We start from the raw sequence: 56,213 nt of genomic DNA on the forward strand, positions 1-56,213 counted from the left end.
GCCGGCGGCATGGACCAGTGGCTCGAGTCCGGCAAACCGCTGGTTTCCGACAACGGCCTCAAACCCGTGATTCTGTAGCAGCAGCACCACCTGCCTGCCCTTCCCATACGCGCAAAGGAATATCCATGCCCTCCGCCCGCCGCACCTACACCTTCCTCGGCCCCGAGGGCACGTTTACGGAGGCGGCGCTCCTGCAGGTTCCGGACGCTGCCGAGTCCGTTCGCATCCCCTCCTCCAACGTCAACGCCGCGCTGGACAGGGTGCGGGACGGATCAGCCGACGCGGCGATGGTGCCGATCGAAAACTCGGTGGAGGGCGGTGTCACGGCCACCCTGGATTCCATTGCAACGGGACAGGAACTGAGGATCATCCGCGAGGCCCTCGTGCCCATCAGCTTCGTGCTGGTGGCGCGGGCCGGCGTCGAGCTTTCCCAGATCCGCCGGATATCCACGCACGGGCACGCCTGGGCGCAGTGCCGCTTGTGGGTCGACGAGCATATTCCCGGCGCAGAATACATTCCCGGGTCGTCCACTGCTGCTGCTGCCATGGGCTTGCTGGAGGATGACGCGCACTACGACGCCGCGATCTGCGCGCCGATAGTCGCCGCGGAACAGCCGGCTCTGCATGTGCTGGCCGAGAACATCGGTGACAACCCCGGCGCCGTGACCCGGTTTATCCTGGTCAGCCGTCCGGGCCTCCTGCCGGCCCGGACCGGCGCGGACAAGACAACGGTCGTGGTGCCCCTTCCCGAGGACCGGCCGGGCGCCCTGATGGAAATTCTGGACCAGTTCGCCACCCGTGGCGTGAACCTGAGCCGCATCGAGTCCCGGCCCACCGGGCAGTATCTGGGGCACTACTTCTTCAGCATCGACGCCGATGGCCACGTCGGCGATGCACGGGTGGCCGACGCCCTCGCCGGCCTGCACCGCATCAGCCCCGCCACGCGGTTCCTTGGTTCGTACGGCCGTGCCGATGCGCAAGCTCCCGTGGTGCCGGAGCACACGTCCGACGAGGCATTCCAGGCAGCGCATGCATGGGTCAAGGGGATACTCGCCGGGGACTCCCTGGGCTCGGAGACACCGATGGAAGCTTCGCCGTCAGCGTAGATAAATGCCCCTCCGGGCACTTCCCTGCCCCTGTTGCTGTGCGTATGCTTGCATGATCAACAAAGGGATGGCCCCAACGAAAGGAGCGGGTCATGTCGGACAAGAATGATAATGACGGCCAGGGAATGATCGTCAATCCCAAGCCCACAGCTGAGAACCAGGACTGGGACGGGGACGAGGCCGACCGTGCGGACCGCCTGCGCTTCGAAGAGGAGCAGGCCATGATCCGCGAACAGTCCGAAGCCCGGGCAGCCGCCAAGGCCGCTGCCGAGGCGGCGGAGTCGGCCAAGCACGCCGGCTCAGCACAGTCCGCCTAGGGCGCTTCCCTGACCCGCACGAGCAGGGATCTCGGCTCCACCTGAACAGTCACCTTTGTGGCGTTACCGGAAGTATCGCCGTCGAGCTGGGTGGGCATGGGTTCGGGGCACTTGATGACCACCTTGCCGGAGCGGTACACGCTCATGACGGGCAGGTGCCGCTTGTGCTTGAGCAGGATCTTGGCGTACATCGCCAGCCAGCCCACGGCGCTGCGGGGGCTCATGACCACCACGTCCAGCATCCCGTCGTCGATCATGGCCTGCGGGATGAAGTCGATGCCGCCCGGAACCAGGCCGCAATTGGCAAACAGGATGCTGCGGATCTTCCTGGACTGGTCCGGCTGGTCATCCAGCGAGATGGCGACTTTTTTCCTGCGCCCGGGTAGGTGGCGGACCCCCGCTTCCGTGTAGGCGAGCCATCCGACCGCGCGCTTGAGGCCGTCGTTCGTGTCGCCCACCACCTCTGCGTCCATGCCGATGCCGGCGATGACGAGGAACGAGTGGCTGGAGGAGCGGCCGGTGAGCGAGTTCTCGATTTCCATCCGGGCTGTGTCAATGAACCGCTGGTGGCCGAAGAGCGCGGTCTGGATGCTGCCGTACAGATCGTAGACGTCCAGGTCCACGTTGCGGGCCAGCAGGTTGCCGGTGCCCAGGGGGACCAGGCCCATCGCCACTCCGGTGTGCGCCAGGGCCTCAGCCGCCACGCGCACCGTACCGTCGCCGCCGCCCACGAGGACGACGTCGGCCCCGTACTCCAGCGCCGCCCGGACCTGCGAGTGGCCCGGGTCCTCCGGTGTCGTTTCGAAAAACCGGGGCTCTTCCCAGCCGGCGGCCAGGCAGGCGCGCTGGATGGTTGCGCGGGCTTCGTCGGCCTTGGCTTTGATGGGGTTGAGGATGACGGCGACGCGCTGGCGTTCCAGGCCATGTTCGTGGGCCTCTTCCCGCACGGCGCTGCGGACGTGCAGGGCTTTCAGCCTGCGCACACCCCACCAGCTGGAGACGGCGAAAGCCAGGGCTACAGCGATCAGGACGTAAAGAAGCAGGTCGCTCATGGTGCTCCAACACTATCCCGCCCGGAGTGTCCCGCAGATTCGATACCCTTGTCTGGTGATCGACGTAAAAGACCTCAGCGAAAATCCGGACAAGTTCCGCGCCAGCCAGCGCGCCCGCGGTGCGGACGAAACCCTGGTGGACGCGATCATCGACGCAGACGCGGCGCGCCGCGCAGCACTGATCAGCTTCGAAAACCTCCGCGCCGAACAGAATGCTTTCGGCAAGAAGGTGGCGCAGGCCAAGGGCGAGGAAAAACAGTCGCTGCTCGCGGAGGTCCGCGAACTCGCGGGCGCGGTGAAGGCTGCCTCCGCGGAGGCCGACGCAGCCCAGGCCAAGCAGGAAGAGCTGCTGCGCACCATCCCCAACCTCATTGAAGAAGGCGTTCCGTCAGGCGGCGAGGATGACTACGTTGTGGTCAAGACCGTGGGCACGCCGCGCGAATTCCCTGATTTCGAGCCCCGCGACCACCTCGAGATCGGCGAGCTCATCGGCGCGATCGACATGGAGCGCGGCGCCAAGGTCTCCGGGGCGCGCTTCTACTTCCTCCGCGGCGTGGGCGCCCGGCTGGAAATGGCGTTGCTGCAGATGGCCATGGAGCAGGCCATCGAGGCCGGCTTCATCCCCATGATCACCCCCACGCTCGTCCGCCCGGAGACCATGCAGGGCACCGGGTTCGATGTAAAGCACGACGCCGAGATCTACCGTCTCGCCGAAGACGACCTTTACCTGGTGGGCACCTCGGAGGTCCCCCTCGCCGGGTACCACGCAGACGAGATCCTGGACCTCTCCGCAGGCCCGATCCGTTTCGCCGGACAAAGCTCCTGCTACCGCCGCGAGGCCGGCTCGCACGGCAAGGACACCCGCGGGATCATCCGCGTCCACCAGTTCAACAAGGTGGAGATGTTCATTTACACCACGGTGGAAGAGGCTGCGGCCGAGCATGAGCGCCTGCTGGCTTGGGAAGAGCAGATGCTGGCCAAGTGCGAGCTTCCGTACCGCGTGATCGACACCGCCGCCGGCGACCTCGGCATGTCCGCGGCCCGGAAGTTCGACTGCGAAGCGTGGGTCCCCACACAGGGCGCCTACCGCGAGCTGACCTCCACGTCCAACTGCACCACGTTCCAGGCGCGCCGCCTCAACATCCGTGAGCGCGTGTTCACCGAGGACGGCAGCCCCAAGGGCACCCGTGCCGTGGCCACGCTCAATGGCACGCTGGCAACCACGCGCTGGATCGTTGCCCTGCTGGAGCACCACCAGAACGCTGACGGCTCGGTCAACGTGCCCGCGGCCCTGCAGAAGTACCTCGGCGGCCTCCAGGTTCTCCCGGTTCTCTAAGTCCGGTTCCGTCCAGCGGGTAAATACTCACACCGGGGACAACGTGTGAATATTTACCCGCTGTTAGCGCGCTGCTGTGCTCTGCGTCCTAGCTGGTGTCAGGGGCGTCTGCTCTACTAGAAAGCATGACTACACTGACTGAATCCTCAGCCGCCGGCATCGAAGACCGGCGAGAAGCACACCAAAAACTCATGATCGCCCTGGACGTGGACGGCACCCTCGTGGACCACGACGGCCACATGTCCGCTCCGGTCCGTGAGGCCGCACAGTCTGTGGTGGCGGCCGGGCACGAGGTGATGATCGCAACCGGGCGTTCACTCAACGCCACGCTCCCCATCATCGAACAGATCGGCCTGGACCGCGGTTACGCCGTCTGCTGCAACGGCGGCGTGACGCTGCGCCTGGACCCCGGGCTGCCCAGCGGCTACGACATCATCCACAAGGCCACCTTCGATCCGGGCCCGGCGCTCCGCGCGCTCCGAAAGCGCCTGCCGGCAGCAAAATACGCGCTGGAGGACGAGGACGGGAACTTCCTCTCCACCGAACGCTTCCAGGATGCGAGCTTCGGCGTCGAGGCCATCGGGGTGGACTTCCAGACCATGCTCGAGGCCACAGCGGTCCGCGTCGTGGTCTTCAGTGCGGAGAACACGCCGGAGGAGTTCAACGAAGCCATCGAGCACATCGGCCTCGCCGGTGTGACCTATTCGGTCGGCTGGACCGCGTGGCTGGACATCGCCGCTGCCGGCGTCACCAAGGCCAGTGCACTGGAGAACCTCCGCAGCCGCCTCGGCGTTGATCCAGCCGCCACGGTTGCCATCGGCGACGGCCGCAATGACATCGAAATGCTCGCCTGGGCTGGCCGCGGGGTGGCCATGGGGCAGGCTCCGGAGGAAGTGGTCGCCGCGGCGGACGAGGTCACCAAGTCGGTATACGACGACGGCGCCGCCCACGTGCTGCGCGGCCTCCTCTAGCGGGCGGGGCTAGCGCACGTCGAGAATCAGTGCGAGCAGCCTGGCCGCCGCCGGCCGGGCTGCGTGCTCCTCGTTCCACTGCGACCTCGCCACGGCCTTGCTGACAGCCTGGGAGGTTATGCCGAGTTCGGCGGCCACCGTCTTCTGCTGGCCGCGCACCCCGGGGGTCATCAGGTCAAGCACGCGCCACTCGGCCTCGCTCCTGTCCCGGACTATGTGGCCCAGCAGACGGAGCACGGACTCCGACTCGGCCGCCACGTCCGGCAGGGGACCCTCCACGGCCACCGGGATGCGCTCCTTGCTGTTGCGGAGGCGGTCCACGGCCCGGCGGGCGTAGATGAGGCCGTGCCCGCTGGCGTCCTTGATCTGGTTCGGCAGCGGCTCATTCACGGGACCCACGCCAATCCCCACATACCAGCTTCCGCAGCGGAGCGCGATCAGGGCGGCATCCACCGCCTGGTGCGGGCAATCCACGATTCCCTGCACCTCGTCCTCAACGGAGCGGTCAAAGTCCAGTCGCGCCGGGATATGCCGTAGATCCTTGAGGAGATGCGGGACCCGGTCGCCGTCGCGCCGGCTGTCTGTTTGATTGATAGTCAGCGTGAACATTGTGGAAATCAGACTACCCGGTGCCCACGCCGAGGCAAGCTGGGAGCCGACGGCACGTTACGGATCTCACGCTGAACGCGAACGGACACTTCAGCCCGCCAGTTCGCGCGTTAAAGAACGACGGCGGCCGGTGCGGTTCGTGAGGAACCGCACCGGCCGCCGGCAGTAGGTGGGCCCACATCGCCAGGGTTCCCTGGCCGAGCGGAGCGAGGCTAGGGAGGCGGTGGGGATTAGTGCGCTGCGGGCACGTAACGCTTGATCGAAGCCTCAAGTTCGGCTTCGGCAGCAGCGCGGTCGGCCCAGCCTTCGGCCTTGACCCACTTGCCGGGCTCCAGGTCCTTGTAACGGGTGAAGAAGTGCTCGATTTCCTTGATCAGGAATTCGTTGACGTCGCTGACTTCCTGGATGTGGTCGAACCGCGGGTCGGCCGGAACGCAGAGGACCTTGGCGTCGCCGCCGCCGTCGTCGGTCATGTTGAAGACGCCGATCGGGCGGGCTTCGACGATGACGCCCGGGATCAGATCGAAATCCTGCAGGAGCACCAGTGCGTCCAGCGGGTCACCGTCTTCGCCGAGGGTGTTCTCGAAGAAGCCGTAGTGGGTGGGGTACTGCATGGAAGTGAAGAGGACACGGTCCAGGCGGACTCGGCCGGTCTCATGGTCGACTTCGTACTTGACGCGCGATCCCTTGGGGATCTCGATGGTCACGTCATGCTTCATGGAATGCTCCTCGACGATTGCTTGGTGTTCGCGGCACACGCGATGATCAACCAAAAATGGACTGTCGGTGCCGCCGACTACTATTGAGGATATAGCGAGAGGCCCAGGTTTCAGGAACTAATGGGGTAATTTCAGGACTTTGAGGACCAGCAGCATGAGCGGCACCAGGAGCACGGCGAGTGGCCGCGGCAGGCTTTCCAGCATGATCCGGAGCTGGCCCACCGTCCTGCTCACAGTGCTCCTCCTGGCGCTGGCCCTTCCCTCCGGGATGCTCATTGCCCCCGCGCTGACCGGACCGGCCCGGTCCACTGCCGAACCCGCCCAGACCCCGGCCTGGCAACTGGTCCCGGAACGACTGTCCGTCCCGCAGGGCATCGATCCGCTCAGCAACGCCGCACCGGTGCCGGTTCCCGCCAAGGTGGCGGCCCGGCTCGACCCCGTCCTCAAGACCGACGGCGGCGGCTCCTTCACAGCCGTGGTCCAGGACGCCGCCAGCGGCAAGGTCCTGTATGACCGCGAAGGTGCCGCCAGCAGGATTCCGGCCTCCAACATGAAGCTCCTCACCGCCGTGGCCGCGCTGCGGGGGATCGGCCCCGAGGAACGTTTCAGCATCAGGGTCCTCGCCGGGCCGGCGACCGAAACGCCGGGAGCAACTCCGGGAGCAGCCCCGGCGGCTGCAACCAGGTCCGTCGTGCTGGTGGGCGGCGGCGACGTCCTGCTCGGCGCCGGCTACTCCGCCGAATCCAAGGTCCTTGGCCATGCCGGGCTTGCCACGCTGGCCAAGCAGACTGTGGAGTCACTGCGGAAAGCCGGCTTCAAGGGGCAGGTCCAGGTGCTTGTGGATGATTCCCTTTTCACCGGTCCGGCGCTGAATCCGGCCTGGAGCCCGGATGACGTTGCGGCCGGCGAGATGGCCCCGCTGTTTCCGCTGGCCCTGAACTCGGCGCGGTTTGATCCCGCAGACACCACGGCTCCCCGGCCCCAGGACTCCGCCATCGCCTCGGGCGAGGCATTCGCTGCCGGGCTCAAGGCGGCAGGTGCCGCCACTGGCCTCACGGTGGCACCCGCCGTCGTACGTCTTGACGGAAAGCCGGCGGCCGACGCCAAAGTCCTCGCCGAGGTGCGGTCCGCGACGGTCAGCCAGCAGGTGGACCTCATGCTCCAGACCTCGGATAACTACCTCGCCGAAACCCTTGGCCGCATGACAGCTGTGGCGGGCGGCCAGCCCGGGACGAACGAGACGGCCAGGGCCGCCGTTCTTGAACAGCTCTCCGGGCTGGGAATCCCCACGGACGGGATGTTCGCCGCGGATGTGTCCGGACTGGCCCTGGCCAACCAGGTTTCCGCCCGCCAGTTCTCTGAGGTGGTTCGCGCCATCACCAACGGCAAGGACACCCGGCTCAGGGCTGCGCTGGCGGGGTTCCCCGTGGCGGGGCTGACGGGCACGCTCGGCGACAGATACATCGACGAGTCCACGGCCGAGGGCGCTGGCCTGGTACGGGCCAAAACGGGAACCCTGAACACTGTCATCGCACTTAGCGGGTACGTGGTGGACGCCGACGGCAGGCTCCTGGTGTTCTCCTTCATAGGCAACGGCCTGGCGCCGGGAGCCGACGGCAACAAGCCGGCCCTGGACACAGCGGCCACGGCGCTGGCCGGCTGCGGCTGCAGTTAGGCGTGTCTTATGCCTCCGGTGCAGCGGAGTGCCGGTTCGCCGGTCAGCGAACTTAAGGCGCGCTGCAAGGCACGTATGTTCTGATGGAGCGTATGGAGTCCACTGCAAGCCAGTCATCCGCCCCTGCCCAGGCCCTCATCAACTGGGACCTTGCCGCGTCCACAGCAGCACGGCTGGCTCCGCCCGGGCCGTCGCTGACCGCCGCCGAGATCGGGGACGCCGTCTCCCAGCTGCGGGAGCTGGCAGATGCCTCCGTTTCGCACGTCCACCAGATCACCGGGCTGGAAGCCGCGCGGGACCTCCGTGACTCGTCCGTCCTCGTTGTGGACCGTGCCTCGTGGGCGAAGGCCAACACGCAGAGCTTCGCGGTGATGCTGAAGCCCGCCATCGAAAAGATGCTGGAGAACCGCCGCGGCACCGTCAGCCCCGGAGCCGCCACGGTCAGCGGCGCCATCACCGGCAGCCAGCTCGGCGCCGTGCTCGCGTTCCTCTCCAGCAAGGTGCTGGGCCAGTATGATCCCTTTGCCGCGCTCGCCGAAGGGTCGCAGGCGCCGTCGGGCGGCCGCCTGCTGCTTGTCGCGCCCAACATCATCGCCGTCGAGCGCGAGCTGAATGTGGACCCCACGGATTTCCGGCTTTGGGTGTGCCTGCACGAGCAGACGCACCGGGTGCAGTTCGCTGCGGCACCGTGGCTCCGGCACCACATGCTGAACGAGATCGACAACCTCAGCGGGCACCTGCTGGGCAACGTGGACTCCCTGATGGAACGTGCCTCGGCGGCCGCACGCTCGCTCAAGGACCGTGCCGCCTCCGGTTCCACTCCCGGCCGCGGCGCCATCCTCGATCTCCTGCAGGATCCCGAGGAGAAGGCCTCACTGTCCCACCTGACGGCGGTCATGAGCCTGCTCGAAGGCCACGCCAACGTGGTGATGGATGCCGTGGACGCCAGCATCGTCCCCTCCGTGAAGACCATCCGGCAGCGGTTCAACGCCCGCGGCAAGGACAGAGGTGTCATCGAGAAGTTCATCCGCAGCCTGCTGGGCCTGGACGCCAAGATGAAGCAGTACAGCGACGGCGCCAAGTTTGTCCGCGCCGTGGTGGATGTGGCCGGGATGGACGGCTTCAACCGCGTCTGGGAGGCTCCGGCGAACCTGCCCACCGAAGAGGAAATCCACAACGCCAGGATCTGGCTCGACAGGATGGGTTTCTAGGTTTTCGTGCAGCACCTCCCCAACACTCCAGGCGGCTCTGTCCGCGGCGGGCCTATTGCCAGCGGACCGGTTCCCAGCGGGCCTGTCCCCAGCGGAAGACGGCGGCCTGGCCGACTGGCGCCGGTCCTCGGCACAGCACGGAAAATGCTGCAGAATACGCTGGCCGAAGCCGGCTATCCCGAACGCGTCCTGGTGGCCTGCAGCGGCGGCCCGGACTCCCTGGCCCTGGCAGCTGTGGCCGCCTACTTTGCGCGCCGCGGCCACGTGGACGGCCGTCCCGTCACCGTGGGCGCCGTGGTTGTGGACCACCAGCTGCAGCCCGGATCCGCTGATGTTGCGGCGAGAACCGCTGAGACCCTCCGGGACCTGGGCCTGGACCCGGTGCAGATCCGCACTGTCGATGTCGCCTCCACCGGTTTCGGGCCGGAAGCTGCAGCCCGCGATGCGCGCCATGCCGCACTCGAGGCGGCGGCAAGGGAGTGGGAAGCCGGCGCCATCCTCCTGGGGCACACACTCGATGACCAGGCCGAGCAGGTGCTGCTGGGCCTGGCCCGCGGCTCAGGCACGCGGTCCCTCGCCGGGATGCGCCCTGCCCGGGGCAAGCTGCTCCGGCCGTTCCTGGGCCTGCGCAGGGTAGACACCCTGGAGATCTGCCGTGCAGAGGAACTCGATCCCTGGCACGACCCCAGCAACGCCGATCCTGCCTTCGCACGTTCGCGGACCAGGGTGGAGGTCATGCCGGTGCTGGAGGAAAAACTCGGTCCGGGTGTTGCCGAGTCCCTCGCGCGCACCGCCGCCATCCTGCAGCTGGATGCCGATTATCTGGAGGACGTGGCCAACAGCACCTACGAGTCGCTCGCCGAGCGCGACGGTCCGGACACCAGCCTCCCGGAGGCTGCCCTGACTGAGCTTGCCCCGGCCATCAGGTTCCGTGTGATCGCGAAGGCGGCTGCCGGCGTCGGCGGTCAACAGCCCAGCTTCCAGCGCCTTTTGGCGGCGGAAGCACTGCTGCGGCGGAAGGGCTCGGCCGGTCCGGTGGAACTGCCCGGCGGGGTAAGCGTGTACCGCCTCTCGCTTGCCGAGCTGCAGGACCGGGAGCGTGCCCAGGGGCTGAGCGGGACGGAAGGCGTTCCCCGCGAGGCCGCCCGCTGTGGGAAGCTTGTATTCCGGCTTCATAAACCGTCCCGCAAATAGTCGCACCCGCATCTACACAGGAGCAATTGGTGGATTCATCCGACGTCCAGGCAGACCTCAAGCACGTTCTCTACACCAAGGAACAGATCCAGCAGCGCATCACCGAGCTCGCGGCGCAGATCGACAAGGACTACGAAGGCCGTGAAATCCTCATCGTGGGCGTGCTCAAGGGTGCGGTCATGGTCATGGCTGACCTTGCGCGTGCACTGCACAGCCACATCTCCATGGACTGGATGGCAGTCTCCTCCTACGGCTCCGGCACGCAGTCCTCGGGCGTGGTGCGAATCCTCAAGGACCTCGACACGGACCTGATGGGCAAGGACGTGCTCATCGTCGAGGACATCATCGACTCCGGCCTCACCCTGTCCTGGCTGAAGACCAACCTCGAATCCCGCGGCACCGCCTCGGTGGAAATCTGCACCGCCTTCCGCAAGCCGACCGCCGCGAAGGTGGAGATCGACGTCAAGTATGTCGGCTATGACATCCCGAACGAGTTCGTGGTGGGCTACGGCCTGGACTACGCCGAGAAGTACCGCAACCTGGACTTCGTGGGCACCCTGGCCCCGCACGTCTACGAGTAGGCGCCCCTGCCGGATCGGCCCCGCATTTCTGCACCGCTTTCGGTGAATGCGCCGCCGTCGGACCCTGGAAACACGGGCCCGGCGGCGGCGCGTCCCGCTTAATCCCATCTGAAGCGGAGCAGAAAAGCACGCCGCGGCAGGACGGTGCCGCCGGCCAGCAAGAATGCTAACGGGCTGTCCGCGGGGGCGTGGCAAGGGCCAGCCGGATTTGCTCCAGCATGTCATCCGGCCTGTGCAGCACGTCCTCATAGAGGTAGCGCAGCACCCTATAGCCAGTGGCGGCTCCAACGTTGTTCCGCCGGATGTCCTTCTTGAACTGGGGCTTGTTGAGATGGAAGCCCACGCCATCGATCTCCACAATCAAGCATCCGTTGAGCAGGAAATCCACATAGCCGATTCCCGCCAGGTAGACCTGGGTGCGCACATCGAAACCGTGCCGCCGGAACAGTACCCGCGCCACTGTTTCCAGCAGGGAATCCGACCCGCGTTCCACGAGGTCGAGCACCGCACGCGCCCGGCCGTTGCGGGCTCCGCGGAGCAGCCGGCGCAGGAAATCGAGGTCGATCTCGCCGCGGTTGTAGGCACATTCCACCATCACCAGGGACTCCAGTTCGGGCAGGCATTGGAGCGCGTGGATGAGGACATCCTTCAGCGGGAGCACGGGCGGCTGCAGGGTCGAGATATTTCCGCTGAACCTGTGGGAGCGGACGCCGCGGGGCAGCCGGCGGTGGCAGGCTGCGAGATGCGGTTCGACGGGAGCCTTGAGCGTCCAGAGGGAGTAGTGGCTGGCCGCCGACACGCAGGTGACCGCGGCATTGGCTTCGTAGGCCCGCACGAAATCACAGTTCGCTTGAGGCAGCTGGTAGACCCCGTGCCGGGCATTGAGCAACAGCCCGGAGTTCACCGCCTGACCGATCTGGCTTCGGCTGAATCCCGCCCGGCGGAGGTGGGCCAGCCTGGCCGCGCCGCCGTGCCGCGAGAGGAACTCCGTGGGCTGCATGCCGTCCAGCGTGGCCCCGCCGGGTTGCATTCTGGCAGGGGGCCGCCTTCATTTGTGGATAAAGGCCTATGTGGACAACCGATGCCGGCATTTCTGCACCGTTTCGGAGGACCGGCACATGGCCGCGGGCCGCAAATTCGCGCGGGCTGTTCCTGGGCCGCCTGAGAGTGGTGCAGAAATGCCGCCGCGGGCCCAACGAGGACCAGTTCGCGCTCCCACCAGCCACTACGCCCTGAGGGAACTTTTGTATTACACCGTGCGTGAATTAGTCCTGACGGTGTATAGCTAGAAACGACGCAGCACCACACGCGCGCAGTCCTCGCGCCGTGCAGCACTACCAGGAGGGACGGGGCCAGCCCCCGAACAGATGAAAGCTAAGAGTTTCTTCAAGGGCCCGGGCATTTGGATCATTGTTGTGGTCGGCATGCTCCTGCTGGCCTTTGCAACGTTGGCTCCGGGCGGCTCGACGCGCATCGACACGCAGCCGGGCCTCGAGCTTCTCGCCCAGAGCGGCAAGGTGGAACAGGCCAAGATCTTCGACGGCGAAAACCGCGTCGACCTGGTGCTGAAAGACAACCTCGTCATCGACGGCCAGGACAAGGGCAAGAACGTCCAGTTCTTCTTCGTCAATGACCGCGGCCCGGACGTCGTCAAGGCCGTGACTGCTGCCAACCCCTCCAAGGGCTACACGGACCAGCCGATCGAGAGTAACTGGCTCTCGGGGCTCTTCTCGCTGCTGGTGCCTGTGCTGCTGCTCGGCGTCCTGTTCTGGTTCCTGCTCTCCCGCATGCAGGGCGGCGGCTCCAAGGTGATGCAATTCGGCAAATCCAAGGCCAAGATGGTCAGCAAGGACATGCCCCAGGTGACCTTCGCAGACGTCGCCGGCGCAGACGAAGCCGTCGAGGAACTGCAGGAAATCAAGGAATTCCTTGCAGAGCCTGCCAAGTTCCAGGCCGTCGGGGCCAAAATCCCCAAGGGCGTGCTGCTCTATGGCCCTCCGGGCACCGGCAAAACCCTTCTGGCGCGCGCCGTCGCAGGCGAGGCCGGCGTCCCGTTCTTCTCCATCTCGGGCTCCGACTTCGTGGAAATGTTCGTCGGTGTGGGCGCCTCCCGTGTCCGTGACCTCTTCGAACAGGCCAAGTCCAACGCGCCGGCCATCATCTTCGTCGACGAAATCGACGCCGTCGGCCGCCACCGCGGTGCCGGCATCGGCGGCGGCAACGACGAACGCGAGCAGACCCTTAACCAGCTCCTGGTTGAAATGGACGGCTTCGACGTCAAGACCAACGTGATCCTGATCGCGGCCACCAACCGGCCCGACGTGCTGGACCCGGCGCTGCTGCGCCCAGGCCGCTTCGACCGCCAGGTTTCCGTGGAAGCCCCGGACCTGATCGGTCGCGACCAGATCCTCCAGGTCCACGCCAAGGGTAAGCCGATCGCGCAGGGCGTGGACCTCAAGGCCGTCGCCAAGAAGACCCCCGGCTACACGGGTGCCGACCTGGCCAACGTGCTCAACGAGGCCGCGCTGCTGACAGCCCGCTCCAACGCCAACCTGATCGACGACCGCGCACTGGACGAAGCCATTGACCGCGTCATGGCCGGCCCGCAGAAGCGCAGCCGCGTCATGAAGGAGCACGAGCGCAAGATCACGGCCTACCACGAGGGCGGGCACGCCCTGGTTGCCGCGGCGCTGCGTAACTCCGCCCCGGTCACCAAGATCACCATCCTGCCCCGCGGCCGCGCCCTGGGCTACACCATGGTGGTCCCGGAGAACGACAAGTACTCCGTGACCCGCAACGAGCTGCTGGACCAGATGGCCTACGCCATGGGCGGCCGCGTTGCCGAGGAGATCGTCTTCCACGATCCGTCCACAGGCGCCTCGAACGACATCGAAAAGGCCACCGCCACCGCCCGTCAGATGGTCACCCAGTACGGTATGAGCGAGCGCGTGGGTGCGGTCCGCCTGGGCCAGGGCGGCGGCGAGCCGTTCCTCGGCCGGGATGCCAGCCACGAGCGGAACTACTCCGACCAGATCGCCTACATCGTGGATGAGGAGGTCCGCCGCCTGATTGACCAGGCCCACGACGAGGCCTACGCCATCCTCACCGAAAACCGGGACGTCCTGGACCGGCTGGCCCTGGAACTCCTTGAACGGGAAACGCTGAACCAGTCGGAAATCGCCGACATCTTCCGCGACATCCGCAAGCGCGACTTCCGCGAGGTATGGCTGTCCAAGGAAACCCGCCCGGTGCAGACTGCCGGTCCGGTGGAGTCCCGTCAGGAGCGCGCCGAACGCGAGGCCCAGGAAGAAGCCAAAGAAGCGCGCCTCGAGGAACCACTGGACGCTATTCCGCCGCACCCCCAGGGAGTTCCGGAGGATGCCTCCTTCCAGGGCGGAGTAACGGAATCGGGACCAGACGGCCACCGCGGCTAAGCTCTTTGGTGTGACTCACTTCGACGACGACGACATCACCCCCACCGCCGACCATTCGGCGGTGGGCGGATCGGGCCGCCACCACAAGGTGGACAAGCCCCGGATTGAAGCAGCTGTGCGGGAAATCCTGCTGGCCATAGGCGAGGACCCGGACCGCGGCGGGCTGCAGGACACACCCAAGCGTGTGGCCAAAGCCTATGCCGAGGTGTTTGCCGGCCTGCACCAGGATCCGGGCAGCGTGCTCGGCACCACCTTCGACCTCGACCACGAGGAACTCGTGCTGGTGAAGGACATCCCGTTCTACTCCACCTGCGAGCACCACCTGGTGCCGTTCCACGGCGTCGCGCATGTGGGGTACATCCCCTCGCACGACGGCAGGGTGACCGGCCTTAGCAAGCTGGCACGCCTGGTGGACATCTACGCCCGCCGCCCGCAGGTGCAGGAGCGCCTCACCACGCAGATCGTTGAAGCACTGGTCACTTTCCTCAAGCCGCGCGGAGCCATCGTGGTGGTGGAATGCGAACACATGTGCATGTCCATGCGCGGCATCCGCAAGCCCGGAGCCAAAACCGTCACAAGCGCGGTTCGCGGGCAACTTCATGACCCGGCCACCCGCGCCGAAGCCATGAGCCTCATACTCGGAAGGTAAAAAACAGACTATGGATTCCCTAGCTGCAGCACCTGGAACCGGCCCCGCAACATCACCGCTGCCCATCCTGCGCAAACCGCGGCCGGCAGCCAAGTTCGACGACCTGCCCACCGACCGCACGCTCGTCATGGGCATCCTCAACGTCACCCCCGATTCCTTCAGCGACGGCGGCAAGCACGCGACGGCCGACACCGCCATTGCCGCCGGCCTGCGGATGTTCTACGCCGGGGCCGACATCATCGACGTCGGCGGCGAATCCACCCGCCCCGGCGCCGAGGAAGTCAGCCCGGAGGAAGAGCAGCGGCGGGTGTTGCCTGTCATCGAAGCCCTCGTGAAGGCCGGCGCGCTGGTCAGCATCGACACCACCCACGTCTCCACCGCCGAAGCCGCGCTAAATGCCGGCGCAGCGATCATCAACGACATCTCCGGCCTCACCATCGAACCCGGCATGGCCGAGCTAGTGGCGAAGACCAAGGTGCCGTATGTCCTGACCCACCGCCGCGGCGATGCCAAGACCATGACCTCCCTGACGGAGTACGACGACGTCGCGAACGACGTCGTCTCCGAACTGAACGGCGTCCGCGACAAGCTGTATGCGGCCGGCGTCCTGCCCGAGCAGATCATCGTGGACCCGGGCATTGGGTTCTCGAAGACGGACGTGCAGAACTGGGAACTGCTGCGGAACCTGGACCGGCTCGACGCCATGGGCCACAAAGTGCTGGTGGGCGCGTCCCGCAAACGCTTCCTTGGCACGCTCCTGACGGTCGCCGGCAAGGCAGCGCTCCCGGAAGAGCGCGACGCCGCCACGGCCGCCATCACCGCCATCAGCGCCGCCCGCGGCGCCTGGGCCGTGCGCGTGCACGACGTCGGACCCAGCCTTGACGCCGTCAAAGTGGCCGCCCACATGGCGGCCCCGGACCACGGCCGCTGACCAGGAAGGCCTAGCAAAACAGCCATGGACAGGATCTCGCTGACCGGTGTCACCGCCACCGGCTACCACGGGGTGTTCGATTTTGAGCGCCGCGAAGGCCAGCCGTTTGTTGTGGACGCCGTGCTGCACCTGGATTTCAGCCAGGCAGCGGAGTCGGACGACGTCCGCGACACCGCCCACTACGGCGAGGTGGCCGGACGGATCACCGACTGGATCACCGGCGAGCCCCTGAACCTGATTGAGGGATTGGCTGTGCGCATGGCCGAGGGCCTGCTCAAGGAATTCAGGATCCAGGCCGTGGAGATCACGGTGCACAAACCGAAGGCGCCCATCGAGGTTCCCTTCGGCGACGTCGCCGTCAGCGTCTACCGGGAGCGGACATGACTCCGGCACCCGCACTGCATGAGAAGCCCGCGCATGAGAAGCCCGCGCACGATCAGCCGGCACCGGCCAGGACCGCCTACACCCGGGCGGTGCTGGCGCTGGGCAGCAACCTTGGGGCACGGAACGAGACGCTGTCCGAAGCGGTTGCCGACCTTGTGGACCGCCCCGAAGTGCGGCTCCTGGCCGTCTCACCGATAGTGCAGACCAAGGCCGTCGGTGGCCCCGCCGGGCAGCCGGACTTCCTCAACATGGTGATTTCGGTTGAAACGTCGCTGGAGCCGCTCGAGCTTCTCAAGCACTGCCAGTCGGTGGAGAACAAGCACCACCGCGTGCGTGAGGTCCACTGGGGTCCGCGGACGCTCGATGTCGACGTGATCGTTTACGGTGAGCTAAAAAGTGATGATCCCGTACTCACCCTGCCCCACCCGTTTGCGGCAGTGCGGGCCTTCGTGCTCTTCCCCTGGGCCCAAATGGACCCCTCCGCCACCCTTAACGGGCAGCCGGTGGGGGAGCTTGCCGTCAGGGCTGCCGACTTCCCGGACCTGAAGCCGTTCGACGGTTTCGGGGACTTCGACGGCGTGCCCGATGGCGGGGCGGTGGAACAGCCGTGAAGCCCATGAGTCCGCTGCTGCTCGCAGTCGTGGGCATTGCCCTGGCCATCGCCGGCTGGTCCGCTGCCGTCCTGACCGTCCGTTACGGCATGGCCACGCCGGTCCTTCCGGCCACGGCCCTGGTCACCATGGGCGTGATTGTGGTGCTGACCCTGGTGCTGGGCATCCGCGTGCTTCGCTGGCGGAACGGCAAGAAGAAGAAAATGCTGAACCCCATCCTGGCGGCGTGGACGCTGGTCCTCGCCCAGGCCTGCGCCTACACCGGCGCGATGCTGCTGGGCTGGCACGCCGGGATCTTCCTGGACCAGCTGCGGTTCTGGAGCATCCGCAGCGGGCTGGACGTCACCTGGCTCGCCCTCGGGATGGCCGGCGGCGGGCTGGTCATGATCGTGGTGGGGCTCGTCGTCGAACGTTTCTGCAAGATCCCGCCGGAGGACGGCGAGACTGACGCCAGCGAAGGCCTGCCGGGCCACGGCCGGGGCAAGGCCAAGGGAGAAGGCGAGTATGCCTACCGCGGCGATTGATCCGCCCGGGATCACCTGGCTGCGTGTGTCCCCGAAGTACGTCACGGTCCGGCTTGTGGAGTGGGCCCTCGGCAACCTGGTCATGGTGGCCGTGCTGAGCCTTCCGCTGGTGTTCGTCCGGCTCGGCTGGTGGCGGTGGCCGCCGCTGTGGCTGGCCATCGGCATTCCGGCTTTCATGCTGCTGCTGGCCCTGTGGCGCCTGGTCCTGATCCCGCGGCAGGTGCGTGCCATCGGCTACGCCGAACGCGACGACGACCTCCTCATCCGCGGCGGCATCTTCTTCCAGCGCGTCATGGTGGTGCCGTACGGCCGCATGCAGTACGTGGACATCAGCGCCGGCCCGGTGGAACGTGGGCTGGGGCTGTGCACCCTGAAGCTGCACACGGCGTCCGCCGGAACCAACGCCGGCATTCCCGGACTTCCCGCCGAGGAAGGCGCCCGGCTCAGGGAACAGCTCTCGGCGCGCGGCGAAGCCAGGCTGGCCGGGCTGTGAGCGCCGGCGGCCTCGCTTCCAAGCCCGACGGCGAGTGGCTGCGAGTGCACCCGGCCACACCGTTCGTACGCGGCTGGGTTGCGCTGGCGGCCATCGGCTACTTCTTCGGGCGTGACAGCTTTGAACGGATGCTCCAGGGCCAGCCGCTGATCGATGACCGCATCGCCGGCCGCGCCCCGTGGCTCCTGGGCGGCGGGGCATTGATGCTGGTCCTGGCCGTGCTGGGCTTCATCCTGTCCTGGTACTTCACCCGGTACCAGGTGGCGGAGGGCTACGTCCGGGTCAACACGGGCTTCCTGTTCAAGCAGCAGCGGCAGGCACGGCTGGACCGCGTCCAGGCCATCGACATCGTCCAGCCGCTGCTCGCCAGGATCTTCGGCCTCGCGGAACTCAAGTTCGAAGTTGCCGACGCCGGCGAATCCGCCGTCCGGCTGGCATACCTGCGCATCGACGACGCCCGGCAGCTGCGCGCTACCATCCTCGCCCGCGCGTCGGGAGTCCGGCTGGATCCCGAGCACCCCGAAGCAGCCGCTCCCGAGGCGCCGGAGCAGCAGGTACTGCAGGTCCCGCCGTCGCGCCTGGTCGGTTCGCTCCTGCTCAGCGAGCAGAGCGTCTTTGTGGTCCTGGGCGCCGCGGCATCCGTGATGCTGTCCGCGCTCACCGAAAACAGGGCCTTTTTCCTGTACCTGATTCCCGCGGCACTCGGCCTCATTGCGGCGTACTGGAACTCGTTCAGCAAGGGCTACAACTTCACGGCGGCCATCTCCCGGGACGGCATCCGGCTCCGGTACGGGCTGCTCGACACGCAGGCGCAGACCCTGCCGCCGGGCCGGATCCAGGCGCTCAGGGTGGCCCAGCCGCCGCTGTGGCGCCTCTTCGGCTGGTACCGGATGCAGGTCAACGCCGCCGGGTACGGGGCCGGAGCGAACAACGGCGAGGGCGGCTCCCGCACCACGCTGCTGCCGGTGGGAAAGATGGACGACGTCCTGAACATGCTGGCCCTTGTGCTGCCTGATCCGGGAACTGCCGATCCGCTGCGCGTATTCCACCAGGGTGTGAACGGGCTGGATTCCGACGCCGGATTTGTCACCACGCCGCGCCGGGCTCGGCTGCTGGCGCCGCTGGGATGGAGGCGCAACGCCTTCGCGGCCACGGACACCGCGCTGCTCATGCGGTCGGGCCGCTGGTGGCGGCAGCTTGTGGTGGTGCCGCACCAGCGGACGCAGTCGATTGCGCTGCAGCAGGGACCCCTCGCCCGCCGGTTTGGCCTGGCCGATCTCGTGCTGCACACCACCGCGGGTCCGGTGGCGCCGCGGGTGATCCAGGCGGACATCCGGGAGGCGCAGGCGCTCTTCGACGCCCAGGCAGCACGCGCCCGCGCTGCCCGCCGGCGCCAGACGAGCGAACAGTGGCTGGCCCAGGTGGCCCCGGCCGGGCTGGTTGAGCCCGTCCTGCTGGTTGAGCCCGTCCCGACACCGACTCCGCTGGTTGAGCCCGTCGAAACCCCGGACTCCCATCCAACCCCAGCATCCCAACAGGAAGGCCAGCAACGTGGCTAAGCCAGGACGCCTCGGCGTCGGAATCATCGGTGCCGGCAAAGTGGGCGCCGTCCTGGGTGCGGCGCTCCGCGCAGCCGAGCACGCCGTCGTCGGGGTTTCCGCCGTCTCCGACGCGAGCCGGGAGCGGGCCGAAACCCTGTTGCCCGGCGTTCCCGTTTTGGAGATCCAGGACATCGTGGAACGCGCGGAACTGGTGCTCCTGGCCGTTCCTGATGATGCCCTCGGCGGACTCGTGGAAGGGCTGGCCAAGCTCGGCGCCTGGCAGCCCGGTCAGCTCGTGGCGCACACGTCGGGCCGGTTCGGCGTCGGTGTGCTGCATTCGGTCCGGGCGGCCGGTGCCGTGCCGCTGGCGCTGCACCCGGCCATGACCTTCACCGGCATGAGCCTGGACCTGACCCGCCTGCTGGACTGCACGTTCGGTGTCACAGCGGACGCCGCCATGCTCCCCATCGCCCAGGCCCTCGTCGTCGAAATGGGGGCCGAGCCGGTGGTCATTGCCGAGGGCGACCGCACCATCTACCACGCGGCCCTGGCGCACGGTTCGAACCACATGGTCACGCTCGTGGCGCAGGCCTCGCAGCTGCTCGCGGAGGTGGGCGTTGAGGCCCCGGACCGCATGCTCGGGCCGCTGCTGCGGGCAACGCTGGAGAACGCGCTTGCCTCCGGCGAGACGGCGCTGACCGGCCCGGTGGCGCGGGGGGACGCCGGCACGGTGGAAGCGCACGCCCGTGCGCTGCGCGAGCACGACGGCGGGACCGGCGGGGACGTCCTCGCCGCGTATCTCGCCATGGCACGGGCCACCGCCAGGCGCGCTGAAGGGCGGGGTTTGCTGAAGCCGGATCAGGCGGACAATATTCGTATCGCACTCGAGGGCACCGATGACGACGGCCCGGCATAGGGCCGTGACGGCCGTGCATGAAAACGGCCGCAGGGCCAAGGGAGGACACTGACATGGCAATCCGACTCGTAACGACGGCGGACTCCCTCCGTGCACAGAGCCGGCTGCTGCTGACGCAAAAGAACGGCTCGTCGTTGGGCCTCGTGCCCACCATGGGCGCCCTGCATGCGGGCCACGGACGGCTGGCGCGGGCTGCCGTTGAACAGAACGACGTTGTGGTGGCCTCCATCTTTGTGAACCCGCTGCAGTTCGGCGAGGCACAGGACCTGGACCGGTATCCGCGGACGCTCGAGGCGGACATGGCGCTGCTCGAGGAGCAGGGCGTGGACCTGGTCTTCGCGCCGTCGGTTGAGGAGATGTACCCGGGCGGCCAGCCGATGGTGAGGATCACCTCCGGTCCGCTGGGGGAGAAGTGGGAAGGCGCCTCCCGGCCCGGGCATTTCGACGGTGCGCTCACCGTGGTGGCCAAGCTGCTGCACCTGGGCATCCCCGGCACAGGACTTCCCGGCGGCAGCGCCTTCGTGGCCGGCTCCGGCGGCGGATTGCCGGCCTACCGCGCCTATTTTGGCCAGAAGGATGCGCAGCAGCTGGTCCTGGTGCGCCGGATGGTGGCGGACCTGAACTTTCCCGTGGATATCGTAGCGGTGCCAACCGCCCGGGCCGCCGACGGGCTGGCACTGTCCAGCCGGAACCGCTTCCTCTCGGATGAGGAACGGGAAGCAGCGCTGGTCCTGTCCCGCGCGCTGCACCTCATTGAGGAGCGGGCGAACGCCAACGAGCCCCTTGATGTGGGCTCGGCCAGAGCCCTGATCGAGTCCCAGCCCCTGGTCCGGCTCGACTACCTCGACGTCGTGGATCCCGTCACACTGGAGCCGCTCGCCGAGAACTGCCACGAGACACCCTTCCGCGGTGAAGGGCTGGCTATGGTTGCCGCGAAGGTGGGCGCCGTGCGGCTGATCGACAACGTGCCGCTCAGTTCCTAACCGAGTAACTTGCCCGGCGGCTTGGACCCACTGTGCGGGGAACGGGCGGTGTACTGGGAATGGGCGGGGCCACTACACTGTTGGAGTCTGCAGCGGCGCTGACCGCCTGCCACCACTCCAACTCCCTGAGGGCCTCGCCATGTCTACCAAAGTCACGTCCAATTCGTCTGGCGAACCTGCCCGGGAGCCGGCCGCTCCCGTCGTAGCCCCGGCCGGCGCGCCGGCATCCCCTGCCGCAGCGCCGCCGTCGGACAGGATGTCCCGCGAGTCCGTGACGGTGATTGCCACGCTGCTGGTGGCCACCTTCGTGGTGATCCTGAACGAAACCATCATGAACGTTGCCCTGCAGCGGCTCATGGTGGACCTGCGCGTGGATGCCCCCACCGTCCAGTGGCTCTCCACCGGGTTCATGCTGACCATGGCCGTGGTGATTCCGACCACCGGCTTCATCCTCCAGCGGCTGTCGACGCGGGCTTCGTTCCTCCTGGCGATGGGCCTGTTCGCCGGCGGTACGGCGCTCGCGGCCGCGGCGCCCGGCTTTGAAATCCTCCTGCTGGCGCGGATCATCCAGGCGGGCGGCACTGCCATCATGCTTCCGCTGCTGATGACCACCATCCTCACGCTGGTCCCGCTGGCCCGCCGCGGCGCCGTGATGGGCAACGTCAGCATTGCCATTTCTGTTGCACCGGCCATGGGACCCACGGTTTCCGGTTTCATCCTGCAGCACTTCTCCTGGCGCTTCATGTTCATCTTTGTCCTGCCCATTGCCCTGGCGGCTCTGGCAATTGGCGCCAGGTTCCTCACCAACGTCGGCGAGACCGAAAAGTCCAGGCTCGACTTCCTCTCCGTGGTCCTGACCGTTCCCGCGTTCGGCGGCCTCGTCTACGGCCTCAGCCAGATCGGCGGCGGCCACGGCGGCGGCAGCGGCCCGAGCATGCTGGCCGTGGTGGCGCTGGTTGTTGGTGTGGCCGGCCTTGCCGCGTTCACGTTCCGCCAGCTCCGGCTGCAGAAGTCCGAGTCCCCGCTGCTGGACCTGCGCGCTTTCAACTTCCGGATGTTCACGCTGTCCGTGCTGCTGATGGTGGTGTCCATGGTGGCCCTGTTCGGCGCCGTGATCCTGCTGCCGCTGTACCTGCAGGAAATCCGCGGGCTGCAGTCGCTTGAGACCGGCCTGGCCCTGCTGCCCGGAGGCCTCGCCATGGGCCTGCTCGGCCCGGTGATCGGCCGCCTGTTCGACAAGGTCGGCCCCCTGCCGCTGACGGTCACCGGATCCTCGCTCATGGTCCTGACACTCTGGCAGTTTGCAATGCTCGACGCCGGCACTCCGGTCTGGTGGATCGTCACCTTGCACGTCGGGCTCAGTTTCGGGCTCGCGCTGCTCTTCACGCCGGCCTTCACCACCGGCCTGAACCCGCTGCCGCCGCACCTGTACTCGCACGGCTCGGCCATCATGAGCACCCTGCAGCAGGTGGCCGGCGCGGCGGGCACGGCACTGCTCGTGTCCATCTTCGCCTTCGTTTCCGCGGGCTCCGGCCTCGTTGCGGGCATGAATGCCGCGTTCCTGACGGCAACCGTCATAGCCGTTGCCGCCGTCGTACTCTCCACCATGATGCGGAAGACGGCTGGCGCCGAAGGCGCGCCCGCGGCCCACTAGGGCGCGACCGAACACTTAAGCCCGCCACCGAAGCGCGAACGTACACTTAAGCCCCGGAAAGTGGGGCTCAAGTGTACGTTCGCGCTGTGGTTTCGGCGCGATTCAGCCGGCGAAGAACTCGCTGAGCTCGGTGATGAGCTTGTCCGGGGCGCGGTTGGCGCCGTCATGTCCGAAGCCGGGCAGGATGGTGTAGCTGGAGCCGGAGAGGACGTCGTGGATCTGGCCGCAGGCCACGCCGAAGTAGGCCGGGCTCTTCTCGCCCACGATGATGAGCGTCTCCAGCGGCAGCGCCAGGAAGGGTTCGGCCGGCATGTCCGCCGCGATGATCGCCTTGATCTCGCGGACACCGGTGCGCATCATTTCGCGCATCTGCTTGCCCACCGACGTTCCCGCCGTGAGCTTGTTGGCGAGGGTCATCATGGACAGCGGCATGCGGGAGGAGAAGGCGCTCTCGGCCTCGAGCCCGCGGAGCAGCACCGCGAGGGCACGGTCGTCGTCCCCGGCCGCCGTCGCCCGTTCGTATTCGGTGGTCCAGTCGGCCGTGACGCTGTGGTTGACGGAGACCGCGGGATCGTAAACGGCGAGCCGTTCCACCGGGAGGGTCCGCGCCGCGTGGATGGCCACGGCACCGCCGAAGCTGTGGCCGAAGACGTCGGTGCTGGCCGTGTGCTTCATGACGGTGTCGAGGTCGCGGATATCGACGTCCAGGGTGTAGTCCCCGGCCTGTTCGGAGGAGGCGCCCCGGCCGCGGCGGTTGAATGTGTGCACCGGCCGGCCGAGGGAGGCGCTGAGCTTCTGCGCGAAGCGGGTGTAGTCCGCCGCCGTCACCATGGAGGCCGTAACCACAACCACGCCGGAACCGGCCGTGGCCAACTCAGCGCCCGTGCTGAACAGCTCGAGCTTGCCGCCGTCGGGTGTGCTGATGATCTCGCGAGTCATGCTCCGAGCCTATCGGAGGCGGGCCCCTGCTGACAGCCAGCGGCTACCTGCGCCGGCCCTTCCTGCTCAGTGGCCGGACGCTTCCGTCGGTACCGTTCAGGAAGCGCGCCATCCGGATGGCCAGGCGCTTGCCCGGCCGGATCGGCCCTTCGTGCAGCTGGGCCCGGAACCACCGCGAAGTCGATCGCCGGCACGGCGGACGCCAGCTGCCGGCCGGTCTCGGCGAAGTATCCCGGGCTCCAGCCGCCGCTGAGCATCAGCGTGGGCGTGGTCAGTTCCGTGTAATCCGCGAGCTCCGCGTCGGCGTCGAGCACCGCCCGCATCTCCTTGACGGCCGTCGGCAGCAGCTCCCGCATTTCGGCGCCGACGTTGGTCCGGGCCGACATGATGCTCAGCATCCGCAGCGCGCCGAGGGGCAGGTAGGACAAAGGCCCGGCCGTGGCCAGGCCCTGCACCAGATGCGCCCAGGCATGGTTAAGCTGCCCCTCCGTCACAGCCTGCTCCAGTTCCGGCCGCCAGCGGTGGTTCAGGTTGCCGGAAAGGGACACCGCGGCGTCGTACGTGACGAGCCGGCGCAGCGGCATGCCACGCGCCGCCTGAAGGGCCACGAAACCGCCGAAGCTGTGCGCCACCACATCCTCCGACCCCGTCGCCTTCATGACGGCGGCGAGGTCCCGGATCTCGGTCGCGACGGAATAGTCGTCCGGCTGCGGCGCGGAACCGGCGCGGCCGCGGCGGTTGTAGCAGTGCACCGGCCGGCTCAGCAGGAGGCTCAGATTGCGGGCGAACGGCCGGTACAGCGCGGCGGTCACCAGTGTTCCGTGGATAACGACGACGCCGGGCGCCGTCACCGGGGCCGGGTCACCTATTGCGGAGGTGCTGCCGGCGGAGTTGCCGGCGGGGCTGCCGCCGTCGGCACGGGTGAGTGCCGCCGGCCTGAAGGAGTGCACCTCAAGCCGGCTGCCGTCGTCGTCCGTCTCAACTGTCCAGGTCTCCACAGCCCGAGTCTATGCCCCACCACCTCCGGAGTTTCTGTACAGATATCGCGCCCAAATGGCCCCGGAAGTCCGAATATCCGGACAAAAACTCCAAGGTGCGGGGGCCCGAACTCCGATCCGGGAAGTCCCGGTAAACTTGATGACTGTGACTTCCCAAAACACCCCCCGCCCCCAAGAACGCCCCAGAACCGCTCGACGCCAGCGAACAGATGCGCATCCGCATGGACAAGCGCGCCAAGCTGATCGAACGCGGGGCGGAGGCGTACCCGGTGGGTGTTGGGCGCACGCATTCGCTCAGCGAGATCCGCGAAAAGTACGCGCACCTGCAGGCCGACGAGACCACCGGCGACGTCGTGGGCGTCACCGGCCGCGTGGTGTTCGTCCGGAACACGGGCAAGCTGTGCTTCGCCACGCTGCAGGAAGGCGGCACCGACGGCAAGGGCACCCGGCTGCAGGCCATGCTCAGCCTGGCGAACGTGGGCGAAGAGGCGCTCGCGGACTGGAAGGCCCTGGTTGACTTGGGCGACCACGTCTTCATCAAGGGTGAAGTCATCTCGTCCCGCCGCGGTGAACTCTCCGTCATGGCCGAGTCCTGGTCCATGGCCTCCAAGGCGCTGCGCCCGCTGCCGGTGCTGCACGCCGAACTCAACGAGGAAACCCGCGTCCGCCAGCGCTACGTGGACCTGATGGTCCGCGACGAGGCCCGCGAAATGGTCTACACCCGCGCCGCCATCACCCGCTCCATCCGCGAGACCCTGTTCCGCCACGCCTACGTCGAGGTGGAGACGCCCATCCTCCAGCTGGTCCACGGCGGCGCCCTGGCCCGCCCGTTCGAAACGCACATGAACGCGTTCGACCAGAAGATGACGCTGCGCATTGCCACCGAGCTGTACCTCAAGCGCGCCGTGGTGGGCGGCATCGACCGCGTCTACGACATGGGCCGCGTGTTCCGCAACGAGGGTGTGGACTCGACCCACAGCCCGGAGTTCACCACGCTTGAGTGCTACGAGGCGTGGGCGGACCAGTTCGTTATGGCTGAGCGGATCAAGGAGATCATCCTGGACGCCGCGGACGCCGTGGGGGCCGGACGTACGCTGCAGACCGAGGCAGGGGAGATCAACCTCGACGGCGACTGGGCCTGGGTGTCCGTGTATCCAGGGCTTTCCGAAGCAGTGGGCCAGGAGATCACCCCCGACACCACCCTCGAAGAACTGCGGGTGGTGGCGGAGAAGCACGACGTCAAGGTGGACCCCAAGTGGGACGCCGAGAAGCTGGCGGTGGAACTCTTCGGCGAAATCGTGGAACCCACTCTGCTGAACCCCACATTTGTCTACGACTACCCGCCCTCTGCCCAGCCGCTGGCCCGCCCGCACCGCGAGGACGGCCGCCTGATCGAGGCCTGGGACCTGATCATCGGCGGCATGGAGCGCGGCACCGCCTTCTCTGAGCTCATCGACCCGGTCATCCAGCGCGAACGCCTCACCGAACAGTCCAGGCACGCCGCCGCCGGTGACGTCGAGGCCATGCAGCTGGACGAGGACTTCCTCCGAGCCCTTGAATACGGCGCGCCTCCCATGGGCGGCATCGGCCTGGGCATCGACCGCCTGGTCATGCTCTTCACTGGCGCCGGGATCCGCGAGACCATTCTCTTCCCCCTGCTCAAGCCCGAAGGCCACTGATGATGGACTACGTCGCCGTACTGCTGCCCTCGCTGGTAGTTGGCCTGCTCTTTTGGTTTGCAATGAAGTCGATCTTTAACGCGGACAAGGCAGAACGCCAGGCCGAAGCACGCGCGCAGGCCGAAGCCGACGCCCGGGCGGCAGCCGGAGACGATTCCGCAGAACCGCCGAGTAAATCAGACAAATAGCAGGCGACTTTTTTCGCCCCCAGTTTTCCCCAAGGAACCATTGCGTGTTTTGACGCGTTGCCTTATTGGGGGAGATACTTCAGATGGAAACATCCTGCTTTTCTGATTACACGTCCTTTCCAAAAGAGAGATTTTTGATGGCACAGAAAGTCAATATCGTCCTCGTGGACGATCTGGATGGGGGATCTGCGGACGAAACCGTTCGCTTCGGCCTGGATGGGGTCGGTTATGAAATTGACCTGTCCTCGGCCAACGCTTCAGAACTGCGGTCATCACTGGAACGCTTTGTTTCAGCCGGCCGCAAAACGTCCGGCGGCCGCCCGACCCGTGCCAAGGCACCGGGCGGACGCAGCCAGGACTCTGCCCAGATACGCCAGTGGGCGCGGGACCACGGTTACACCGTAAACGCGCGCGGCCGTATTCAGGCAGAAATCCAGGAAGCCTACCAAAAGGCCAATTCCTAGCCTGGTGCCCTGACAATCAGCCAGGGCAAAAAAGTTCGAAGCAAATGTGCGGCGCCCCCGGTTGACGGGGGCGCTGCGCTTTAATCGGCCGATGCCGTCCGCATTAATCAGACCGGCGTTAATCAGAACCGCCGCCAGCCCGGTAATCGATTCCGATGGTCACGCGAATCGGATGGTGTGCGGGCTAATCCGCGGCCCCTGGCACATTCCGCGCCGGGTGATTTCCGGCACCCTGCTAAGCGAAACGGCAAATTCAGACCGCGTGCCCCCGGATGCTATTCAAACCTTCTCCGGCATCACGCCGGCGGGGCCGGCGGGGCAGCTGCGCGGACCTGTGCAAGACCCCCGGTTTCCCCTGTGGCGAACAAGCTCCCCAAGTCAGGGTTCCCCCACGTAGCATCAAAGTACGTCGTAGCTAGGAGTGTGGCGAAATGTTTGAGCGATTTACGGACCGTGCCCGTCGCGTAGTTGTGCTTGCCCAAGAAGAGGCACGCATGCTGAACCACAATTACATTGGTACCGAACACATCCTCTTGGGTCTGATCCACGAGGGTGAGGGCGTTGCCGCCAAAGCTCTTGAGTCCTTGAGCATTTCGCTCGACGGCGTCCGCGAGCAGGTGCAGGAGATCATCGGCCAGGGCCAGCAGGCGCCTTCCGGCCACATCCCCTTCACGCCGCGTGCAAAGAAGGTGCTGGAGCTTTCGCTGCGCGAAGCCCTGCAGCTCGGCCACAACTACATCGGCACGGAGCACATCCTGCTGGGACTCATCCGCGAGGGTGAGGGTGTGGCGGCGCAGGTGCTGGTGAAGCTCGGCGCCGACCTCAACCGGGTCCGCCAGCAGGTCATCCAGCTGCTCTCGGGCTACCAGGGCAAAGAGACCACTGGTGCCGGCGTCGGCCAGAGCCAGGCCGAGGGTACCCCCGCCGGCTCTGTAGTGCTGGACCAGTTTGGCCGGAACCTGACACAGGCCGCCCGCGAGAACAAGCTGGACCCTGTGATCGGCCGCGAGCAGGAAATGGAACGTGTCATGCAGGTCCTTTCCCGCCGCACCAAGAACAACCCGGTGCTGATCGGCGAGCCCGGCGTCGGCAAGACCGCCGTCGTCGAGGGACTGGCCCAGGCGATCGTGCGCGGCGACGTGCCGGAGACCATCAAGGACAAGCAGCTGTACACGCTGGACCTTGGCTCCCTCGTGGCCGGCTCCCGCTACCGTGGTGACTTCGAAGAGCGACTGAAGAAGGTCCTCAAGGAAATCCGCACCCGCGGCGACATCATCCTCTTCATCGACGAGATCCACACCCTCGTGGGCGCCGGTGCCGCCGAAGGTGCCATCGACGCAGCCTCGATCCTGAAGCCCATGCTGGCCCGCGGCGAGCTGCAGACCATCGGCGCCACCACGCTGGACGAGTACCGCAAGCACATCGAGAAGGATGCCGCGCTCGAGCGCCGCTTCCAGCCCATCCAGGTCAAGGAGCCGTCGGTTGCGCACGCAATCGAGATCCTCAAGGGCCTGCGGGACCGCTACGAGGCGCACCACCGCGTCACCATCACCGACGGCGCCCTCGCCTCGGCCGCGAACCTTTCCGAGCGCTACATTTCGGACCGGTTCCTGCCGGACAAGGCGATCGACCTCATCGACGAAGCCGGCGCCCGGCTCCGGATCCGCCGCATGACGGCTCCGCCGGAGCTCAAGGAGATGGACGAGCGCATCTCCGAGCTGAAGATGGAGAAGGAGTCCGCGATTGATGCGCAGGACTTCGAGGGTGCTGCCGCGCTGCGCGACAAGGAGCAGAAGCTCATCACGGAGCGCTCCGAGAAGGAACGCCACTGGAAGACCGGCGGGATGGATGACATCTCCGAGGTGGACGAGGACCTGATCGCCGAAGTCCTCGCCAACTCCACGGGCATCCCGGTCTTCAAGCTGACCGAGGAAGAATCCTCGCGGCTGCTGAAGATGGAAGACGAACTGCACAAGCGCGTCGTCGGCCAGGACGAGGCCATCAGGGCGCTGTCCCAGGCCATTCGCCGCACCCGTGCAGGCCTCAAGGACCCGAAGCGCCCCGGTGGTTCGTTCATCTTCGCCGGCCCCACCGGCGTCGGCAAGACCGAACTCGCCAAGGCCCTCGCCGAGTTCCTGTTCGGTGAAGAGGATGCCCTCATCACGCTGGACATGTCCGAGTACTCCGAGAAGCACACGGTATCGCGGCTCTTCGGTGCACCTCCCGGCTACGTCGGTTATGAAGAGGGCGGGCAGCTGACCGAGAAGGTCCGCCGCCGTCCGTTCTCGGTGGTCCTGTTCGACGAAGTGGAAAAGGCCCACGCGGACCTCTTCAACTCGCTGCTGCAGATCCTGGAAGACGGCCGCCTGACTGACTCCCAGGGCCGCGTGGTGGACTTCAAGAACACGGTGATCATCATGACCACGAACCTCGGAACCCGGGACATCTCCAAGAGCGTTGCCACCGGTTTCCAGTCCGGCACGGACACCCAGACCGGCTACAACCGGATGCGTGCCCGGGTCACGGAGGAGCTTAAGCAGCACTTCCGCCCCGAGTTCCTCAACCGTGTTGACGACGTCGTGGTGTTCCCGCAGCTGACGCAGGACGAGATCATCGAGATCGTGGACATGTTCGTCACCCGCTTGGAGAAGCGCCTCAAGGACAAGGACATGGGCATCGAGCTGACCAAGGCAGCCAAGGTGCTCCTGGCCACCCGCGGCTACGATCCCGCCATGGGTGCCCGGCCGCTGCGCCGCACCATCCAGCGCGAGATCGAGGACCAGCTCTCCGAGAAGATCCTCTTCGGCGAGCTGCACCCCGGCGACATCGTGGTGGTGGATGTGGACGGCGAAGGCGACGACGCGAAGTTCACCTTCGCCGGCAACGCCAAGCCGCGCATCCCGGAGATCGCCCCGAGCGCCTAGCTCCGAGCGCCTGGCTCCCAGCCGCACTCCAGCGCCAAGAGGCCCCGCCAGTTCCCGAAAGGGGGCAGGTGGGGCCTCTTGCGTCGGGCGGCAGCGGCGCAGTTCTGAAAGTACTGTTTCACTAATAGTGAACCCTGCTGTGATCCAGGGCACAGGAGGTGTTGAATCAGCACATGTCAACTGAAGATGCAGCGATCCTGCGTGAGCAACCGGCGACGCCTTTCCACGACCTCGACCACTACCTGGCGATCCCGCGTGTCAGTGGCTTGGCCCTCAGCCCTGACGGCCGGCGGCTGGTGACCACGGTGGCCACGCTCAACAGCAAGGGCACCGAATACGGCACGGCCCTGTGGGAGCTGGACCCTGCGGGCGAGAAGCAGGCCCGCAGGATCACCCGCAGTGCCAAGGGCGAAGCGGGCGCCGCGTTCGCTGCCAACGGCGACGTCTACTTCACGTCCGCCCGGCCGGATCCGGACAAGGAAGCCGACGGCGATCCCGTCAGTGTGCTCTGGGTGCTCCCCGCAGACGGCGGTGAGGCCCGCGTGGTCCTGTCGAGGCCAGGCGGCGTGGAGAAGGTCATGGCGGCAAGGGACGCGAACGCGGCGTTCGTCACCGCGTCCGTCCTTGCCGGCTCCAGCGACGAGGAGGCCGACGCCGAACGCCGCAAGAGCCGCAAGGACAACAAGGTGGCGGCCGTCCTGCACAGCGAATACCCGGTGCGCTACTGGGACGCGGACCTCGGCCCTGCCCAGCCGCGGCTCTTCGCAGTGGAGCCAGGGGCCGAGCAGGAACCCGGCAAGCCCGCCACCGTGGACAGGGCCGCGCCCCTCACGCTGCGCAACCTTACCCGGCAGGCAGGGTCCCGCCTCCGCGAGGCTGTCTCGGTGGTCAGCCCGGACGGCAAGACCCTCTACACGAGCATTTTGAAGCCGCTGTCCAAGGCCGACCTCCGCTCGGTCCTGGCCGCCGTCGACGTTGCCACCGGTACCCTCCGGGTGCTCCTCGACGAGGAGGGGATGGACTTCTTTCCGGGGCCGGTCAGCCCCGACGGCGCCACCCTCGCCGTCCTCAGCGTCAGCGAGACCACGCCCCGACAGGCCCCGCAGGTCAAGCTGCACCTTCTCGATGTCTCCGGCGAAGCCGGCCGGGAGGACCTGCAGCCCCTGGCTCACGGCTGGGACCGGTGGCCCCACCCGGAGGCTTGGCTCCCGGACGGATCCGCCCTCCTGGTCACGGCGGACGACGACGGCGCGTCGCCGGTTTTCGCCGTCAACGTTGCGGCAGGTGCCGCCCGGGGGAGCGTCACCCGGGTAACGCCGGACGCGGCGGCCTACACCGACGTCGTCGTTTCACCCGACGGACGCAGCGCCTACGCGCTGCGGAGCTCGTATGAGTTCCCCGCCGAACCTGTCCGGATCGACCTCGCCACCGGGGACGTCACGCGACTGCCGTCCCCGGCGGAACGGCCGCAAACTGCAGGGTCGCTGGAGCGGGTGGAGACGACGGCGGCCGACGGCACCCGCGTGCCCGCCTACCTGGCCCTGCCCGCGGGGGCTTCCGCCGAGAACCCCGCGCCGCTGCTGCTGTGGATCCATGGCGGCCCGCTGGGATCCTGGAATGCCTGGACCTGGCGCTGGAATCCGTGGCTGCTCACGTCCCGGGGCTACGCTGTCCTGCTTCCGGATCCCGCTTTGTCCACGGGCTACGGCCAGGAATACATCCAGCGCGGCTGGGGCGGCTGGGGCAAGGCCCCGTATACGGACCTCATGGCCATCACGGATTCGATGGTGCAGCGGCCGGACATCGACGGCAGCCGCACGGCCGCGATGGGCGGCTCCTTCGGCGGCTACATGGCTAACTGGGTGGCCGGGCAGACCGACCGCTTTAAGGCGATCGTGACTCATGCCAGCCTGTGGGCGCTGGACCAGTTCGGGCCCACCACTGACGCGTCGCAGTACTGGCTCAAGGAAATGACGGCGGAAATGGCGCTGGAGAACTCCCCGCACCTGCACGTGGAGAAGATCCGGACGCCCATGCTGGTCATCCATGGCGACAAGGACTACCGCGTGCCCATCGGGGAAGGCCTGCGACTTTGGTACGAGCTGCTGTCCAAGTCCCAGCTCGCCTCCGACGCTAACGGACAGACGAGCCACCGGTTCCTGTTCTACCCCGACGAGAACCACTGGATCCTGCAGCCGCAGCACGCCAAGGTCTGGTACGGCGTGGTTGAACACTTCCTGGCCAGGAATGTCCTCGGCAAGGACATCGAACTCCCGGCCGACCTGGGCCTGTGACCCCCGGGCCGCAGGTGACCGTGGCTGTCGCCGTAAGATGGGGGCTGTGACTGACTCCTTCACCGTTCGCCCTGCCCGGACCAGCGATGTGGCTGCCATCAAGAGACTGGTGGCGCCGCTGGCGGAAGAGCGAATACTGATGGCCAAGGAGACGGTGGCCTATTACGAGAGCCTGCAGGAGTTCCTTATCGCCGAGTCGGCGGCCGGCGAGGTCATCGGCTGCGGCGCCCTGCACGTCATGTGGGAGGACCTCGCGGAAGTTCGCACCCTGGCGGCCTCGGATGCGTGGCGTGGCAAGGGCGTGGGGCACGTCCTGGTCGAGAGCCTCCTGAAGCAGGCAGCGGCGCTGGGCGTCGCGCGGGTGTTCTGCCTGACCTTCGAGGTGGACTTCTTCAAGCGGCACGGCTTCGAGGTGATGGCGGACCAGTCGGCCGTGGACCCGCAGGTGTACTCCGAGCTGCTGCGCTCGCACGACGAAGGCGTGGCGGAGTTCCTGGACCTCGCGCGCGTGAAGCCCAACACGCTCGGCAACACGAGGATGATCAAGGCTCTCTAGAGCCCGCTCCGACCTCCTCGCGGCTGGACTCCGCAGGGCCGCACTCCTCCGAGTACCCCTTCTTTTTGTAAATTTGCTGGATAAACTGTCGGGGAGCCGGAAGGGGCAGCATTGGGGGCTGCCCCTTCCGGTGAATTCGTCCGCCGGGGAACCAAGGCGGGCGGCCGGAACTTCCCCGCAGCCGGTGCCGGTAGTAGGGTCAAAGCACATCCTGACCGATGTCAATGAAGCACCGAGAGCCCAGGAGCCGGCCGTGAAAAAGCTCATCAATGACCCCCGTGCTGTAGTCGATGAATCCGTGGAGGGATTCGGCCTTGCCCATGCCGACCTTGTGACCGTCAACGCCGACCCGAAATACGTCACCCGCAAGGATGCCCCCGTTGCAGGCAAGGTCGGCCTGGTGTCCGGTGGCGGCAGTGGGCATGAGCCGCTGCATGCCGGCTTCGTGGGGCGTGGCATGCTCGACGCCGCCGTGCCCGGCGCCGTCTTCACCTCACCGACCCCCGACCAGATCATTCCGGCCACGCTCGCCGTGAACTCCGGCGCCGGCGTGGTCCACATCGTCAAGAACTACACCGGCGACGTCCTGAACTTTGAGACGGCGGCGGAGATGGCCCAAGCGGAGGGCGTGGAGGTCCGTACCGTCCTCGTCAACGACGACGTCGCGGTGGAGGACTCGCTGTACACGGCCGGGCGCAGGGGAGTGGGCGGCACGGTCCTGGTGGAGAAGATCGCCGGTGCCGCAGCAGAGCGCGGTGACGACCTCGACGCGGTGGCGGCCATCGGCGACCGCGTGAACCAGAACGTGCGGACCATGGGCGTTGCGCTCTCGGCCTGCACGGTGCCACACGCCGGATCCCCGAGCTTTGACCTTGCGGACAACGAGATCGAAATCGGCATCGGGATCCACGGCGAGCCGGGCCGGCACAAGATCGCCATGGAAAACGCCGACGGCATCACCAACCGCCTGCTGGAACCGATCCTCAGCGACCTCGGAATGGCGATGGGGGAGAAGGTGCTCCTGTTCGTCAACGGCATGGGCGGAACGCCGCTGAGTGAGTTGTACATCGTGTACCGTCGGGCCGCCCAGATCCTGGCGGAGCGCGGCATTGCGGTGGAGCGTTCCCTTGTGGGGAACTACATCACATCCCTTGAGATGCAGGGTTGCTCCGTCTCCGTGCTGCGGCTTGACGACGAGATGACGGCCCTCTGGGATGCACCTGTGCACACGCCCGCCCTGCGCTGGGGCGTGTAGCAGTGGGACTGGACGTGACCTGGGCCGTCAAATGGCTGACGCTGTCCGCCCAGGCAATGGCGGAACACAGGGTGGAACTCATCGAGCTGGACAGGGCCATTGGGGATTCGGACCACGGTGAGAACATGGACCGCGGCTTCCAGGCGGTCCTCGACAAGCTGGCCGAAAGCCCTCCTGAGACCCCCGGCGCGGCGCTCAAGCTGACGGCCATGGCGCTGATGTCGAAGGTCGGCGGGGCTGCCGGCCCGCTCTACGGCACGGCCTTCCTGCGGGCCGCGACCACTCTTGGGGATGCCGCGTATGTCGACGCCCCGGTGCTCGCAGCAGCACTCGCAGCGGCCAGGGACGGCATCGTGGCCCGGGGCAAGGCCGAGGCAGGCGACAAGACGATGGTGGATGCCTGGACGCCGGCCGCTGAGGCAGCGGCAGCAGCCGCGGCCGACGGCGACACCCTGGCAGTCCTCATCGCCGCGGCGGAAGCCGCCGAGGCCGGTGCCGTGGCCACAGACCCCCTGGTGGCACGCAAGGGCCGGGCCAGCTACCTCGGGGAGCGAAGCGCCGGCCACCGTGACCCCGGGGCGGCCTCGAGCGCCCTCATTCTCCGCGCCGCAGCCGGAGCCGCCGCATGACAGTGCGGATCGTGGTGGTTTCGCACAGTGACAAGATTGCCGACGGCGCCGTGGAACTCGCGGCCCAGATGGCACCGGACGTGATGATGGTTGCGGCTGGCGGAACGTCCGACGGCCGGATCGGCACCAGCATGGAAAAGGTGATGGCGGCCCTGGAAACGGCTGCCGGTGCCGACGGCGTCGTGGTGCTGACCGATCTGGGGTCAGCAGTGATGACGGCGGAGTCCGCCATGGAGTTCGCCGAGGACAGTGGCCCGGTGCTACTTGCAGACGCCCCCATTGTGGAGGGGCTGGTGGCGGCCGCGGTGGCAGCCCAGGGCGGCGCCAGCGTTCACGCCGTCCGGCGTGCCGCGGAGGCCACACATGGCTATCCGGCGTCCCGTCCCAAGGCCGAGGACCGCCTCGCCGCGGGCGGCCAGACGGCAAGCAACCAGCCTGGGTACGGCCCGGCGGCGGGAGAAACGGAAGTTCCGGCCGCCCCGGATGCCAGCGGCGACTTCGAGCTCGTAAACCTCGCAGGCATGCACGCCCGGCCGGCCGCCAAGATAGCCGGCGGGCTGTCGGCGCTGGATGCGGACGTGACGGTGAATGGGGTGGATGGCGCCTCCATGACGGGGCTGATGACACTGGGCGCCGGCAAGGGCTCGGTGCTGCACGTGGAAGCGTTCGGCCCCGACGCCGAAAGGGCCGTGGCCTATGTGGCGGGGCTGGTCAGGAACGGCTTCGGGGAACCCTGACGCGGATCAGGCCAGGCTACCTGTCCTGCCTGAGGCCCGCCGCATCCAGCACCACGGAAGCGGAAATAAACCGTCCGCACTGCTCGCCAAACGGGTAGCTGGCCTGGGGCTCGAAGTGCAGCGTGCGTGTGGGCAGCGGCTTGCCGTTGGCGTAAGACCCGCTCGCGGTGACGTCGATGGGGGAGTCTCCCAGGGTGTCCAGATTAAGCATTCCGCGCCGCGTGCCGTCCGGCTTGGAAGTCGCTGAGCATACGCCGTCGGGCCTGGAGTCATCGGTGCAGCCGAGATCCACAGGGACGGAGCCCGGGACGAGCTCCAGGGTGTCCTCTTTGCACCTGCCGTCCTGGCACGCCTTCAGTTGCAGCGTTTTCACTTGGGGCGAGTAGCCGGCCGCCACAGTGACGGCGACTCCGGACACCTGGCCGACCGCCGGGCACACCGCCTCGAAAGCATGGCAGCCCGAGATAAGTGCCGTCGTCGTGATTGTGGCCAAAAGTACCCCTGTCTTGCCCATACTTCAGGGTAAATCCGCCCTTGGGCGGAGGAGCCGGCGGGGCGAAACTGGCGCCCTCATTGTTATCCCGTCCCCGGCGCTGGGTGCCTAATCGAGACCAAAATCCGCGGCGAACGAGCCATGGCTACCCCGTGCCCGTGGCTGTCAGGCCGGCAACCGGTAGCCGCCCTGGTGCAGTTCGGCCAGGCCGTCTTCCAGCAGGCCCGCGAGCGCCCGTTCCAGCTGCTCCGGCGCGCAGTTCAGTCGGTGCAGGGCGGCCAGCGGCACGCCGATGCCGGCCGCTTCGAACCCGAGGTCGGCCGGGGCCTGCTGGAACATCTCAGCCGGCACCGGCGCCTCTGCCAGCCGGAGGACGGCCATCACGCCGCCACGGACCTGGCGGTCGGTGCCGTGCCACGCCTGGCCCTTGGGCGTGTACGCCGGCAGTGGCTCGCCGGCGGCGAGCCAGGCGCAACGGTCGCGCACCGGGCACGCAGGGCATTTGGGCGCCCGCGCCGTGCACACCAGCGCCCCCAGCTCCATGACTGAGGCGTTCCAGCGGACGGAACTGCCGGCATCGGAGGGCAGCAACTCCGCGGCAAGCCGCATCTCCGCGGCCGTCAGGGCGGGGGCGGGCAGGGCCGCTCCCGAAAAGAGCCGCGCGTGGACGCGCCGGATGTTCGTATCCACCACGGTTTCGCGGCGCCCAAAGGCAAAAGCGGCGACGGCGGCCGCCGTATAGCTGCCTACGCCCGGCAGGCTGAGCAGCTCGGCGTAGTCCGACGGGACGGTGCCCCCATGGTCACGTTCGATGGCGACCGCCGCGCCATGCAGCCTGAGCGCGCGCCGCGGATAGCCCAGCCGGCCCCAGGCGCGGACGGCCTCACCCGCGGGTTCCCGGGCCAGCGCGGCAGGTTCAGGCCACCGGCGCAGCCATTCCTCCCAGACCGGCAGCACACGCACCACGGGGGTCTGCTGCAGCATGATCTCACTGACCAGCACGCCCCAGGGCGGGCAGTCGGCCGCGCGCCACGGCAAGTCACGGGCCTCGGCCTCGAATCAGTCCTCCAGCGTGGAGTGGACGTCGGTCAACTCGGGGTAATCGGTTGTGGTTTTGATGCCAACACTCTAGTTGAAAACCCCGACGGCGGTTCCCGGCGCGTGCCGTCAGCTGGCCTCTTGTTCCGCGGGAGGCAGTCCCTCCCGCCGCGCCGGCAGCCGCCGCACATGGCCGTGCAGGGTTTCACCGCCACGCCCGTTGGGCGCCGGAACAGCAAGGGCCACCACGAAGCTGGCACTGTTCGGGTCCCCGGAGCGGATGGTCAGGCTGCGCGTTCCTTCCGGTATTGAGGGCGCAAAGAACTGCAGCTGGCGGGTGCCGACGGTGGCCACCTCATCCAACTTGTACTCTGTGCCAAAGTGGTCATGGACAACGATTGCGGGGGTTTGCGGCTCGTCTTCATTGACCGATGCGAGATGCAGGTTCACCACTATCCCGGTGTCCCAGATCTCAACCGCCAGCACCGTGAACTCAATCCCCTGGCTCTGATGTTTGCCAAACGTCAGCGGCAGCAGGACGCGTTCGAGGTGACCGCCAGACACGTGATCTACCATCAGTCGTCCTCTCCAACTCGGCCCGGTAAGTGGTAACCGGGATTCAATTTTAGTAAGTGTGCTGACAGTTGTCACCCGAAATTGAGTCACGAATTGGACATGGTGCGGCAGGGGCGGCGTGGTGGGGCTACAGAAGGCCGGCCTTTCCTTAACCTAGAAGGATGGGCAGGCAAGACACTCCGAACTCCGGTGCGGGCCGGAACCGGTCGCCGAAATCGGCGGCACAGAAACCCGCGGCACGGAACAGCACGGCAGGGAACAGCGCAGCGCGGAACAGTGCGGCGCCCCGCGCAGGGCGCAAGCCGAGCCCCGCCGTGTACCGACGCCGTCGGCTCTTTGCCGGAGTGGCGCTGCTGCTGGTCCTGGGCCTGATCGCCGGCGGGGTCGCCACACTCACCAGTCTCCTCGGCGGCGCCCAGCAGGCCTCGTCCGCCCAGGACTCCACACAGGATCCTTCGACGACGGATCCTTCGACGCAAGGCGCCGGCACGGCCCAGCCCGGGTCCACGGCGCCGGCCAGCCCGTCAGCAACCCCGTCCGCTTCGCCCACCTGCGACCAGAAGCTGGTGACGGTCAAGGCAACCACGAACAAGACGTCCTACGCCGCGGACGAAAAGCCAGTGCTGAGCCTCACGGTCACCAACGGCGGAAAGCTGCCGTGCAAGGTGAACATCGGAACGTCGCAGATGGACTTCCTGGTCACCAGCGGCTCGGACCGTGTCTTCTCATCCGCCGACTGCCAGGCTGCCAGCACTGACTTGATCAAGACCATCGCGCCCGGCAAGAGCGAAACCGCGAACTTCCCGTGGCCGCGCAACCGTTCCGTGCAAGGCTGCGAGAATGTCCCGGACGGCGCGGTTGCCGGCGGCGGATACTACGTGTTCATCGCGAAGCTTGGCGCCAAGGTCAGCCCGCCGACGGTCTTCCAGCTCAGCTGACGCCGCCTGACCCATCGGTTGCTCCGTAGGAGCCCTTTTGGGCGCCCAAAAGGGCACTTGTGGAGCAGTCGATGGGAATCAGAGGAAGCGGTCCAGCAGGCTGGCTTCGGCCATCCGGCTGAGGCCCTCCCGGACCGTGCGGGCGCGCTGGTCGCCGATGCCGTCCACGGTCATCAGGTCGTCGATGGTGGCAGCCATGAGGTACTGCAGCCCGCCGAAGTGGTCCACCAGCCTGTCGGCGACCGCTTTGGGCACAGCCTTGAGCCCGGAAAGAAGGCGGTAGCCCCGCGGCTGCACCACGGCGTCCAGGGTGTCGACGCCCCCGGCGAAGCCGATGATCCCCGCGATCTTGCTGAGGTCGATGAGTTCGGTGGGGCCGAGGTTGAGGAGCGCGCTGACCGCACCGTCGATGTCCTCGGGAGAGGCGTTCGGCCCGGCGTAGTCGCGGATGATGATGTCGCTGCCCGGGCCGCGGCCCACGGTGAGCTCGTCCAGCTGGAGGGACAGGAGCCTGCCGTCCTCGCCCAGCTCCAGGACATACTGCGAGATCTCCTCGGAAATCCGGCGCACCATTTCCTGGCGCTGCAGGGTCACGGCGACATCGCGCACGGTCACCATGGCCTCGATCTCCAGGGCGGAGAGCGAGCTGGTCACCTGGTCCAGGCGGGAACGGTAGCGTTCCAGCGTGGCCAGGGCCTGGTTGGCGCGCGCCAGGACCTTTTCGGAGCCCTCCAGCACGTGCCGAAGCCCGTTGACGTACAGGGCGATGATCTGCATGGACTGGCTCACCGAGATCACCGGGACGCCGGTCTGGATGGCAACGCGTTCGGCGGTCCGGTGCCGGGTGCCGGATTCCTGGGTTTCGATGCTGGGGTCCGGCACGAGCTGGACGGCCGCTCGGAGGATGTTGCCGGCGTCCCTGTCGCAGATGATGGCGCCGTCCATCTTGGCCAGTTCGCGGAGCCGGGTCGGTGAAAAGTCGATGCCGATGTCGAAGCCGCCCGAACAGATCGAGTCGATGGTCCGGTCCGAGCCCAGCACGATCAGCGCGCCGGTTCGTCCGCGGAGAATGCGTTCCAGGCCGTCCCGCAGCGCGGTCCCCGGGGCCACCCTCCCCAAAGTCGCTTTGAGCGATTCTTCAGGGCTGCGAGCCATAGATATTCCCTTCAAAGGTGCAGGCGGGGCCTGCAGGTTTGCCGGTTTTCACAGTCCGCCGGCAGGATCAAAAGTACTCGGTTTCCCGCATGCACCATCCTAGAGGTACATTACCCCAGCAACCGCACAGGCAAGCCTTAAAGTGCCCCGTCGGAGGCCTGCGGAACAGGCATCCGGAGTGGGTCCGACGGCGGTTGGTTGAGGGGCACTTTTGGCCCGCCTTCGGTGCGGATTCCGCCGCTGCGATAAACTTGAAGCCTTGGTTGGCAGGTTCCGCCGCCACCCGGCCGCCGGATTTTCGGAGCATCTGATGTCCCCATCTGATGCCACGGAGACTTTTCAGGCCGTCCCAGATTTTCCAACCGTTCCAGATTCTCCAACCAAGATCCCCAGCGGATCGCAGTGAAAGTAGCACCGTGTCCCAAGAAGTGCAGAGCCCCGCCCGAGTGCACGAGATCCACAAGCAGGCCTCCCGGCGCCGGACGTTCGCCGTTATCTCGCACCCCGACGCCGGCAAGTCCACGCTTACCGAGGCCCTGGCCCTGCACGCCAAGGTGATCGGCACCGCGGGTGCTTCCAGCGGCAAGGCCAACCGCAAGGAGACGGTCTCGGACTGGATGCAGATGGAAAAGGACCGCGGCATTTCCATCAGCTCGGCCGCCCTGCAGTTCTCCTACCGGGACACCGTGATCAACCTGCTGGACACCCCCGGCCACGCAGACTTCTCCGAGGACACCTACCGGGTGCTCGCCGCCGTCGACTGCGCCGTGATGCTCGTGGACGCGGCCAAGGGCCTTGAGACGCAGACCATGAAGCTTTTCGAGGTCTGCAAGCAGCGGAACCTCCCCATCATCACCGTCATCAACAAGTGGGACCGCCCCGGCCTGGACGCACTGGCCCTCATGGATGAGATCACCGAACGCACCGGGCTGCAGCCCATGCCCCTGACCTGGGCCGTGGGCATCTCCGGTGATTTCCGCGGCGTCTGGGACCTGCGTAACGACAGGTTCGCGCGCTTCCAGCGGAACAACGCCGGCGCCAGCATCGCCCTCACCGAATACTTCACTCCCGAAGAGGCGGCCGAAAGCCAGGGCAGCAACTGGACGGACGCCGTCGACGAGGCGGGGCTGGTCATCGAGTCCAATCTCGCCTTCGACGTCGAGAGTTTCCACGCGGGCAAGGCCACCCCCATCCTGTTCAGCTCCGCGGCGCTGAACTTCGGCGTCAAGGAACTTCTGGACGCCCTGGTGGACTTCGCCCCGCCGGCCGCGCCCCGGCCGGACATCGAGGGCACCCCGCGTGCTGTCGAATCGCCGTTCTCCGGCTTCGTCTTCAAGGTCCAGGCAGGCATGAACAAGGCCCACCGCGACCACGTGGCCTTTATCCGCGTCTGCTCCGGCGTATTCGAGCGCGGCATGGTGGTCACCCAGACCCGGACCGGAAAGTCGTTCGCCACCAAGTACGCGCAGCAGGTCTTCGGCCGGGAACGCGAGGTCATCGACGAGGCCTACCCGGGCGACGTCGTGGGCCTGGTCAACGCGTCCTCGCTGCGGGTGGGCGACAGCCTCTTCCTTGAGGAACCGGTGGAGTTCCCGGCCATTCCGCTGTTCGCTCCCGAGCACTTCCAGGTTGCCCGCTCCAAGGACCCCAGCCGCTTCAAGCAGTTCCGCCGCGGCATCGAGCAGCTCGAGCACGAGGGCGTCATCCAGGTGCTGCGCTCCGACGTCCGCGGTGACCAGGCGCCGGTGCTTGCCGCCGTCGGACCCATGCAGTTCGAAGTGGTGGAGGACCGCATGGCGCACGACTTCAGCGCGCCCATGCGCCTGGAACGCCTCCCGTATTCCATGGCCAGGATCTCGACGGCGGACGCCATGCCGGCGCTGGCCAACGTCCCTGGCGCCGAGGTGCTGCTGCGGTCCGACGGCGAATACCTGGCCCTCTTCAACGATGTCTGGGCCCTGCGCCGCATCGAGAAGAACCATCCCGACCTCACGCTGATTCCTATCGGGACGCACAACCCCGCAAAGTAGCTGCGCCAACGAGGGACTCCAGGTCCCGAACGGTCTCCCAACCAACGGTCTCCCAACCAACGAAGCAAGGTATCGCCGTGTCCACAAACCAGCCGTCTGCCGCGGCACCTTTAACAGGATCAGCCAGCGTCGTCGTGACCGGAATGGGTTCCATGAACCCGCTCGGGGCCACAGTGGCCGAAACCTGGGAGGCGATGCTGGCCGGGCGCTCGGGCATCGCGGCGTTGAAGGACGGGTGGGCTGAGGCCCTTCCGGTGCGCATCGCGGGCCGGGTCACTGCCGATCTTGGCGCGTTCCTGGGCACCCGCGAGCTGAAACGGATGGACCGCTGCGGGCAGCTGGCACTCGTTGCCTCCCGCGAAGCCTGGGAACAGGCTGGGAAGCCGAGCGTCGAACCGGAGCGGCTCGCCGTCGTGATCGGCTCGGCCTACGGCGGCATGGACACCGTGCTCGCACAGGTCAGGGAGCTGGACAACGGCGGCCCCCGCAAGGTTTCCCCGCACACCCTGACCCGGCTCATGGTGAATGGGCCGTCCGCATGGGTTTCCATCGATCTCGGTGCCAAGGGCGGGGCACGCACTCCCGTCAGTGCCTGTGCGTCCGGGGCCGAGGCGATTGCCCAGGGTGCCGAAATGATCAGGTCCGGGGCGGCCGACGTCGTAATCGCCGGCGGTGTTGATGCCTGCGTCAACGACCTGATCATCAGCGGTTTTTCCCAGATTCGGGCACTCTCCACTCGCAACGACGATCCGGAGCGGGCCTCGCGGCCGTTCGACCGGGACCGCGACGGGTTCGTCCTGTCTGAGGGAGCGGGGATCGTGGTGCTGGAAAGCGAGGACCACGCGCGTGCCCGGGGCGCGGAAGTGCTGGGCGGCATTGCCGGGGCAGCCGTGACCTCGGACGCGAACGACATCGTGGCAGCCGATCCGGACATGCAGGTGCGGGTCATGGAGAAAGCCCTTGCCTCCGCTGGCCTCCATGGAACTGACATCGGTTTCGTGCACGCGCACGCCACGTCGACGCCCGTGGGAGACCGGCTGGAGGCGCAGGCCATCAAGGCCATTGCCGGTAGCCAGGTCCCGGTGACCTCCACGAAGTCCCTCACCGGACACTTGCTCGGCGGAGCGGGTGCGCTGGCCGCCATCGCCACGCTGCAGGCACTCCGGACCGGCGACCTGCCCGGCACCTACAACGTGGCTGCCCTTGACCCCGAGGTGGACCTCAACGTCATCACCGGCACCGTCAGCGGCAGCACGGCGCCGGCGGGACTCGTCAATGCCTTCGGGTTCGGCGGGCACAGCGCGGCGCTCGTGGTCACCCGCGGCTAAATACTAGGGCCGCTGGGCGGCCCGGAATGGTGGTTCGGAAGATGGAACACGGGCGGCGCCAGGAGCCGGCCCGTAGACTTGCCGTGAACTTCGCTTTGCCCGTCGATCTTCCGGAAAGGACCGCCAATGATGCCCCGTGCCTCGTTCCGGCTGTTCCGCACCGGGCTGATCGGCTCCCTCGTTATCGGGTTTGCCACAGGCGGGCACCTTGCGGGCGGCGGCCGGCTTCCCTCAGCGGCCATCCTGGCGGCGCTGTTCGCCGTGACACTGGTTCCCGTCGCCGCCGTGACACGGTTCCGGCTCTCCTGCCCTGCCCTGGTTGGTCTGCTGGGTGCCGGCCAGTTCTGGCTGCACTGGGCGCTCGATACGCTGGGCGGCGCGGGTGATGCTGAACCGGCGTCCGTTGCCCTGACACCCGGTCATCCCGGCCATGCCGGACACACGGGGGCAGCCTTGGACCCGGCCTTCGTAAGCCCCGCGGCGGCCGAAAGCGTCCATTCCGCTGCGTCCGACGGCGTGATGTTCGTTGCGCACGCCGTTGCCACCCTGTGCACGGCCGTCCTGCTGGCCCGCGGGGAACGGGTGCTGGCAACACTTGCCTCGTGGCTGCAACCGCTTTTCCGCCGGCACGAACCGGCAGCTATTCTTCCCGCCCGCGTCCCAGCGCCTTTTCCGGTTCCGGCCGTCCTCCCGCGGACGCGCGCCGGCGTGCGCCTGCCAACCCGGCGCGGGCCGCCGGTGCCATCGGCCGCCCAGCCGGGTTCCTGAAAGAACGGGCCGTTCCACTACGGACGGGCTTTTCAGGCAGGGGCCGACGGCGGCGTGCAGCTACCTGCCGTGCCGCCCTGAGGGCGCATGGGTCCCTGACTGATTTTTCTGTGAAAGGCATTACCCGCATGAACACCTCCATTGGCCGTACCCTCAAGACGGCAGCAGCCGCCACCCTCACGGCCGGACTCCTCGCCGCCGGTGCCGCCGCCGCGTCCGCGCACGTCACGGTGGATCCCTCCGCCACCGCCGAGGGCGGCTTTACCAAGCTGACGTTCAGCGTTCCGAACGAATCCGAGACGGCCAAGACCAATCGGCTCGAGGTCAAGCTCCCCACCGACACCCCGCTGACCTCCGTCTCCGTGAAGCCGATGGACGGCTGGAAGGCGCAGGTGGTGACCACCACCCTGCCCAAGCCCGTGGAGGTTGCAGGCGCAACGGTCACCAAGGCGCCGACCAGCGTGATCTGGACCGCGGACGCCGCCCACCAGATCGGGCAGAACGAATTCCAGACCTTCACGCTGTCCGTCGGCCGGCTCCCGGCAGCGGGCACCACCCTGATGCTGCCCGCAGCCCAGGGCTACACCGACGGAACCACCGTCAACTGGGCGGACGCCGCCGAGGCTGAGCACGGGCACGCGTCCGCGACCTCCTCTGCCGCAGCTTCATCCGCACCGGCCGAGGCGGAGGAGCACCGCCCGGCACCCTCGTTCGTCGTCACCGCGGCGGAGACCGCTGAAGGATCCGCAACGGCGGCGCCGGATGCCGCACCGGCTGGTCCGGCAACGCAGGCCGTCGCTTCCAACGGCAGCCAGGCCGCTGGCTGGATCGGGCTGGTCGCGGGTGTTCTTGGCCTTGCCGCGGGCGCCACGGCCCTGGTCCGCACCCGGGCGGCCAGGAAGTAGCCCAAGTCCTGGAACTGCTCAGGGCTTGGTGATGAGCAGTTCCAGGACCTCGGTCAGGTGGCCCACTTCCCTCACGGAAAAGCCTGCCGGGACCGGGCCGGGACCGGTGGGGCTGGCGGGAACGACGGCGTGCGTGAAGCCGAGCCGGTGGGCCTCGTGGATGCGCTGGTTGATTCCCGGGACGGGGCGCACCTCCCCGGCCAGGCCCACTTCGCCGAAGGCGATCAGGCGCTGCGGCAGGGGTTTCTTGTGCTTCGCGGACGCCACCGCCAGCGCCACCGCGAGGTCGGTGGCCGGCTCGCTGAGCTTCACGCCGCCCACCGTGGCCACGTAGGAATCGTCCTTCTGGAGCAGGCACCCGGCACGCTGCTGCAGCACTGCCAACAGCATGGCCACCCGTGAACTGTCCAGGCCGCTCGTTGCCCGCCGGGGCTGTGAGTTCTGGGTCTCGGCGAGCAGGGACTGCACCTCGGCGAGCAGCGGCCTGCGGCCCTCCATGGTGACCGTGATGCAGGTGCCGGATACCGGCTCCTTGGTGCGCGTGACGAACAGCCCGCTGGGATCGGCAAGGCCAAGGATGCCGTCCTCCGTGAGGTCGAAGCAGCCGACGTCGTCGGTGGGCCCGTAGCGGTTCTTGACTGCCCGCAGCAGGCGGAGACGGGAGTGCCGCTCGCCCTCGAACTGGCACACGACGTCCACCAGGTGCTCCAGCAGGCGGGGCCCTGCGATGGAGCCGTCCTTGGTCACATGACCCACCAGCAGCGTGGTCATGTTCCGGCGCTTGGCCGCCGCAATGATCGAGGCAGCCACCTCGCGGACCTGGGAGACGCCGCCGGAACTGCCCTCCACGTCGGCGCTGCTGAGCGTCTGCACGGAGTCCACCACCAGCATCTTCGGCTCCACCTTCTCCACCTGGCCAAGCGCCTGGCCAAGGTCGGTCTCGGCGGACAGGTACAGGGTGTCCGCGATCGCGCTGATCCGTTCCGCCCGCAGTTTCACCTGGGCCGCTGATTCCTCGCCGGTTACATACAGGACACTTTGCCCGGTCCTGGCAAACTTGGCGGCGACGTCCAGCAGGAGCGTCGACTTTCCCACGCCCGGCTCGCCTGCGAGCAGGATGACGGCACCGGGCACAACACCGCCGCCGAGCACGCGGTCCAGTTCATCCACGCCGGTGGGCAGGTAGGCAGCGGTCGTGGCGTCTACCTCGGCAATGGGGCGGGCTGGCTCCAGAACTGTAGTGGCCGCCGTCGTGCGTGCCACCGCGGCGCCGGTTTCCTCAACGGTGCCCCACGCCTGGCACTCACCGCACCTGCCCACCCACTTGACCGTGGTCCAGCCGCATTCCGCGCACTTATAGCCCGGCGCCTTGGAAACCCGGGAAGTCTTTGTAGCCATTGCTCCACACTAACCGGGGGCTGTGACAAAGAAGTTCTACAGCGGGGGCAGCAGGTCGCGTGCTTCGCGGGAATCGATGCCGGTGGCTTCCAGCAGGTCCACCATGAGCGGCCGGAACAGCATCACCACGGTCTCGCCCTCGAGCTTCTGGACTTTGAGCATCCTGGGGTGCAGCCGCCCGGCGATGTCGCCCAGATCCTGCCGCGCGCTCCGCAGGTGGGCATCGCGGGCACCCTCCTGCACTTCAGCGAGGCCCAGCGAGAGCTCATCCACGGCCGCCGCGGTTTCCTGCAGCACCTCGGCAATGTTCTCGGTGGCTTCGTCGGACAGCGCGGCGTGGTTGATGGAACTGGTGAGCCGGCGTGCGAAGACGCGGCTGTTGCGCAGGGCGAGGTCGATGTACTCGAGCGACTGCTCCAGCCGGTCCAGTTCGTTCCGGTGCCGCCGGTAGGCGGGCGCCAGCGTGGCTACCTCCCCGGATGCCCGCAGGGTGTGCCGCATGGCGTCCACCAGCGGCTGGCTGTTCCTGCCCCGGACCAGCGCATGCCAGGCCCGGGTGGAATCGCTGTCGACCAGTGCTGCGGCGCATTCCCGCAGCACTTCGGCCAGTTCATGGAGCAGTTTCTGGACGTCCCTGCGCGGTTCCCGGCGGGGATCCTTGGGCGCCAGGATGGTGACCAGCAGTGCCACCACGCCGCCCACCACGGCATCGATGCTGCGGGTGAAGGGGCCGCCGGCCGGCGCCGGCAGCAGCACCACCAGCAGCGACTGCAGTGCCAGCTGCGTGGTGAAGATGTTGCCGCTGTCCAGGAAGCGGGCCAGCAGGATGGAGACCAAAAGCACGACGGCGGCCTGCCAGATCCCAGCCCCGAGCCAGTGGAGCAGCATGTCGCCCACGGCGATGCCGATCGTGCAGCCCAGGCCCACCTCCATCACCCTCCGCATGCGCAGGTCGCGGGAGAAACCGAGGGCGATCAGGGCGGACGTGGCCGCGAACAGCGGACCGGTATGGCCCAGGACGAACTCGGCGAAGGCGTAGGCTCCCACGGCGCCGAACGTCATTTGGATCGCGGGGACCAGTGAATTCCGGCTCCGGACCATCCCTGTCCTGATCCGGCCGCGGAGGAAGCGTCTGCTGGCGGAGAGTCCGGTCTGGGGCATGGCTTCAGTCTATTGCCGGAGCCGTCGGGGACCGGGAACCCAACGCCCCGGTGACAAGCCTCCCCGTGACCTGAGCCCCGATGATCCCAACAGACCCGATAATCCCAACAGTAAGGGCCGCCGTCGCGGGTGGCGACGGCGGCCCTCTGGTTCCGGTGGTCCGGTTAGCCGTTGATGACCTGGGGGACGCCGAGGTGTTTGAGGCCTTCGACGCCGAATTCGAGGCCGTAGCCGGATTGTTTGGCGCCGCCGAACGGGACGCGGGGGTCCACGGCGCCGTGTTTGTTGATCCAGACGGTGCCGGCCTGGATGCGGTTGGCGACTTCGCGGGCGGCGGGGAGGTTGGGGGACCAGACGGAGGCGCCGAGTCCGACGTCGAGGGCGTTGGCGTAGCCGATGGCCTGGTCGATGGTGCTGTAGCGGATGATGGGCAGGGCGGGGCCGAACTGTTCCTCGGTGACGAGGGGGTTGGTGTTGTCGATGTCGGCGACGAGGGTGGTGGGGTAGAAGTAGCCGGGCTGGCCGGGGTCGGGGTTGCCGCCGAGCAGGATCCGGGCGCCGCTGTCGCGGGCGGCTTCGACGAGGTTGGCGACGATGTCGTACTGGGCTTTGTTTTGCAGCGGGCCGAGGACGTTGTTTTCGTCCAGGCCGTTGCCCATCGGCATGGCGGCGGCGACCTTGGTGAGTTCGTGGCAGACGGCGTCGTAGATGTCGTCGTGGACGTAGAGGCGTTTGAGGGCTGCGCAGGTCTGGCCGGTGTTGAGGAACGCGCCCCAGAAGAGGTCTTCGGCGATGGCTTTGGGGTCGGCGTCGGGCAGGACGATGCCGGCGTCGTTGCCGCCCAGTTCCAGGGTGAGGCGTTTGATGGTGTCGGCGGAGGATTTGATGATGGCGCGGCCGGCGGCGGTGGAGCCGGTGAACATGATTTTGCCGACGGCGGGGTGTTCGGCGAGGCGGGCGCCGACTTCGCGGTCGCCGGCGATGGCGGTCAGGACGTTCTCGGGGAGTTCTTCGTTGAGGACCTTGATCAGGGCGAGGACGGAGAGCGGGGTCATTTTGGAGGGTTTGACGACGGCGGTGTTGCCCATGCGCAGGGCGGGGGCGATCTGCCAGATGGTGATCATCATGGGCCAGTTCCAGGGGCCGATGGCGCCGACGACGCCGATGGGCTTGTAGTGGAGTTCGGCGTAGGTTTCGCCGTCGTCCACCACGACCTCGGGTGTGAGTTCGGTGGCGGCGGTGGCGCGCAGCCAGGCGGCGCAGGCGCCGACTTCGAAGCGGGCGTTGGGGCCGTTGAGGGGTTTGCCCTGCTCACGGGAGAGGAGCTGGGCGAGTTCCTCGGCGGAGCGTTCGACGGCGTCGGCGGCCTTGAGCAGCGCGGCGGACCGGGCGTGGTGGCCCAGCGCAGCCCACGCCGGTTGGGCGGCAACCGCGGCGTCTACCACGCGCTCCAGGTCTGCAACGGTGTGGACCGGCGCCTCGCCAACCACCCCTCCGGTGGCGGGATCAAAAATGGTCCGGGTCTCGCCGGAGCCGGGGGTGATGGACGCGAGGAGGGCATCGTAGGTTTCCAAGAGGTACTCCACTTCGAGTAGGTCACTGCGCTCAGCCGGGCGGCGAGGCGGGCATACCTAAGTGTTGTCCGCCCTCGGGCCCACTGGCTTGTCTTTGGGTGCAGAACCCTTGACTTGGGGCGAACTGACGGCGGCTACACGTTGGCGGGCTCCGTGGGTGAGTTGGCCGAATCCGCCCGGCGCCGGTCGAAGACGGTGGCACCGACCTCCTGCTCGGCCTGGTTGTTGATGCCCAGGTCGATCCCCTTGCGTTCCCGGATCACCAGGACGGCGGCCGTTGAAACGAGAGCCACAATGAGCAGGTAGAGGGACACGGAGGCTGTTGTTCCGGTGGCCTGGACCAGGGCGGTGGCGATCATGGGAGCGAACGCGCCGCCGATGATGGCGCCGAGGGCGTAGGAGATTGCGACGCCGGAGAACCTGATGGAGGCGGGGAAAAGTTCGCTGTAGAGGGCTGCCTGCGGGCCATAGGTCAGGCCGAGTCCAACGGTGAACAGTGCAAGGCCAAGGAACAGCGCCCAGATGTTTCCGGTGTTGACCAGCCAGAACAGCGGGAACACCGTGACGATGAGGCAGCCGTAGCCGATGAGGTAGGTCTTCTTGCGGCCAATGCTGTCCGCGAGGTAGCCGGAGACCAGCGTGAAGATGAACCACAGGGCAGCGGAGCCGGTGACTGCGAGGAGCACTTCCGTGCGGTCCATGGCCAGTCCGGCCGGGTTGGCGGCGTAGCTGAGGATGTAGCCGCCGGTGGTCATGTAGCCTGCGGCGTTGTTGCCGGCGAAGACCAGGGCCGCGATGATGACCAGCAGCCAGTGCTTCCTGAACAGTTCGACAACCGGGGTGCGGGTCTGCTGCTTCTTTTGGGAGATCTCCTCGAATACCGGGCTTTCCTCGACGCTGCGTCGGACCATGAAGCCGACGACGATCAGGACGAAGCTGAGCAGGAACGGAATGCGCCAGCCCCACTGCACAAAGGCTGCACCGGGCGAGACCACGCCGGACATCAGGGCCAGAACGCCGGAAGCCAGCAGCATACCGAGCGGAACGCCGAGCTGGGGGAAGGCCCCGAACAGGCCCCGCTTGCCACGGGGCGCATGTTCCACCGCCATGAGGACGGCACCGCCCCATTCGCCGCCAGCCGAAATGCCCTGCAGGATGCGCAGGAGCAGCAGCAGGATGGGCGCCACGACACCGGCCGTCTCGAAGGTCGGCAGCACGCCGATGAGGGTGGTGGCCGCCCCCATCATGATCAGCGTGATGACGAGCATGGCCCGGCGGCCCAGCCGGTCCCCGAAGTGTCCGGCCAGGAAGGCTCCCAGCGGACGGAACAGGAAGCTGAGTCCCACCGAGGCGAAGGAGATCAGGATGCCGATATCGGCCCCGGCGGGTTCGAAGAACAGCTTCGCGAAGACCAGGCCTGCCGCATTGGCGTAGATGAAGAAGTCGTACCACTCGATGGTGGTTCCGATGATGGTGGCGAACGCTACCCGGCGGTTATCCCTTGCCGAGCTGCGCTGCCCGTGCTGGAGAGTACCCAATGGTTTTCCTTGCTGTGTGGACATGTCGTTGCGTCAGTTGGCGTAGGGGTCGGCGATGCCGATGTATTGGGTAGTGGTGTATTCGGCGATGCCTTCGGTGCCGCCTTCGCGGCCGAGGCCGGACTGCTTGACGCCGCCGAAGGGCGCGGCGGCGTTGGAGATGACGCCGGCGTTGAAGCCGACCATGCCGAATTCGATCTGCTCCGCGACGCGGAGGAGCCTGTTGAAGTCGCGGCTGTAGAGGTAGGAGGCCAGGCCGTATTCGCTGGCGTTGGCCAGGCGGATGGCGTCGTCCTCGGTGGTGAAGGTGGTGACGGGGGCGACGGGTCCGAAAATTTCCTGGCCGAGGATCGCGGCGTCGTTGGGCACGTTGGCGAGGACGGTGGGTGGGTAGAAGTAGCCGGGTCCGTCCACGGGGGATCCGCCGGTGAGGGCGGTGGCTCCGGCGTCGACGGCGGCGGCCACGAGGGTGTGGACGTCGTCGCGGGCTCCGGCGTCGATGAGGGGTCCGACCTGGGTTTCGGGGTTGGTGCCGCGGCCGGTGGTCAGGGCGCCCATGGCGGCGGCGAACTTTTTGGTGAATTCGGCGGCGACGGTTTCCTGGACGAGGAAGCGGTTGGCGGCGGTGCAGGCTTCGCCCATGTTCCGCATTTTGGCGGCCATGGCCCCTTCGACGGCCTTGTCGAGGTCGGCGTCCTCGAACACGATGAACGGCGCGTTGCCGCCCAGTTCCATCGAGGTGCGCAGCACGTTGCCGGCGGCGTCGGCCATGAGGCGTTTGCCGACGGGCGTGGAGCCGGTGAAGGAGACTTTCCGCAGCCGGGAATCCTTCAAGAGAGGGCCGGATATCCCGGACGCGCTGGCGGATGAGACGACGTTCAGGACTCCGGCGGGCAGGCCAGCGTCGAGCATGGTCTGCGCGAACAGCTGGGCGGTGAGCGGAGTCAGCTTGGCGGGCTTGAGGACCATGGTGCAGCCGGCGGCGATGGCGGGGGCGACTTTGCGGGTGGCCATCGCGAGCGGGAAGTTCCACGGCGTGATCAGCAGGCACGGGCCGACCGGTTTGTGCTGGACGAGGATCTTGTTCTTGCCCTCGGGGGTGGTGAGGTAGCGGCCGTAGTCGCGGACGGTTTCTTCGGAGAACCAGCGCAGGAACTCGGCGCCGTAGGTGACTTCGCCGCGGGCTTCGGCCAGGGGTTTGCCCATCTCCAGGGTCATCAGGAGCGCGAAGTCCTCGGCCCGCTCGGTGACCAGGTCGAAGGCCCTACGCAGGATCTCCGCCCGTTCCCGCGGTGCCGTGCGTGCCCAGGACGCCTGGGCGGCGTCGGCCGCGTCGAGCGCGGCGAGGGCGTCCTCGCTGGTGCCCGAGGCCAGGGTGGCGAGTACCTTCCCGGTGGCGGGGTCCTGGACGTCGAACGTGCCGCCGTCGGACGCGTCCCGCCACTGCCCATTGATGAGAAGGCCTGTGGGTACAGATGCGAGCAGGTCAGCCTCACGGGCGGAGGAAACGGAGGCAGGGGAGATTACGGGCGAAGTGGTCATGCGGGAGTCTCCTCAGGAAAAGTGTGCGGGGGCAGGTCAGTAGCTGGCCGGGGCGCCGTCGTCGCTGGTCTGGATGTACTGTGCGGCGAGTGCTTCGGAGCCGCGTGCCAGGAGGGCGACATCGGCGCCGACCAGGATGAAGGCGGCGCCGGCCGCGAGGTAGTGGCGCGCGGTGGCGGGGGCGAAGGCGTTCACGCCGGCGGGTTTGCCGGCCGCCTTGGCTGCGGCGAGGCAGTGTTCGACGGCGGCGCGCACCTCGGGGTGTTCCTGCTGTCCCAGCAGCCCCATGGAGGCGGCGAGGTCGGACGGGCCCACGAAGATGGCGTCCACGCCGTCGACCTTCAGGATGTCCTCCACCGCCTCGACGGCGGCCGTTGATTCGATCTGGACGGTGACGCTGACGGTGTCCGCGGCCCGGACGAGGTAGTCCGGGACCCGGTTCCAACGGGCCGCGCGGGCCAGCGCCGAGCCGACCCCGCGGACCCCGTGGGGCGGGTAGCGGGTGGCCGCCACCGCAGCTTCCGCTTCCGCCACGGAATTGACCATCGGGACCAGCAGGTTCTGCGCGCCCAGGTCCAGGTACTGCTTGATGAGCACGGTGTCGTTCACGGGTGGCCGGACCAGGGTGTGGACGGGGTAGCCGTGGATGGCCTGGAGCTGGGCGAGGATGGATTCGAGGCCGTTGGGGCTGTGCTCGGCGTCCACCAGAAGCCAGTCCAAGCCGGACCCGGCGCAGAGTTCGGCGATGAGCGGGCTGCCGGAGCAGACCCACATCCCCGCCAGTGGCCGGCCTGCTTTACCGGTTTGGTTGCTCAGGGCGTGGCGGAAGGTGTCTTCTACTCGAAGCGGCATGTGACAGTCCCCAGGGGTCCGTAGTCGGCGTGGACGGTGTCGCCCTTGTACACCCAGAGCGGGCGGGTGAAGGATCCGGCCAGGATGATGTCCCCGGCTTTCATGCTGTCCCCGTGCACGGCGATTTTGTTAGCGAGCCAGTGCACGCCGTTGGCCGGGTGGTCCAGGACGCCTGCGGCCACGCCGGTTTCCTCCACGGTCTGGTTTTTGTAGAGGATCGCCGAGACCCAGCGGAGGTCGACGGCGTCGGGCTTGACCGGGCGGCCGCCCACCACCATGGCACCCATGGCCGCGTTGTCGGAGATGGTGTCCACGATGGTCCGGCCCTCCATCTCGATCCTAGAATCGAGGATTTCGAGGGCCGGGACCACGTAGTCGGTGGCGTTCAGGACGTCGAAGATGGTGCAGCCGGGGCCCTTGAGCCCGTCCTTCAGGACGAACGCCAGTTCCACCTCCACCCGCGGATGGGTGTATTTGTCCCATTCCACCGAGCAACCGGTTTCCAGCACCATGTCATCGAAGATGGCACCGTAGTCCGGTTCGGTGATGCCGGTGGCGGCCTGCATGGCCTTGGACGTGAGGCCGATCTTGCGCCCCACCAGGGTCCGGCCGGCGTCCTCGTTGCGGCGCCGCCACAGCTGCTGCACCGCGTAGGAATCCTCCACCGTCATGTCCGGATAGCGGGCAGTCAGGCGGGGCACAGGAGTGCGGGACCGGCCGGCTTCCACCAGCTCGTCCGCTATGGCCTCGATCGTCTTCGCGTCCAGCATGGTTTAGACCTGGGCTCCCAGCTTGAAGCCCACTGCGTCGGTGCCTGCGGCGGAGGAGGTCTCGTCCTTGCGGGTGTAGGAGAAGCCGTCGGCTCCCACGGTCACGGCCATCTCGGACTTTTCCTCGCGGACGATGACCGGCTGCGGGTTGCCATCCAGGTCCAGGACCAGGGAGGCCTCGGTGTACCAGGACGGGACCACGGGGTTGCCCCACCAGTCGCGGCGCTGGTTGTCGTGGACGTCCCAGGTGACGGTGGGGTTGTCCGGGTCGCCGGTGTAGTAGTCCTGGGTGTAGATCTCGATGCGGTGGCCGTCCGGGTCCAGGATGTAGAGGTAGAACGCGTTGGACACGCCGTGGCGGCCGGGGCCGCGTTCGATCCGGTCGCTGATGCGCAGGGCGCCCATCTTGTCGCAGATCTGGATGATGTTGTGCTTCTCGTGTGTGGCGAACGCGACGTGGTGCATGCGCGGGCCGTTGCCGCCGGTCAGGGCGGTGTCGTGCACGGTCTGCTTGCGGTGCATCCACGCGGCGTAGGTGACGCCGTCGGAATCCTTGATGTCTTCGGAGACGCGGAAGCCGAGGTCCTCCAGGTACTTGCGGCCGCGGGGAACGTCCGGGGTGACCTGGTTGAAGTGGTCCAGGCGCACCAGCTCACCGGCGGAGTAGAGGTCGTAGCGCTGGGTGAGACGCTCCACGTGCTCGGTCTCGTAGAAGAACTCGTAAGGGAAGCCCAGCGGGTCCTCGACGCGGACGGAGTCGCCGATGCCCTTCGTGAAGCCTTCCTTGCGGCGCTCGGTGCGGCAGCCCAGTTCCTTGTAGTACGCCTCGGCGGCGTCCACCTCGGCCGGGGACTTCACCCGGTACGCGAAGGCTGCCACGGCGGCGATGGGACCCTGGCGCAGCACCAGGTTGTGATGGATGAACTCCTCCAGGGAACGGAGGTAGATGGTGTTTTCATCCTCTTCGGTGACGTGCAGGCCCAGGACGTCAACGTAGAACTCGCGCGACTTGACAAGGTCCGTGACCACGATCTCCATGTAGGCGCAGCGGACGATGTCCGGTGCCGGGGCGGTGGGGGTGGGGACGAAGTTGGTCATGATGTTCTCTCTTCTTTGAAAGGGGCCGGTAAGCGCTGGGTCGAAAAATTAGGCGCCGAATTTGGGGGTGTGGACGGAGCCGAGCGTGATGTGCACGGCCTGCTGGTCGGTGTAGAAATCGATGGAGCGGTAGCCGCCCTCGTGGCCCAGGCCGGAGGCCTTGACCCCGCCGAACGGGGTGCGGAGGTCGCGGACGTTGTGGCTGTTCAGCCACACCATGCCGGCCTCCACGTTCTGGGCGAAGTTGTGCGCCCGGGTCAGGTTCTGGGTCCAGATGTAGGCCGCCAGGCCGTACTTGGTGTTGTTGGCCAGGGCGAGGGCCTCGTCGTCGTTCTCAAACGGGGTGATGGCGACGACGGGACCGAAGATCTCCTCCTGGAAGATCCGGGCGTCGGGGGAGACGTCGGCAAAGACGGTGGGGGCGATGTAGTTGCCCTCCGGCAGGCCTTCGGGCCGTCCGCCGCCGGCCAGCAGCCGGCCTTCGGACTTGCCGATCTCCACGTAGGAGGCCACCTTCTCATAGTGTTCGGGGTGCACCAGGGCACCCACCTGCGTCTTGGGATCGTGCGGGTCCCCGACGACGATGTTCTTGGCCCGGGCGGCGTACTTCTCGCAGAACTCGTCGTAGATGGCGCGTTCCACCAGGATGCGGGAGCCGGCGGTGCAGCGTTCGCCGTTGAGCGAGAAGACGCCGAACAGCGCGGAGTCGATCGCGGCGTCCAGGTCGGCGTCGGCGAACACGACGCACGGGGACTTGCCGCCGAGCTCCATGGACAGGCCCTTGAGGTTCACGGCGGCGTTGCGGAAGATGGTCTGGCCCGTGGTGGTCTCGCCGGTGAAGGAGATCAGCGGGACGTCAGGGTGCTTGACCAGGGCGTCGCCGGCTTCCTCGCCCAGGCCGTTGACCAGGTTGAAGACGCCGTCCGGCAGGCCTGCCTCCTTGAAGATGGTGGCCCACAGCGACGCGGACAGCGGGGTAAATTCGGCCGGCTTGAGGACCACGGTGTTGCCGGTGGCCAGAGCCGGGGCCAGCTTCCAGGACTCCAGCATGAACGGGGTGTTCCACGGGGTGATGAGTCCGGCCACGCCGATCGGCTTGCGGTTCACGTAGTTGATCTGCGAGCCGGGGACCTTCATGGCGTCGTCGAACTGGGCCACGATCAGGTCCGCGAAGAAGCGGAAGTTCTCCGCTGCACGCAAGGCCTGGCCCTTCGCCTGGGTGATGGGCAGGCCGGTGTCGAAGGTTTCCAGTTCGGCGAGGCGCGCTTCCTGGGCTTCGACGGCGTCGGCAATCTTGTTCAGGACACGGGCGCGCTCACGGGGCTTCATCTTGGGCCACGGGCCGCTGGTGAACGCTTCGCGGGCCGCGGCGACGGCGAGGTCGATGTCTTCCTTCTGGCCCGCGGCGGCGGTGGCGTAGTTCTGGTTGGATACCGGGTCCAGGACGTCGAAGGTCTTCCCGCGCACGGAGTCAACGAACTTGCCGTTGATGAAG

53 protein-coding genes (2 of these 53 only partly in view) are annotated in these 56,213 nt (G+C 67.3%); 34 read left to right on the forward strand and 19 right to left on the reverse strand.

Annotation, left to right across the window (positions count from 1 at the left end; translation table 11 throughout):
- The 3 genes from QF036_RS02875 to QF036_RS02885 form a co-directional block, all read left to right on the forward strand.
- Window positions 1-78 carry the 3' portion of a rhodanese-like domain-containing protein gene (locus QF036_RS02875; RefSeq protein WP_307099062.1) on the forward strand. Its footprint begins 249 nt before the window's first position, so 78 of the gene's 327 nt are visible here — the last part of the coding sequence; the start codon falls outside the window, past its left edge; the stop codon is at window positions 76-78.
- A gap of 47 nt (window positions 79-125) precedes the next feature.
- Window positions 126-1,106 carry a prephenate dehydratase gene (pheA, locus tag QF036_RS02880; protein WP_307099064.1) on the forward strand — a complete coding sequence of 327 codons (981 nt, stop codon included), beginning with the start codon at window positions 126-128 and terminating at the stop codon, window positions 1,104-1,106.
- Window positions 1,107-1,198: 92 nt separating this feature from the next.
- A complete protein-coding gene (locus QF036_RS02885; protein ID WP_307099066.1) occupies window positions 1,199-1,423 on the forward strand; it encodes a hypothetical protein in 225 nt (74 codons plus the stop codon).
- Here the strand turns inward: QF036_RS02885 and QF036_RS02890 are convergent.
- Window positions 1,420-2,475: a diacylglycerol/lipid kinase family protein gene (locus QF036_RS02890; RefSeq protein ID WP_307099069.1), complete on the reverse strand. Its 1,056-nt coding sequence runs from the start codon at window positions 2,473-2,475 to the stop codon at window positions 1,420-1,422. The genes QF036_RS02885 and QF036_RS02890 overlap by 4 nt on opposite strands.
- 55 nt (window positions 2,476-2,530) lie before the next feature.
- Here QF036_RS02890 and serS point away from each other — a divergent pair, with 55 nt between their 5' ends.
- Both serS and QF036_RS02900 read left to right on the forward strand, forming a co-directional pair.
- Entirely contained in the window at window positions 2,531-3,811 is a 1,281-nt protein-coding gene (gene serS / locus QF036_RS02895; RefSeq protein WP_307099072.1) for a serine--tRNA ligase, read from the forward strand.
- A 125-nt stretch (window positions 3,812-3,936) separates the two neighbouring features.
- Window positions 3,937-4,782, forward strand: a complete 846-nt coding sequence (locus tag QF036_RS02900) for an HAD family hydrolase (RefSeq protein ID WP_307099074.1) — start codon at window positions 3,937-3,939, stop codon at window positions 4,780-4,782.
- Window positions 4,783-4,791: 9 nt separating this feature from the next.
- On the opposite strand, the gene QF036_RS02905 is transcribed toward QF036_RS02900, so the two are convergent.
- Together QF036_RS02905 and QF036_RS02910 are read right to left on the reverse strand one after the other, a co-directional pair.
- Complete coding sequence (locus QF036_RS02905; RefSeq protein WP_307099076.1) at window positions 4,792-5,391, reverse strand: hypothetical protein; 600 nt, start codon at window positions 5,389-5,391, stop codon at window positions 4,792-4,794.
- Between the two features lie 230 nt (window positions 5,392-5,621).
- A complete protein-coding gene (locus QF036_RS02910; RefSeq protein ID WP_307099078.1) occupies window positions 5,622-6,110 on the reverse strand; it encodes an inorganic diphosphatase in 489 nt (162 codons plus the stop codon).
- A gap of 154 nt (window positions 6,111-6,264) precedes the next feature.
- On the opposite strand from QF036_RS02910, the gene dacB reads away from it, so the two are divergent.
- From dacB to hpt, 4 genes are all read left to right on the forward strand, one after another.
- The gene (gene dacB / locus QF036_RS02915) at window positions 6,265-7,785 is read left to right on the forward strand and encodes a D-alanyl-D-alanine carboxypeptidase/D-alanyl-D-alanine endopeptidase (protein ID WP_307099080.1); all 1,521 of its coding nucleotides are present in this window, start codon (window positions 6,265-6,267) and stop codon (window positions 7,783-7,785) included.
- 92 nt (window positions 7,786-7,877) lie between these two features.
- Window positions 7,878-8,996, forward strand: coding sequence for a zinc-dependent metalloprotease (locus QF036_RS02920; protein ID WP_307099081.1), 1,119 nt, complete (start codon window positions 7,878-7,880; stop codon window positions 8,994-8,996).
- A gap of 144 nt (window positions 8,997-9,140) precedes the next feature.
- A complete protein-coding gene (gene tilS, locus QF036_RS02925) occupies window positions 9,141-10,190 on the forward strand; it encodes a tRNA lysidine(34) synthetase TilS (protein WP_307099083.1) in 1,050 nt (349 codons plus the stop codon).
- Between the two features lie 29 nt (window positions 10,191-10,219).
- A complete protein-coding gene (gene hpt / locus QF036_RS02930; RefSeq protein ID WP_003799723.1) occupies window positions 10,220-10,771 on the forward strand; it encodes a hypoxanthine phosphoribosyltransferase in 552 nt (183 codons plus the stop codon).
- Between the two features lie 166 nt (window positions 10,772-10,937).
- On the opposite strand, the gene QF036_RS02935 is transcribed toward hpt, so the two are convergent.
- A complete protein-coding gene (locus QF036_RS02935; RefSeq protein ID WP_307099085.1) occupies window positions 10,938-11,801 on the reverse strand; it encodes a type IV toxin-antitoxin system AbiEi family antitoxin domain-containing protein in 864 nt (287 codons plus the stop codon).
- A gap of 337 nt (window positions 11,802-12,138) precedes the next feature.
- Here QF036_RS02935 and ftsH point away from each other — a divergent pair, with 337 nt between their 5' ends.
- From ftsH to QF036_RS02990, 11 genes are all read left to right on the forward strand, one after another.
- Entirely contained in the window at window positions 12,139-14,205 is a 2,067-nt protein-coding gene (ftsH, locus tag QF036_RS02940; RefSeq protein ID WP_307099087.1) for an ATP-dependent zinc metalloprotease FtsH, read from the forward strand.
- 10 nt (window positions 14,206-14,215) lie between these two features.
- A complete protein-coding gene (gene folE / locus QF036_RS02945; RefSeq protein WP_307099090.1) occupies window positions 14,216-14,854 on the forward strand; it encodes a GTP cyclohydrolase I FolE in 639 nt (212 codons plus the stop codon).
- 10 nt (window positions 14,855-14,864) lie between these two features.
- On the forward strand, window positions 14,865-15,785 hold the full coding sequence (gene folP / locus QF036_RS02950; protein WP_307099092.1) for a dihydropteroate synthase: 921 nt from the start codon (window positions 14,865-14,867) through the stop codon (window positions 15,783-15,785).
- Window positions 15,786-15,809: 24 nt separating this feature from the next.
- Window positions 15,810-16,169 carry a dihydroneopterin aldolase gene (gene folB / locus QF036_RS02955; protein WP_003799734.1) on the forward strand — a complete coding sequence of 120 codons (360 nt, stop codon included), beginning with the start codon at window positions 15,810-15,812 and terminating at the stop codon, window positions 16,167-16,169.
- Window positions 16,166-16,780, forward strand: a complete 615-nt coding sequence (gene folK / locus QF036_RS02960; protein WP_307099094.1) for a 2-amino-4-hydroxy-6-hydroxymethyldihydropteridine diphosphokinase — start codon at window positions 16,166-16,168, stop codon at window positions 16,778-16,780. The genes folB and folK overlap by 4 nt, the downstream gene beginning before the upstream one ends.
- On the forward strand, window positions 16,777-17,304 hold the full coding sequence (locus QF036_RS02965) for a DUF3180 domain-containing protein (RefSeq protein WP_307099095.1): 528 nt from the start codon (window positions 16,777-16,779) through the stop codon (window positions 17,302-17,304). Before folK ends, QF036_RS02965 begins: the two co-directional genes overlap by 4 nt.
- A complete protein-coding gene (locus QF036_RS02970) occupies window positions 17,285-17,797 on the forward strand; it encodes a PH domain-containing protein (protein WP_003799739.1) in 513 nt (170 codons plus the stop codon). The genes QF036_RS02965 and QF036_RS02970 overlap by 20 nt, the downstream gene beginning before the upstream one ends.
- Window positions 17,794-19,356, forward strand: a complete 1,563-nt coding sequence (locus QF036_RS02975) for a PH domain-containing protein (RefSeq protein WP_307099099.1) — start codon at window positions 17,794-17,796, stop codon at window positions 19,354-19,356. Before QF036_RS02970 ends, QF036_RS02975 begins: the two co-directional genes overlap by 4 nt.
- The gene (locus QF036_RS02980; RefSeq protein WP_307099101.1) at window positions 19,349-20,254 is read left to right on the forward strand and encodes a Rossmann-like and DUF2520 domain-containing protein; all 906 of its coding nucleotides are present in this window, start codon (window positions 19,349-19,351) and stop codon (window positions 20,252-20,254) included. The genes QF036_RS02975 and QF036_RS02980 overlap by 8 nt, the downstream gene beginning before the upstream one ends.
- A gap of 53 nt (window positions 20,255-20,307) precedes the next feature.
- On the forward strand, window positions 20,308-21,237 hold the full coding sequence (locus tag QF036_RS02985) for a 4-phosphopantoate--beta-alanine ligase (RefSeq protein ID WP_307099102.1): 930 nt from the start codon (window positions 20,308-20,310) through the stop codon (window positions 21,235-21,237).
- A 139-nt stretch (window positions 21,238-21,376) separates the two neighbouring features.
- Window positions 21,377-22,891 carry an MDR family MFS transporter gene (locus QF036_RS02990; protein WP_307099105.1) on the forward strand — a complete coding sequence of 505 codons (1,515 nt, stop codon included), beginning with the start codon at window positions 21,377-21,379 and terminating at the stop codon, window positions 22,889-22,891.
- Window positions 22,892-22,993: 102 nt separating this feature from the next.
- Here the strand turns inward: QF036_RS02990 and QF036_RS02995 are convergent, their stop codons facing one another.
- A complete protein-coding gene (locus QF036_RS02995) occupies window positions 22,994-23,830 on the reverse strand; it encodes an alpha/beta fold hydrolase (RefSeq protein ID WP_307099107.1) in 837 nt (278 codons plus the stop codon).
- Window positions 23,827-24,828 (reverse strand): alpha/beta fold hydrolase, encoded by a 1,002-nt coding sequence (locus QF036_RS03000; RefSeq protein WP_307099109.1) that lies wholly within the window; start codon window positions 24,826-24,828, stop codon window positions 23,827-23,829. The genes QF036_RS02995 and QF036_RS03000 overlap by 4 nt, the downstream gene beginning before the upstream one ends.
- A gap of 209 nt (window positions 24,829-25,037) precedes the next feature.
- Between QF036_RS03000 and lysS the strand changes: the two genes are divergently transcribed.
- From lysS to dhaM, 9 genes are all read left to right on the forward strand, one after another.
- Window positions 25,038-26,507, forward strand: coding sequence for a lysine--tRNA ligase (gene lysS, locus QF036_RS03005; protein ID WP_307099111.1), 1,470 nt, complete (start codon window positions 25,038-25,040; stop codon window positions 26,505-26,507).
- A gap of 2 nt (window positions 26,508-26,509) precedes the next feature.
- Entirely contained in the window at window positions 26,510-26,695 is a 186-nt protein-coding gene (locus QF036_RS03010) for a hypothetical protein (RefSeq protein WP_307099113.1), read from the forward strand.
- Between the two features lie 137 nt (window positions 26,696-26,832).
- Window positions 26,833-27,159 carry a histone-like nucleoid-structuring protein Lsr2 gene (locus QF036_RS03015; RefSeq protein WP_307099115.1) on the forward strand — a complete coding sequence of 109 codons (327 nt, stop codon included), beginning with the start codon at window positions 26,833-26,835 and terminating at the stop codon, window positions 27,157-27,159.
- A 431-nt stretch (window positions 27,160-27,590) separates the two neighbouring features.
- Complete coding sequence (locus QF036_RS03020) at window positions 27,591-30,083, forward strand: ATP-dependent Clp protease ATP-binding subunit (protein ID WP_307099117.1); 2,493 nt, start codon at window positions 27,591-27,593, stop codon at window positions 30,081-30,083.
- A gap of 173 nt (window positions 30,084-30,256) precedes the next feature.
- Window positions 30,257-32,377 carry a S9 family peptidase gene (locus QF036_RS03025; RefSeq protein WP_307099119.1) on the forward strand — a complete coding sequence of 707 codons (2,121 nt, stop codon included), beginning with the start codon at window positions 30,257-30,259 and terminating at the stop codon, window positions 32,375-32,377.
- A gap of 37 nt (window positions 32,378-32,414) precedes the next feature.
- Entirely contained in the window at window positions 32,415-32,933 is a 519-nt protein-coding gene (locus tag QF036_RS03030) for an amino-acid N-acetyltransferase (RefSeq protein ID WP_373460058.1), read from the forward strand.
- Between the two features lie 253 nt (window positions 32,934-33,186).
- Entirely contained in the window at window positions 33,187-34,188 is a 1,002-nt protein-coding gene (gene dhaK, locus QF036_RS03035) for a dihydroxyacetone kinase subunit DhaK (RefSeq protein ID WP_307099124.1), read from the forward strand.
- Window positions 34,189-34,190: 2 nt separating this feature from the next.
- A complete protein-coding gene (gene dhaL, locus QF036_RS03040; RefSeq protein WP_307099126.1) occupies window positions 34,191-34,817 on the forward strand; it encodes a dihydroxyacetone kinase subunit DhaL in 627 nt (208 codons plus the stop codon).
- Window positions 34,814-35,554, forward strand: coding sequence for a dihydroxyacetone kinase phosphoryl donor subunit DhaM (gene dhaM, locus QF036_RS03045; RefSeq protein WP_307099128.1), 741 nt, complete (start codon window positions 34,814-34,816; stop codon window positions 35,552-35,554). The genes dhaL and dhaM overlap by 4 nt, the downstream gene beginning before the upstream one ends.
- Before the next feature lie 16 nt (window positions 35,555-35,570).
- On the opposite strand, the gene QF036_RS03050 is transcribed toward dhaM, so the two are convergent.
- From QF036_RS03050 to QF036_RS03060, 3 genes are all read right to left on the reverse strand, one after another.
- Window positions 35,571-36,068: a hypothetical protein gene (locus QF036_RS03050; protein ID WP_307099129.1), complete on the reverse strand. Its 498-nt coding sequence runs from the start codon at window positions 36,066-36,068 to the stop codon at window positions 35,571-35,573.
- Window positions 36,069-36,212: 144 nt separating this feature from the next.
- The gene (locus QF036_RS03055) at window positions 36,213-37,049 is read right to left on the reverse strand and encodes an A/G-specific adenine glycosylase (protein ID WP_373460246.1); all 837 of its coding nucleotides are present in this window, start codon (window positions 37,047-37,049) and stop codon (window positions 36,213-36,215) included.
- A 165-nt stretch (window positions 37,050-37,214) separates the two neighbouring features.
- Window positions 37,215-37,661 (reverse strand): hypothetical protein, encoded by a 447-nt coding sequence (locus QF036_RS03060; protein ID WP_307099133.1) that lies wholly within the window; start codon window positions 37,659-37,661, stop codon window positions 37,215-37,217.
- A gap of 161 nt (window positions 37,662-37,822) precedes the next feature.
- On the opposite strand from QF036_RS03060, the gene QF036_RS03065 reads away from it, so the two are divergent.
- The gene (locus QF036_RS03065; RefSeq protein WP_307099135.1) at window positions 37,823-38,599 is read left to right on the forward strand and encodes a hypothetical protein; all 777 of its coding nucleotides are present in this window, start codon (window positions 37,823-37,825) and stop codon (window positions 38,597-38,599) included.
- Window positions 38,600-38,677: 78 nt separating this feature from the next.
- On the opposite strand, the gene disA is transcribed toward QF036_RS03065, so the two are convergent.
- Window positions 38,678-39,754, reverse strand: coding sequence for a DNA integrity scanning diadenylate cyclase DisA (gene disA, locus QF036_RS03070; RefSeq protein ID WP_003799779.1), 1,077 nt, complete (start codon window positions 39,752-39,754; stop codon window positions 38,678-38,680).
- A 416-nt stretch (window positions 39,755-40,170) separates the two neighbouring features.
- On the opposite strand from disA, the gene QF036_RS03075 reads away from it, so the two are divergent.
- The 4 genes from QF036_RS03075 (at window position 40,171) to QF036_RS03090 (ending at window position 44,785) form a co-directional block, all read left to right on the forward strand.
- Window positions 40,171-41,784, forward strand: coding sequence for a peptide chain release factor 3 (locus tag QF036_RS03075; protein WP_307099136.1), 1,614 nt, complete (start codon window positions 40,171-40,173; stop codon window positions 41,782-41,784).
- 77 nt (window positions 41,785-41,861) lie between these two features.
- Window positions 41,862-43,112, forward strand: coding sequence for a beta-ketoacyl-[acyl-carrier-protein] synthase family protein (locus QF036_RS03080; protein ID WP_307099138.1), 1,251 nt, complete (start codon window positions 41,862-41,864; stop codon window positions 43,110-43,112).
- A gap of 126 nt (window positions 43,113-43,238) precedes the next feature.
- A complete protein-coding gene (locus QF036_RS03085) occupies window positions 43,239-43,880 on the forward strand; it encodes a hypothetical protein (RefSeq protein ID WP_307099140.1) in 642 nt (213 codons plus the stop codon).
- Window positions 43,881-44,008: 128 nt separating this feature from the next.
- Window positions 44,009-44,785: a YcnI family protein gene (locus QF036_RS03090; RefSeq protein WP_307099141.1), complete on the forward strand. Its 777-nt coding sequence runs from the start codon at window positions 44,009-44,011 to the stop codon at window positions 44,783-44,785.
- 18 nt (window positions 44,786-44,803) lie between these two features.
- Here the strand turns inward: QF036_RS03090 and radA are convergent, their stop codons facing one another.
- From radA to hpaE, 9 genes are all read right to left on the reverse strand, one after another.
- Complete coding sequence (gene radA / locus QF036_RS03095; RefSeq protein WP_307099143.1) at window positions 44,804-46,183, reverse strand: DNA repair protein RadA; 1,380 nt, start codon at window positions 46,181-46,183, stop codon at window positions 44,804-44,806.
- Between the two features lie 36 nt (window positions 46,184-46,219).
- On the reverse strand, window positions 46,220-47,344 hold the full coding sequence (locus QF036_RS03100) for an FUSC family protein (RefSeq protein WP_307099145.1): 1,125 nt from the start codon (window positions 47,342-47,344) through the stop codon (window positions 46,220-46,222).
- Between the two features lie 164 nt (window positions 47,345-47,508).
- Complete coding sequence (locus QF036_RS03105) at window positions 47,509-48,918, reverse strand: aldehyde dehydrogenase family protein (protein WP_307099148.1); 1,410 nt, start codon at window positions 48,916-48,918, stop codon at window positions 47,509-47,511.
- A 134-nt stretch (window positions 48,919-49,052) separates the two neighbouring features.
- Complete coding sequence (locus tag QF036_RS03110) at window positions 49,053-50,480, reverse strand: MFS transporter (RefSeq protein WP_307099150.1); 1,428 nt, start codon at window positions 50,478-50,480, stop codon at window positions 49,053-49,055.
- 9 nt (window positions 50,481-50,489) lie between these two features.
- On the reverse strand, window positions 50,490-51,998 hold the full coding sequence (locus QF036_RS03115; RefSeq protein ID WP_307099153.1) for an NAD-dependent succinate-semialdehyde dehydrogenase: 1,509 nt from the start codon (window positions 51,996-51,998) through the stop codon (window positions 50,490-50,492).
- 36 nt (window positions 51,999-52,034) lie between these two features.
- Window positions 52,035-52,850, reverse strand: a complete 816-nt coding sequence (locus QF036_RS03120; RefSeq protein WP_307099154.1) for an HpcH/HpaI aldolase family protein — start codon at window positions 52,848-52,850, stop codon at window positions 52,035-52,037.
- Window positions 52,835-53,620: a 2-oxo-hept-4-ene-1,7-dioate hydratase gene (gene hpaH, locus QF036_RS03125; RefSeq protein WP_307099156.1), complete on the reverse strand. Its 786-nt coding sequence runs from the start codon at window positions 53,618-53,620 to the stop codon at window positions 52,835-52,837. The genes QF036_RS03120 and hpaH overlap by 16 nt, the downstream gene beginning before the upstream one ends.
- Window positions 53,621-53,623: 3 nt before the next feature.
- Window positions 53,624-54,718 (reverse strand): 3,4-dihydroxyphenylacetate 2,3-dioxygenase, encoded by a 1,095-nt coding sequence (gene hpaD, locus QF036_RS03130; RefSeq protein ID WP_307099158.1) that lies wholly within the window; start codon window positions 54,716-54,718, stop codon window positions 53,624-53,626.
- 48 nt (window positions 54,719-54,766) lie between these two features.
- Window positions 54,767-56,213, reverse strand: the 3' portion of a protein-coding gene (gene hpaE, locus QF036_RS03135; protein ID WP_307099161.1) for a 5-carboxymethyl-2-hydroxymuconate semialdehyde dehydrogenase. 68 nt of this gene lie beyond the right edge of the window; only the last 1,447 of its 1,515 coding nucleotides appear in the window; its start codon lies beyond the right edge, outside the window — the gene reads right to left on this strand; it ends in the stop codon at window positions 54,767-54,769.

The sequence above is a fragment of the Arthrobacter globiformis genome, assembly GCF_030817195.1.
Classification (GTDB): domain Bacteria; phylum Actinomycetota; class Actinomycetes; order Actinomycetales; family Micrococcaceae; genus Arthrobacter; species Arthrobacter globiformis_D.

Excerpts from the sequence above, each read along its gene's own strand:
- QF036_RS02885 (WP_307099066.1), top strand. The coding sequence starts at position 1,199 with ATGTCGGACAAGAATGATAATGACGGCCAGGGAATGATCGTCAATCCC.
- QF036_RS03010 (WP_307099113.1), top strand. The coding sequence starts at position 26,510 with ATGGACTACGTCGCCGTACTGCTGCCCTCGCTGGTAGTTGGCCTGCTC.
- dhaM (WP_307099128.1), top strand. The coding sequence starts at position 34,814 with ATGACAGTGCGGATCGTGGTGGTTTCGCACAGTGACAAGATTGCCGAC.
- QF036_RS03090 (WP_307099141.1), top strand. The coding sequence starts at position 44,009 with ATGAACACCTCCATTGGCCGTACCCTCAAGACGGCAGCAGCCGCCACC.
- QF036_RS03025 (WP_307099119.1), top strand. The coding sequence starts at position 30,257 with ATGTCAACTGAAGATGCAGCGATCCTGCGTGAGCAACCGGCGACGCCT.
- QF036_RS03060 (WP_307099133.1), bottom strand. The coding sequence starts at position 37,661 with ATGGTAGATCACGTGTCTGGCGGTCACCTCGAACGCGTCCTGCTGCCG.
- QF036_RS02985 (WP_307099102.1), top strand. The coding sequence starts at position 20,308 with ATGGCAATCCGACTCGTAACGACGGCGGACTCCCTCCGTGCACAGAGC.
- lysS (WP_307099111.1), top strand. The coding sequence starts at position 25,038 with ATGCGCATCCGCATGGACAAGCGCGCCAAGCTGATCGAACGCGGGGCG.
- folK (WP_307099094.1), top strand. The coding sequence starts at position 16,166 with ATGACTCCGGCACCCGCACTGCATGAGAAGCCCGCGCATGAGAAGCCC.
- folP (WP_307099092.1), top strand. The coding sequence starts at position 14,865 with ATGGATTCCCTAGCTGCAGCACCTGGAACCGGCCCCGCAACATCACCG.
- QF036_RS03110 (WP_307099150.1), bottom strand. The coding sequence starts at position 50,480 with ATGTCCACACAGCAAGGAAAACCATTGGGTACTCTCCAGCACGGGCAG.
- QF036_RS02995 (WP_307099107.1), bottom strand. The coding sequence starts at position 23,830 with ATGACTCGCGAGATCATCAGCACACCCGACGGCGGCAAGCTCGAGCTG.
- QF036_RS03115 (WP_307099153.1), bottom strand. The coding sequence starts at position 51,998 with ATGACCACTTCGCCCGTAATCTCCCCTGCCTCCGTTTCCTCCGCCCGT.
- pheA (WP_307099064.1), top strand. The coding sequence starts at position 126 with ATGCCCTCCGCCCGCCGCACCTACACCTTCCTCGGCCCCGAGGGCACG.
- QF036_RS02890 (WP_307099069.1), bottom strand. The coding sequence starts at position 2,475 with ATGAGCGACCTGCTTCTTTACGTCCTGATCGCTGTAGCCCTGGCTTTC.
- QF036_RS03030 (WP_373460058.1), top strand. The coding sequence starts at position 32,415 with ATGGGGGCTGTGACTGACTCCTTCACCGTTCGCCCTGCCCGGACCAGC.
- radA (WP_307099143.1), bottom strand. The coding sequence starts at position 46,183 with ATGGCTACAAAGACTTCCCGGGTTTCCAAGGCGCCGGGCTATAAGTGC.
- QF036_RS02920 (WP_307099081.1), top strand. The coding sequence starts at position 7,878 with ATGGAGTCCACTGCAAGCCAGTCATCCGCCCCTGCCCAGGCCCTCATC.
- QF036_RS03020 (WP_307099117.1), top strand. The coding sequence starts at position 27,591 with ATGTTTGAGCGATTTACGGACCGTGCCCGTCGCGTAGTTGTGCTTGCC.
- tilS (WP_307099083.1), top strand. The coding sequence starts at position 9,141 with ATGCTGCAGAATACGCTGGCCGAAGCCGGCTATCCCGAACGCGTCCTG.
- QF036_RS03015 (WP_307099115.1), top strand. The coding sequence starts at position 26,833 with ATGGCACAGAAAGTCAATATCGTCCTCGTGGACGATCTGGATGGGGGA.
- ftsH (WP_307099087.1), top strand. The coding sequence starts at position 12,139 with ATGAAAGCTAAGAGTTTCTTCAAGGGCCCGGGCATTTGGATCATTGTT.
- QF036_RS02910 (WP_307099078.1), bottom strand. The coding sequence starts at position 6,110 with ATGAAGCATGACGTGACCATCGAGATCCCCAAGGGATCGCGCGTCAAG.
- QF036_RS03085 (WP_307099140.1), top strand. The coding sequence starts at position 43,239 with ATGATGCCCCGTGCCTCGTTCCGGCTGTTCCGCACCGGGCTGATCGGC.
- hpaD (WP_307099158.1), bottom strand. The coding sequence starts at position 54,718 with ATGACCAACTTCGTCCCCACCCCCACCGCCCCGGCACCGGACATCGTC.
- QF036_RS03120 (WP_307099154.1), bottom strand. The coding sequence starts at position 52,850 with ATGCCGCTTCGAGTAGAAGACACCTTCCGCCACGCCCTGAGCAACCAA.
- QF036_RS02905 (WP_307099076.1), bottom strand. The coding sequence starts at position 5,391 with ATGTTCACGCTGACTATCAATCAAACAGACAGCCGGCGCGACGGCGAC.
- QF036_RS02970 (WP_003799739.1), top strand. The coding sequence starts at position 17,285 with ATGCCTACCGCGGCGATTGATCCGCCCGGGATCACCTGGCTGCGTGTG.
- QF036_RS02990 (WP_307099105.1), top strand. The coding sequence starts at position 21,377 with ATGTCTACCAAAGTCACGTCCAATTCGTCTGGCGAACCTGCCCGGGAG.
- hpaH (WP_307099156.1), bottom strand. The coding sequence starts at position 53,620 with ATGCTGGACGCGAAGACGATCGAGGCCATAGCGGACGAGCTGGTGGAA.
- QF036_RS03050 (WP_307099129.1), bottom strand. The coding sequence starts at position 36,068 with ATGGGCAAGACAGGGGTACTTTTGGCCACAATCACGACGACGGCACTT.
- disA (WP_003799779.1), bottom strand. The coding sequence starts at position 39,754 with ATGGCTCGCAGCCCTGAAGAATCGCTCAAAGCGACTTTGGGGAGGGTG.
- QF036_RS02935 (WP_307099085.1), bottom strand. The coding sequence starts at position 11,801 with ATGCAACCCGGCGGGGCCACGCTGGACGGCATGCAGCCCACGGAGTTC.
- QF036_RS02900 (WP_307099074.1), top strand. The coding sequence starts at position 3,937 with ATGACTACACTGACTGAATCCTCAGCCGCCGGCATCGAAGACCGGCGA.
- dacB (WP_307099080.1), top strand. The coding sequence starts at position 6,265 with ATGAGCGGCACCAGGAGCACGGCGAGTGGCCGCGGCAGGCTTTCCAGC.
- QF036_RS03100 (WP_307099145.1), bottom strand. The coding sequence starts at position 47,344 with ATGCCCCAGACCGGACTCTCCGCCAGCAGACGCTTCCTCCGCGGCCGG.
- folB (WP_003799734.1), top strand. The coding sequence starts at position 15,810 with ATGGACAGGATCTCGCTGACCGGTGTCACCGCCACCGGCTACCACGGG.
- QF036_RS03065 (WP_307099135.1), top strand. The coding sequence starts at position 37,823 with ATGGGCAGGCAAGACACTCCGAACTCCGGTGCGGGCCGGAACCGGTCG.